The following is a 57671-nucleotide window of genomic DNA, read 5'->3' as shown; positions in this document are numbered from 1 at the left end:
TAAATCAGACATACTTGAAACAATCCAAGATAACCAATATGTCCAACCAATGACAAAACCACCGAACGGCCCTAAATATTCGTTGGCAATATCTACAAATGAATTGAAACGTGTATTACTAAGTAACAATTCTCCAAGTGCTCTCATAAAAGCAAATAACACTATACCAATAATTAGATAGGTGATGAGTAGTGATGGTCCTGTTAACGAAATCGTTTGTCCAGAACCTAAAAATAATCCTGTGCCAATAGCGCCACCAATTGCAATTAATTGAATGTGTCTATTACTTAATTCTCTTTCTAACTGTCTTGCCATAGACTTCCCCCTAAGAAAGCAATATGATAATCGAGTAAGCGCTTTCCTTGAATTTTGAAAACTTTTTTAACAAAGTAGAAAAGAGTGAAGATCAATTTGTAATTAATTAGAATATTCAGATTTTTAAAAGTTTACCTTTTTTAAATTTTGTTAAATATGTAACTTTGTTAAAAGTTAATTTTATTATACTCTTAATTTTCAAAAAAACAAATATGTGTATACAACTATGAAAAACAGAATAATTTATATTTATAATAATCTATGGCATAATAGATAAAATTTAAAAATGTATTAGAGGAGTAGAGGAATGAGAATCGGAGCGATTTCTGATCTACATATAGATAGACATCCTAAATTAAAATCAAATGTATATCTAGAAACATTGATTAAAGTAGTACAACATAGAGAGGTTGACTTACTATTAATTGCAGGAGATATTTCGAACTATTTTAGAGATAGCTATCAATTTATTAAAGATTTAAAAACTGCTTTACATATTCCCGTACTATTTGTTCCAGGAAATCATGATTATTGGAAAGTAGAGGATGAAACGACATCTCAAGATATTTATGATTTTTATAGAACAAAGCCAGAGTGTTTGTTGGATCATCCATATGTAATTAATGATAATTGGGCTATTGTAGGCCATACTGCTTGGTATGATTACAGTTACGCTGATAAAAAATTTGAAGAAACTCGATTAAAAAAAGGGAAATATTATGGGGCCACTTGGCAAGATAAAGTGAAAATCGATTGGGATGAAGATGATACGATTTTATCCAAAAAGGCGTCTAAGCATGTTAAACAAGCATTGGAGCAACTTCAAGATAAACAAATTATTTTAATGACACATATTGTAACACATTCTAAATTTGTAGTACCTACCCCTCATCGTATTTTTGATTTTTTCAATGCATTTATAGGTACATCAGATTTCGATCAATTATATCAGCAGTTTCCGATTAAATACAGTATTATGGGACATGTTCATTTTCGTAAATCTTTAGTTGAAAATAATATAACCTTTTTATGTCCTTGTTTAGGTTATAAAAGAGAATGGCGAACAGCAGATATATATTCAGAAATGAATCATGCATTAATGGACTTTGTAATAGAATAAAAAAGAGCAAGAAACGACGTTTAGAAGGAAGTCGCTTCTTGCTCTTTTAATTTATGGTTTTACATAGATACATTTTTTACCAGGGGCGTTAAAGCTACGCTCCATGAATTCTTTTTTAATTTTTATAATCTGGAAGCGATTAGGTACTAATGCAGGCACAATTACTTTTCTTAAAAAGTGACTCCATAAAGGATCAATATAATAGTAATGTGTGTCGTCATATCCAATAAGTAATGTAATGTGAATGTTAGACACAAGCTGACGCGTATGGTTATCAAATTTAAACGTTTTACGTGAAGGTTTTTGACCTAAACTTGTATGATACATAAGAACCGGTTGTCCTTGATCAATCACAGTTTCCAATTCCTCTAAATTCGTACCAGTGCCATCTACGATACGTGAATCAAATGTTTGTAAATATGGAACATAAGCAGAAGGGAAAATCGTTTGGTGATGACCAAACTTAACAAGTAAATGATGACCAACATAGCCTTTATAGGGATTATTTGGATGAGTAGGCCAATGTTTCATAATATCAGTAGCTTTAACATTATGATGATTATATTGTAATAACATAGCTGCAGAAACGCCTTCACAACCCATAATCATAGGGATTGGAAAAAGTTGACTTTTAGGCGTAACAGATAATAATTTTTTATTCATTAACGTTCTCCTTTATGTCAGTAAAACATTGTTTTAAAGTAAATTTATTATATACCTTGATTAGAGTAGCGTATAATCATTTGAATTCTTTGTATTAACAAAATGTGTGTCAACATATTTAAGACAATAAGAAGAATGTTGATATAGTAATGGATGTTAAAAATTCAAGCCCAAAAGTGATTAAAGACATCATGCTTAGAATGTATCTTATTCATATACTAATTTTTAATATGCAACAGAAAGATTGCACAGTTAATATAAAATAAAATTGGGAGTTATGCATTTAAAAATGAATATATGCAAACTCCCAAGTATTATTTTATTTTGCAACATGAACAATATCATTCATGTTATGTTTATTGCGTCAAAAAAAACTTTATTGCACACTATACCGATAGATAACATTAAAGGGCCCTGCTTTCTTTTGATTCTGTAGATATGGGTTTAGTCTTTAAGGTGTCATAGCTTCTTATTTAATCTGATTGTGTTAAAAAAGTAAGTCAATCTTATTTTTCTAGGATGCATGTTATCGTTAATACAAATTAAAATTTATTAAATAATACGTGATTTTCAAGATGTACATGTTCATGTGTTTCACGTTCTAAATGCTCAAGGCGTGTGTAGACTAAGCGCCAAGTATTACATGCTTCACTAGGTGGCTGATACTGATTTGTTAAAGCACTCATTTCTTCTAATAGATGCCCAGTTTGAGTATGATCTTCAACTAAACTTTCAATAACTTGATGCGCATTCTTAACTTGTTCACCACGTGCAATTTTAATGAGTAATGGAAAATCATGATTATCTTCTTTATCCATATGTTCAAGCATACCATCACGATACTGGCGATATAACTCTTGTAATTGAAGTAAATGCGGATGGTGTGGTCCATGAACTTTTGCAATTTTAGTGACATAAGGTGAAAGGTTTTTAAATTCCTCACGCATTGTTTCATGGTAACGTGATTGAATATATTGAATTAAGGAAGGGGCATCTAAATATTTAACGTTGATATTTCCTGTTGAGTGTACAGGTAAATGATTAATTTCTTCTATAATTGTATCGACATTTACTTTTTTATTTTTTACTGCATTTTTAATTGAGATATTTCCACCACAACAAAAATCTATTCCGTATTTTCTGAAAACATCCGAACTTAATGGAAAATCAGTAACGACATTAGCAACAATTGAATCTTTAGTGACCATAAATAATTCCTCCTTATTTAATTATAGTTTATTATAGTAAATAATAATCATTTTCAATTAGAGAAGAATAAGTTGTCATGTATTTGTTGAAAAGTCATTACAAATTTGTGAATGTTAAAAAATACTTGAGATATAATAATTGTCTCAAATATTTTTTAACATATTAGCAATCGATATTTATATTAAAAATGGATGCTAGCTTACATTTATTAATATAAGAATACATTAGATACGTTGATATTTTTTAAAATATAAAAATTGAAGTAAAACTATGAGAATTGCTGTGATAACAATTACTGTGAGATAAGGCATTACATTGTATTGTCCTTTAAGACCAACTAAAGGAGACACTAAACCACCAAGGATAAATTGAAACAAACCTAGTAAACTAGAAGCATTTCCACTTCCACCAGTACGTTCTTCCATAGCCATTGAAAATCCTAAGGGGCCGATTGAAGTGACAGGACAAACATTTAAAAAGAAAGCGACTAATAAAAGCCACAATGGACCTTGTAATATCAAAGTAAATACAATGAGAAGTACACCAATAAGTTGAATGAAAGTCAAATAAATTAAGATTTTAAAGCGATGTATACGTTCAACAAGCAAAGCAACGATTTGACTCACAACAATTAAACCAATGCCATTGATTGCAATCATTACGCTAAATTGTTGAGGTGTCATATGGTATATTTTTTGAGTGATAAACGGAGAAGCAGATGAAAAACTAAATAACATAACATAAGTTAATCCTTGCAAAAACATTGGAATAATAAATCTTGGTCGTTTAAGTAAGCGTCCAAAGTCAGAAAATATATGTTTAAAATTAGAAGTAACATGCTCAGAGTGATGTGTGGTCGGCATATTGAAAGTAACGCCACCTAACATAATCATGCTAATAGCTGTTAAAATAACAAAGATCATTCTCCATGAGCCAAGAGAAAGCGATAAACCTCCAAGTAACGGCATTAAAATAGTCACTATACCATTTACAACCATAAGAGAAGCAAGAAATTTAGCTAGAGTATTTCCTTGGTAATAATCTCCTGCGAAAGCTTTAGCGATAACAATAATACCTCCGGCAGTTAATCCTTGTACCAAACGTATCAATAAAAATATTGGAAATGTTGTAATAAATATCGCACCACATGAAGCTAAAACGAATACACTAAGAATCATTAGTGCAATTCTTTTTCGACCGAATACATCTGATAAAGGTCCGAATATAAACTGTCCAAGCGCTAGACCAATCATTGCAAAGGATAGGGTAAGTTGTATGCTTGACGTTGATGTATTAAATTGTTGCTGAATTGCTGGTAAAGCAGGTAAATACATATCTATAATCATTGGACCAAATGCTGTCATTGTTCCTAGAACGATAAGTAATAGCATCGGCAATTTAGTATGTGTTGAGTTATGCATAATTGTACTCCTTGAAAAGATTTGCAATGTACATTATATAGGTTTTTGAGGAAATATGTAATTTCAAATAAAAAAAGCTCTAAAAAGATTGATTTAATCAATTTTTTTAGAGCTGAAATTTATCACAATACATAAGAATATTAATTATTATTACCAAGAATACTGTTTAGTTTTTTCTTGATATCATCTACTTTATTATTGACATCATCTAATAGCGCATTCACTTTGTTTTCATTTGCGTTGTTTTGTTGTGCATTATTTGCTTCTTTTAATTTATTAACTTGGTCTTGATAAAATTGAGTTAATTTAGAGTCTTCTTTAGTAATCTCATTATTTTTTAATTTATCAATTTGAGATTGGATTTGTCTAAGACGTGATTCAGTGTCTATTTTATCTTTAATATCATTTTTTGCATCTTCAACTTGTTTCTTTATATTATCACTTTGATTTTGAACTTCTTGTTGATAATTTTTAGATACATCATTTGTTGCATTATAAGTATGTTGTTTATTGTCCGATTCATTTTTATGATCAATATAAGATTTAGTCGCAAAAATGCCAATAATTAAAAGAAGAATTGCAATAATAGCGATTAACCAACGTTTTGATTTTTTATTTTTTTCATTCTCTTCTTCCAGTAATTGTTCACGTCTAAAGTCACGATCGTTATAGTAACGATTAGCATTTTCATCATACTCCTCTTGATTTTGATGATGATACTCTTGACGAGGTTCATTTCTTCTATAATTTTCTTCACTTTGACGTTTTTGTTGACGTTGTTGATACTCCCGACTTTTTTGATTACGTTGTTGATATTGATCATCGTATTGATATGAATCTTTGTATTTTTCAGTACGTTTCATAAATTTCACCTCTTTTTAATTATTTAATTTAATTAATCGAGCAATATTTTCAACAGTTTGTGTTAAGAATCGTTCTCCATGTTCTAATAAATAGGGTAGTTCTGATGGTGTTTCTATAATGCTAAACACACTATCAATTCCATGTTGATATACGGCTTGATAATTTTTTCCTAAACTACCACATATCGCAATCACAGGTAAGTCGAATTGTTTGGATGCTTTTGCTACTCCAATAGGTGTTTTACCATAAATCGTTTGTATATCTATTTTTCCTTCTCCTGTAATAACTAAATCGGCATCTTTAATTCTTTGAAGAAACTGCGTTTCTTTTAAGACAATATCGATGCCATTAGATAATGACGCATTGAAGAAAGTGAGAATACCGGCGCCTAATCCACCGGCAGCTCCAGCACCAGGTATATCTTTAACACTGATATGATATGCTTTCTCTATCATATCATGATAATTTGCGAGTGCGGAATCCAACTTTGGTATCATCTTTTCAGTTGCTCCTTTTTGTGGTCCATAAATATATGTTGCACCATTAGGACCTAATAAAGGATTTGTAACATCACATGCCACTTCAAAGGTAACGTCGTTTAATCTATAATCTAAATTTGACGCATCTATGTGGGTTAAATGAGCAAGAGCACCACCACCAAGTTCAATTTCTTCATTATCAGAGTTTAGAAACTTTACGCCAAGAGCAGTCAACATACCACTACCACCATCATTTGTTGCACTCCCCCCTATGCCTAATATAATTTTAGTCACATTATGATTTAGAGCATCTTTAATTAATTCGCCAACGCCAAATGTTGTAGTAATTAAAGGATCACGTTCATCTGTATGAATTAAATCTAATCCTGAAGCTGCTGCCATTTCAATAATAGCCACGCGATTATCTCTAGAACGAGCATAAGATGCAGTCACTTCTCTAAATAGTGGATCATGTACTTTAATGCTATGAATTGACGCATCTAATGCTTCTATTAAAGCCTCAGTTGTACCTTCGCCACCATCTGCCATAGGGATAACCTCTGTTTTAAGCGCATCACCGAATATAGTTTTAAAGCCCCGTTCTATAGCTAATCCAGCTTGTTTAGCAGACATACTCTCTTTAAATGAATCTGGCGCAATAACAATTTTGTTTATGTTCAACGAGATCACTTCCGATTAAAATTATAAATAAAAATCTAAATTAAAATGATTTAATGTTTAAAATATAAAAAAAGTATATAATGGTGTTTAATTAAATAGAATTGATTAAACACTATAATTTAACATTATTGTAGTGGAGGAGTAGTGTAAATGTCTAACTTTAAACAACACGAATTTTACATCTGGGTCATAGGGTTATTATTATTTTACGGTTACTTAGGTTTAATCATTCCTTTACATGGAATCGATTGGTTTTTTGGAAGTCCTCAAGGCATAAGTGCCTTTTACCAACATTTTGATAATTTGAATGGACGTTATATTAGTAATTTAATTGAACTTGTAGCAGTGCGTTCGGTAATATTACGTATGATTATGTATTCAATAATATCCGTAAGCATTATTTTATTAATACTCAAATTGATACGCCAAACATTTTCAATCCGTCATCTCATGCTTGCAACTATTTTATTACTTATTATACCTAATTCAGTTTTTTCAGAGAGTTATGGAAGCTTTGGTTATTTTTTTAGTTATGCTTTTGGAATGATATGTGTTCTCTATCATTTTTATTTTATAAGTCAAATTTTATTTATAAAAGATGAACTAAAAATGTACAATGTCATTTTATTTTGGATCAGTTGTTTCAGTGGGCAATTATTTGCTGAAGCATTAACTTTTTTTGTTAATTTAGCTTTATTCACGACATTAATTGCTTATTTTATGTTAAAACGTAAAATTAATTTTAATTTATTAATAGTGTTTCTATTATCATTATGTGGTACATTAATCATGTTGATTAACCAGACGTACATTAATTATCTGAGTGACATTCAAGCAATGAGAGCACACATTGATGGCTTAGGTTATGTTCATAAATTAAGAGTTACAATATTACATGACCTTCCACGTTATATGTTTTTTAATCATATTGTCATAGTGTCTATGATTGCGATTGTTATAATTGGGTTACTTATAAAAAACACTCGCTTTCAAACGTTTTCTAAAATTAGACAAATTTTATTAATGATTAGCATACTTGCATTGCCTATATACAAGATATTTATTTTTGAACCCTTTAATTTTAATCAAACAACGTTGATTACAAGTTATGGTCTAATTAATTTCTTATTGTGTTTTAGCTTTTTCGTCAGTATAAGTATGGCTAGTTTTATTATAGTTACAGATAGCTACTATCGTATCATTTTAATAGTTGCTTTTATTTCTATTATTTTAAGTGCTATACCTATCTTTTTCATCTCAGAGGTAACGTCTCAACACTTCTTTATTGTCTATATAATGTGGTGTGTGATATTGATTACTTTAGTTACTGAATTACATACTTTAAAACAAAGCTATGATAATATTCTTAAAATTTGTGTAGGATGTTTATTATTCGTATTTATTGCTATTTTTACGATTGTGCATTTTAAATATGAAACTAGATTAAATAATATTCAAACTCAAATTCAACAACATAGAAATGAAATTATTGTAAAACATTTGCCATTTGAGACATATTTCTATGAAATGACTCCAACTGAAGAAACCGCAAAGGAAAATTTCAAAGAGTACTATCAAATTTCAAATAATAAACAACTTAAAATACTGCCGTTTGATATTAATGTAATAGAAGACAGAGGAGATTAACTATGAAGTTAAAACAAACGCACTATGAAATAATCAAATTCGTCATAGTGGGTGGGATTAATACACTTGATTATTATTTAGTGTATCTCATTTTATTAAAATTATTACACGTTCACTATATGGTGAGTCATATTATTGGATTTATAGTAAGTTTTATTATTTCTTATTATTTAAATTGTTATTTCGTTTATAGAGTTAAACCAACCCTTAAGAAATTTTTAAGTTTTCCATTAACACAAGTAGTAAATATGGGAATGCAATCTTTGTTTTTATATATCTTTGTAAGATGGTTTAATTTTCCATCTGAAATTGCACCGTTTGTAGGACTTATCGTTACAATTCCGATTACTTTTATATTATCTAAATGGATTTTAAAAGACTAAAATTTAAGAAAGAGCTAGAATTGTGTACTTCTAGCTCTTTTTTTATAAATAGTAAATTAGGTTTGGCTAAAAAATTAATTAGTTTATTTTTATAAAAATGATAGAAATAAAAAAATATTGTAATTCAAATTTTGATAGTACATACTATTAATACTAAGTGTTTAAGGTGGTTAACTAGATATGACCCAAAACGAAAATCTTAAATTAGCGCAAAGAGGCGCTTATTTAAGTTTAGTTGTTTATATCGTTTTATCTGTTGCAAAATATATTACTGGGTATGTGTACGATTCAGCAGCTGTAAGAGCAGATGCATTGAACAACATGACTGATATTGTTGTATCTATCGCTGTTATTGTGGGATTAAAGATTTCAATTAAGCCAGCTGATAAAAATCATCCTTATGGTCATTTGAAATCTGAAAATATTTCAACGCTTCTCGTCTCATTCATTATTATGTTTGTAGGTATCCAAGTAGTGATTGAAAATGCACCTCGAATGTTGACAAATGAACACCATATTCCAAATTTTATTACGATTATTATTAGTATGATGAGTGGTGTCATTATGATTGGTGTTTATGCTATTAATTATAGGCTTGCAAAACAAACTAAAAGTAGCTCATTAGACTCGGCCTCAAAAGATAATTTATCTGACGGTTTAGTCAGTATTGGTACTGCCATTGGATTATTATTTACACAATTTGGTCTACCCATTATTGATGTGATACTTGCTACTGTATTAGGATGTTTAATTATTTATACCGGGTTTGGAATATTTAAAGATTCAATTTTTGCATTGAGTGATGGATTTAAGGAACAAGATTTAGAAGAATATCGAAATCTTATTCAAGAAGTTACAGATGTAAGAGAAGTAAAAAATGTAAAAGGACGTTATCACGGCAGTAGTATTTTTTTAGATGTAACAATTGTAGTTGATGCAAATTTATCATTACAAGAAGCGCATGATATATGCGATAGAGTAGAAACACATTTAGAAAATAATGGTATATCGTCTGTATATGTTCATCCAGAACCAAATACCTTAGATGAAAAATAAAAAAGAGTGGGAGTATACTCCTGCTCTTTTTTGATTCAATTTACCACCAACCATTTGATTCTCTAAAACGTATCGCTGCTCCAATTGATCCATAACGTTCTTTTGCATATTGAATCATGCCTTTAGTTTGGGTTTCCACTGATCCATACCCCCATGATTGGTTAGTTTGGCCTAATCCATGGTATTGACCATTTGATGCATTAGGGTTACCGCCAGATTCAGGAAGTACAATTTTCTCCCACATTTCTTTTGTGCCTCCAGCAGCTAAGAAACGTTGATATACTGATTGTGTACGACTTGAAGTACTAGAAGTTGTCGTGTTTGAACTTGATGTATTTAAATTAGATGTATGACTTTGATGATATTGGTATTGATGTTGTTGAGAAGGGGATGTTGATACCTATTCTGCGTGTGCCTGGCCACTTTCTAATCCAGCGGCACCTAATGAGAGCATTGTCATTAATGCAAAAATTGATTTTTTCATGATAAAAAACTCCTTTGTGATTTGGATATTAATGTTTGAATTAAAACATTGCATCCCAATAAATCTAGATGTTGACTACGGTAAGTTCACTATAACAGTTCATTTAATGACATAGGTTACGGTCATATCAAGAATAATTATCAAATATGAACATGAAGTAACAAATATCTCAACCGTTTATCATATATTCTGAATTAAATTAGAAGTAGTTCTATTATGAAAAAAAGTGAAATCGTTCTATAATAATGATGTAAAGATAAATAGATATTAAATTAAATAATGAGGAAAGTATTTATAATTCAATCGTTATACTCATTAACTTTCTATTAATCTAAGGAGTGTTATATTATGCCAAAATTAATTTTATGTCGACATGGACAAAGTGAATGGAATGCGAAAAATTTATTTACCGGTTGGGAAGATGTTCAACTGTCAGAACAAGGGAGAAATGAAGCCATCACTTCAGGTAAAAAATTAAAAGAAAACAAAATTGAAATTGATGTTGCTTATACTTCTTTATTAACAAGAGCATTAGAAACGACTCAATATTTATTAGCTGAATCTGATCAAGAGTGGATTCCCGTTCATAAAAGTTGGCGCCTGAACGAACGACACTATGGAAAATTACAAGGATTAAATAAAGATGATGCCCGTAAGGAATTTGGTGAAGAACAAGTTCATCAATGGAGACGTTCTTATGATGTATTACCACCAGCACAAACTGAAGCACAACGTCAATCTTATTTAAATGATCGTCGTTATCGTCATTTAGATCATCGTATGATGCCTTACTCTGAAAGTTTAAAAACAACATTAGAGCGTGTCATTCCAATTTGGACTGATCATATTTCACAACATTTATTAGATGGGGATACTGTACTTGTAGCAGCACATGGTAACTCTATTCGAGCATTAATTAAATATTTAGAAGACATATCAGATGAAGACATTATAGGCTATGAAATTAAAACAGGCGCACCGTTAATTTATGAATTAGATGACGATTTAAAAGTAACTAATCATTATTATTTATAAAAGTGTGAGCAAGAATTTTTATTTATTATAATATAGTAGATAAAATAAAAGGCTAAAGCATTAAAGAAGTGCTTTAGTCTTTTATTAATATAGTGGAGTAAGATTGCTTATAAAAATAGTTAAACGGTTTTAACTAACGTCGATATTGCTTAATCATCTTTAATGCACGTTTACGTGTTTTAATATTAGAACTTTTTAAGTTGCGACGTGCAGTTTGTAAATCTTGTTTCATAAATAGTCCTCCTTTTTATAAAGAATAAAGGAAAAGATGGTTTATGTAAATAGTAATTATTACGATTTATAAAATAAAAATAAGGAGATGATACCATGTCGCATAGTAAAAAGTTAATTATGATTTTCACTATGCTATTAGGTGGCTTTTTTGGTTTATTAAATGAAACCTTGTTGACCACAGCATTACCGAGAATAATGAAAGATTTTCATATTGAATATTCTCAAGTACAATGGCTCACAACAGCCTTCTTACTAACAAATGGAGTAGTTATTCCATTATCTGCATTTATTATTCAACGTTATACAACAAGACAAGTCTTCTTAACTGGAATTATTATATTCTTTCTAGGCACTTTACTAGGAGGATTTAGCCCTAATTTCACTACTTTATTAATTGCAAGAATTATCCAAGCATTAGGTTCTGGTATTATGATGCCACTAATGATGACGACGATATTAGATATATTTGAACCGCACGAACGTGGAAAATATATGGGGATGTTTGGATTAGTGATTGGTTTAGCACCAGCGATTGGACCTACATTATCTGGATATTTGGTTGAATACATTAATTGGAGAGCATTGTTTTATGTTGTAGCTCCAATTTCAGCAGTGACCTTTATACTTGCTTTAATTTTTATTAAAAACGTTGGAGTAAAAGTAAAAGCGCCCATTGACATACTATCCATTATCTTATCTATTCTCGGATTCGGTGGTATGTTATATGGGGTAAGTTCTATTTCTCAGAAAGGTTGGAATGACCCAGTCGTTCTGAGCACTATTATTTTAGGCATTATTTTTGTAGTTTTATTTATTTGGAGACAAGAACGACTTGAAACTCCTTTATTAAGTTTTAAAGTATTTAAAAATAGTCAATTCACAGTAGGTATTGCTATTATGGCTGTAACGATGATTTCGATGATTGGATCTGAAACGGTATTACCTATGTTTGTACAAAATGTGTTGCAACGTACGCCTGTTGATTCTGGTTTGATATTGTTACCCGGAGCAATTGTAATGGCAATCATGTCAATCATATCTGGGCGTTTATACGAAACGTTTGGCGCACGAGTACTTTCAATGATAGGTATGCTTATTGTAACGATTACGACGTCCTACTTTGTAGTTATGGATGAGCATACGTCAACAATTGTTTTAGCAACTATTTATGCGATTCGTATGATTGGTATTGCTTTAGGGTTAATGCCTGTAATGACGCATACAATGAACCAACTCACCCCAGAATTAAATGCCCATGGATCTTCAATGACAAATACAATTCAACAAGTAGCGGGTTCTATTGGTACAGCTGGTTTAGTAACAATTTTAAGTGTAGCAAGTCAGCATTTTAAACCGACACTCAGTGATTATCAAGGAATGGCTAAAACAGAGATGATGAAACACATTCAAACAGACGCAATGATACATGGTTATCATTCTGGCTTTTTATTTGCAGTCATTATCACAGTCGTTAGTTTATTATTAACTTTTTTACTTAAACGACAAAAGGATTTAAATGAAGAAAGTCATTAACCTCATATCTAAACCTTCTATTTTATTTAATAGTTTAAATAGTTATTGACTATTCATAGTGATGAGATTAGAATTAATTTATTCTGACTAATTTAATAGGAATATGGAGGAGTTATTAATGAAAAGACTTTTATTTGTAGCTTTGACACTTATTTTTGTATTAGCCGCATGTGGTAATAGTGGTTCATCTGACAAAAATAGTGATTCAAAATCAAGTAGCAGTAATAGTGATAAAAAAACATTACGTGTAGGAACTGAAGGGACTTATGCACCGTTTACTTTCCACAACAAAAAAGATCAGTTAACTGGTTATGATATTGATGTAATTAAAGCTGTTGCGAAAGAAGAAGGATATAAACTTAAATTTAATGAAACATCTTGGGATTCAATGTTTGCTGGTTTAGATGCAAAACGTTTTGATGTCATTGCAAACCAAGTGGGTATCAATAAAGAAAGAAAAGAAAAATATAAATTCTCTAACCCTTACACTTATTCAAGTGGTGTCTTAGTTGTTCGTGATGATGAGAAGAATATTAAATCATTTGATGATGTGAAAGGTAAAAAATTAGCGCAAACATTTACTTCTAACTACGGAAAACTTGCTAAAGATAAAGGTGCTAACATCACTAAAGTAGATGGTTTCAACCAGTCTATCGATTTATTATTATCTAAACGTGTGGATGGTACTTTTAATGATAGCTTATCTTATTTAGATTATAAAAAACAAAAACCTAATGCTAAAATTAAAGCAATTAAAGGTGATGCAGAACAAAATAAATCAGCATTTGCATTCTCTAAAAGTGTCGATGATAAAGTTGTTTCTGATTTCAACGATGGTCTGAAAAAACTTAAAGAGAACGGTGAACTAGCAAAAATTGGTAAGAAATGGTTCGGTGAAAATGTTTCTGAGCCTAAATAGTCAACAACAACACGCATTAGATGCAGCAACTCAAGCATTTGGACCCATGTTGGAAGGTTTAGTAAAATACTCTATTCCAATTACAATTGTGACATTTATTTTAGGTTTGATTATCGCTTTGTTTACGGCGTTAATGCGTATTTCATCTAGTAAAGTATTAAGAGGAATTGCACGTGTATATGTATCTATTATTCGTGGCACACCAATGATTGTACAACTCTTTATTATCTTTTATGGTATTCCAGAACTTGGACGTCTAATTACTGGAAATGCAGACGAACAATGGACATTGTCTTCTGTTGTTTCAGCGATTATTGGATTGTCTTTAAATGTAGGTGCATATGCATCTGAAATTATCCGTGGTGGTATTATTTCTATTCCAAAAGGCCAGACAGAAGCGGCATACTCTATTGGAATGAATTATCGTCAAACGATTCAACGTATTATTTTACCTCAAGCGATTCGTGTTTCAGTTCCAGCTTTAGGTAACACATTCTTAGGATTAATTAAAGACACATCATTACTAGGATTTATCTTAGTAGCTGAAATGTTCCGTAAAGCGCAAGAAGTTGCTTCTACAACATACGAGTACTTTACAATTTATATTCTCGTAGCCGTGATGTATTGGGTTGTTTGTTTTATTATTTCAGTCATCCAAGGCTTCTATGAATCATATATTGAAAGAGGGTATAAGGCATGATTGAGTTATCCAATATTCATAAATCTTTTAATGATAAAGAAGTAATTAAAGGTATTGATTTGAATGTAAAGAAAGGTGAAGTTGTCACATTAATTGGTCGTTCCGGTTCGGGTAAGACTACATTATTGCGTATGATTAATGCGTTAGAGATTCCAACTGAAGGCAACGTTACTGTGAATGATAAAACGTATACTGCTAAAGATAAGAAATCTCAAATTGAAGTACGTAAACAATCAGGGATGGTATTCCAAAGTTATAATCTTTTTCCACATAAAACGGCTTTAGAAAATGTGATGGAAGGTTTAGTAACTGTAAAGAAAATGAGTAAATCAGAAGCTAAAAATAGAGCATTAGACTTACTTGAAAAAGTAGGTTTGACACATGTTAAAGATCAACGTCCTCATGCACTCTCTGGTGGTCAACAACAACGTGTGGCGATTGCGAGAGCTTTAGCGATGAATCCTAAAGTGATGTTATTTGATGAACCTACATCTGCACTTGACCCTGAACTTGTAAATGATGTGTTGAAAGTTATTAAAGAATTAGCAAATGAAGGCATGACGATGGTGATAGTTACTCATGCAATGCGTTTTGCAAAAGAAGTATCTAATAAAGTTGTATTTATTCATGACGGTGAAATTGGTGAAGAAGGATCTCCTGAAGAATTATTTGATCACCCTAAAACTGATGAATTAAAACGTTTTTTAAATGTGATTAATGAAAATTAAAAAAGAATCGTCGTTTGAGATGTTTCATCTTGAACGACGATTCTTTTTATTGAACAATAATTTCTTTCTTCAGATAAATAGATTTTAGAAATATTTATATTTTAAACTGATAGTAAAACAGTAAGCTCAAATTGAAGTACTTTATTCTCATATTGATTAAATGTCTAAATGTCATAATTTCAACGGTTAAACTACCAAATTGTTTTTTCAATTTTTTATCTAAAACTTTAACTTTTACATATAAGTTATCATTTGGATAGACAGGTTTAATAAAGGTTACATTATTTAAATGAGTCCCTGCAATGATGTCTTCTTCATATTTATTTTCTTCAATCCAAAGTTTAAAAGAAAGAGAAAGGGTATGCATACCTGATGCTATAATCCCTTTATACATTCCTTGACCTGCTTTTTTCTTATCTAGATGCATATATTGAGGGTCAAATTGATGAGCAAACTCTAATATTTCTTTCTCAGTTATTTTGTAATGTTTACTAATGAATGTATCTCCTATAGAAAACATACTGTATTTCATAGTTATATGCCTACCTTAAAGTATACTTATAATGCAATAATTATCTTCTATTTTTGATCCATTGTTGAGTATGATAAAGAACAGGTTTAATTGGCTTAATGAAGTCACCAATATATTCATAAACACCAGCATTAAAGCCTTTTTTGAACTGTTGGACACCATAATCTTCAGCATTTTCACTAAAGTCTCCAGTAATACCATAGAAGTTGTAACGGTCAATGTTATGCTCTTTAGCAAATTTAATCATTTCCCACTGTAAACGATAGGCCCCCATATATTCATTATATTTTGGGTTAGAACCACTAGATAAATAATATACTTCATGTTCATTGTAGATATATAATGCAGCTGCTAGATTTAATACTTCACCTTCTGCTGCAATTTTATCTTTTGTTTGGTTTATTTTACGTTCATTGCTATCAAATTGTTGTTGAAGTTGATTGCGTTTATTTTTGTTCTTTTTAGAGTTAGGGCTTTCTTTTAAAGCTTCTTCAATTTCAGTAAGTTGTTTTGTTAAATCCTCATGTTTATGTTGTAGAGTAGACAAATAATCTTTTAAATCGATATAAGCTAATTTTAGCATGGCATGATCTTTATATGTTTTTTGCATTTCATAGAAATAAGGCTCATCTCTAAATTTAAAGCCATGTTTTTCTTCAGCCATTTGGAACAGTTCGAAGAAAGTATGTGTGTCTTCCATAGGTAATGTTTTAACTTTTACGCCCATTTCATACGTCTTTTTAATATTACGACGTGTTTGATAGTCCATTTCTTTTAGTAATTGGTCTTCAGTTTTATCTTTAAGATCAAGTACAGACAACCAACGAATTTGACTCATTGTACTATAACCTACAGACCAGCCTTGATGTTTATATCCTAAGTCTTCAAGTGTTTTAATCACTGCACGATTGTCGTAGCTTTTTAAGATTTCTCCATCTGCATTACGTAGGTTTTCTAAAATATATGGATCTACTAAAACAAATAGACAATTTTGTTTTTTTAAATATTCTGTTAGTGATTTGAAAAAGAAGTGAACCAGTTTGATATTGCTATAATCCATTACTGGACCACGATGTGTGTAAAAATATTTATAAAATTTTAATGCGCGTGCTTCAGTCATTAATGTTGCTGCAATGACATCTCCACTATCATCTTTAACACCTACAACATGTACATCATGTTTCATCTCATTTCTATTATCAAAGTGTATTCGAGATTGTGTATAGTGAGAAAAATGTTCGGATGTGAATTTTTCAAATTCTTCAGGTGTTAAACTTACGAATTTCATGATTATCTACTCCTCTGTATTTTTAAGAATTCTAAACTATTTTATCAAATTAGTTCTATTATTACACACATTTAGTAAATTAATTTACTCATACTTTAGTATAAAATAATAATTATTTTTTTAAATATATAACTATAAAACTTAAAATATAATATTTTTTAATAGTCTAGTTTATATTGCAAAACCACTGTATGATAATCAGTATATGCATAGTATAATAGTAAGAGTTATATTAGGTTAGATTAGAAAAAGTAGGAGTGAAGATATTTGAAAAGATTGATTGCATCATTAAGTGTATGTGTCATATTGCTAGCGGGTTGCGGTAATGATGAATATGCTAATAAAATAGATAAAGCTGTAAAACTACAAGATAAAAAACAAGAACGACTTGCTAGGAATGAACAAGGCGATGTGGTAAAACACTTTGATAAAAAAGACGCTAATATATATGTGTATGAAAAAGGTAAGTATGTTGTATTAGCATATAGACCATTAAGCAACAACGATGAAATGCATTATTATACATATCAATTTAAAGATAAGAAGGCAACCTATTTAGAGCACTTTGATACGAAACAATATATTAGTACACATGATTCGGATTATAAGGAAGAAAATCTTAATTAACTGAAACAATCTTAAGGAGTATATATGAAAAAATTGATTTTTATTGGAGCTGCGATCATATGTTTAATCATTATCGTTGTCGCTTGCTCTCAAAAGAAAAAAGAAACAACCCCAGCTCATACAAGAAATGGGAAAATTTTAATTGTAGAATATGGAGACTATAAATGTCCTTATTGCAAAAAAATTGAAGATAACGTCATGCCTATCATAAAAAAAGATTATATTGATACAAATAAAGTGGAATATCAATTTATTAATGCAAGTTTTCTTGGAAAAGATTCATTAATGGGCTCTAGAGCAGGGAATGCTATTCAAGCTATTGCACCAAAAGAATATCTTACTTTCCAAAAAAATATATATGCTCATCAACAAGATGAAAAAAAACAGTGGATTACTGAAACATTACTAGATAAAGAAATTAACCAATTAAATATTTCTCAAAAACAAAAAGATCGCATAAAAAAAGAATATAAAACTAAAAATAGTGATGCTTGGAAGGAAGCAGAAAAACAGAAAAAGTTAACAAAAGAAAATCATATTCAATCTGTTCCAACAGTTTTTATCAATGGTAAAAAAGTAGAAGACCCTTATAAAGTCAAAGAATGGAAAAAATATTTATAGCATAATACAAAAGACCTAACTTATTGTTGTTTAAATATTAAATTAGGTCTTTTAATTATGTTTTTATATAGTTTATGAAATATTTAAAAATCTTACATTCAAAATCATTATTTTTATAAAAATAGGGAATAAAGATAAAAAAAATAAAGTCAGAACAATTAATTTATTTTAATTAAGTTGTTTAGTTTGTCATTTTCATTAGATTTATTTAATATACTGAGTATAATAATTATATTAAAGTGGAAGATAGATAAAATGAATACTATTATTTTTATCATTTCACTATTGGAGGGAAAATAAATGGCTAACTTTAATTTAGATCCAGTTCATTCAGGTGTAAATTTCTCAATACAACACCTTGTAATTAGTAATGTAAAAGGACGTTTTAACGATTTTGATGCAGATATTACAGGTGACTTTCATGATTTAAGTTCTTTAAAAGGAACTTTTACTGTTCAAGCTAATTCTATTGATACTAAAGTAGAAGATCGTGATAATCATCTTAAAAGTGAAGATTTCTTAAACGTTGAACAATATCCTGAAATTAAATTTGAAATTATTAGTGTTGATGATCGTTCAGTTACTGGTAATGTAACAATTAAAGATCAAACACAAAAAGAAACATTTGATTTAGATTATAAAGGTATTAGCTTAAACCCACTTAATAATAAAAATACAGCAGGTTTAGTTATTACTGGTGAACTTGATCGTGAAAAATATGGTGTTACATTTAACCAACCATTAGAAACTGGTGGTTTCTTATTAGGTAAAACATTAAATGTGGAATTTGATTTAGAATTTCCTATTGAAGAATAATAAAGTTAAAAAACAGGCAGAGTTCTAACTTTGCCTGTTTTTTTATTGTCTTAAAATATAATAGTTGTTAAATTATAGAAATCACCATTTTAGAAATTAGGAGAGATAACGATGTCAATCGATGTAAAAGAAAATAAAATAATTTTTAAAAGAACATTTAAAGCTCCTATCAATGATGTATTTGATGCCTATACAAATCCATCGTTATTTGAGCAATGGTTTCATCCTCAAGGCGCTAAGACAAAAGTATATCGTTTTAATACTGAAGAAGGCGGGGAAGCCTTCTTTGCAATAGAAACCTCAGAACAGACAAGCTATACATTAACAGAATATCGAAAAGTGGATCGTCCGAAGTATCTTGAATACTTTGATTACTTTGCTACACCTGAGGGAGAAAAAGATACGCGTTTACCTGGTATGCATATTTCAATCAATTTTAACTCAGATAATAAACAAATGACTACTGTTACGTCTACGTCAGTGTTTCCAACTAAAGAAGCAGCTCAACAAGCGGTAGATATGGGAATGGAAGCAGGTATGAATTCAACATTAGATCAACTAGAAGCCTTACTTAATGAATGAATCGTCACGAGGATGTCAAAATTAAATTGAACTTTTAAGTTATAATAATGTTGAAAAGAGGAGGATATAGTATGAAAGAAAGATATTTAAAAGTGCTGGGATTATTTTCAATCAGTACTTTAATTCCAACATTATTAATTAATTCAAAGTGTTTAAATAATGGCGTCATAAAATATATTTTAAGAACGGCATTAGGCTATGGTATTTTTGCTTCAGGATTACGTTATTTTTCAAAATTAAAAAAAGCACATTAATATCATGACAAGAGCAAGATATGGAAAATAAACCTCCATATGTTGCTCTTTTTTAATATCCTCTATTCAAAATGCACTTCACTATATATAATATAAAATTATAAATGAATTAAGGAGAGGGAATATGACAAGTAACCATACAACAATTGAAGATACATATACTACAAAAGATCTTATTAAAGCGGCTGTAAGACAGGTACAAATGAAAGAAGTTATGGCAACTCAAACACCTGGACGATATTTACTAAAGTCAATGATGTCAGGATTTTTATTAGCTATTGTTACAGTATTTATGTTAGCAATCAAAACACAGTTTGCAGGAACAAATGATGGACTTGTTAATTTATTAGGAGCAATCTCATTTAGTTTAGCTTTAGTTCTTATTGTTCTAACTAATTCAGAATTACTTACTAGTAATTTTATGTATTTAACTGTCGGATGGTACTACAAAGTCATTGCAGTTAAAAAAATGTTATACATATTCTTATTTTGTTTTATTGGAAATATTATAGGTGGGTTTATTTTATTCTTATTAATGAAGGGTACACATGTGATGACACCTGAAATGGTTGCAAGTCTAAGTAAAACAGTACATTTAAAAACGGTAGAATCAACTTGGTTAAATATTCTTATCAAAGGGATATTCTGTAACTTCTTTATTAATATTGGTATTTATGTTTCAATGCTTTTTAAAGAAGGTTTAGCTCGCGCATTTTTCATTGCTGTTGGTGTTATAGTATTTGTATTTATGGGATATGAACACGTTGTATTTAATGCTGGATTATATGCAGGAATGATTTTTTATAATAGTGATGCATTATCATGGATAGATGTGCTAAAAAATATCGTATTTGCTTTTGTAGGTAACTATATTGGTGGAGGTATTTTTGTAGGGCTTGTTTATGCCTATTTAAACGGAAAAAGAGACAGTATAAAAGCATAGTAAGACGCTCTTTTAATTCAAAACATATTGACTTAATATTCAGAAAATCTTATTATTTTAATCAACATTAAAATAATAAGGGGGAAACCATTTGGTTGCGAATATTCTAGTAGCTCATGGCATGAGAAAAGGAGATCAAAATAAAGCACTCGGTGAATTTATAGATAGTTTATTACAAGATGAAACTTACGCTTATGAGCTTGGTTTTATTGAAAGTGAAGAAAAAAGTGTTGAACATACGATTATTAATTTAATAGAAAAAGGAGAAACGCAATTTAAAGTTGTACCTTTACTTATATTTTCAGCTATGCATTACATTGTAGACATTCCAGAGATGTTAAGAAACATTAAACAAGCACATCCAAATATAACCTATGAAATTAGTGCGCCTCTTGGTACGCATCCATATATGGTGGATTTAGTAGAACAACGTATTAATGATGTGGATATGAATAAAGAGTCAGATGTGGCAGTTGTATTGATTGCACATGGTAGCTTTTCTTATACTAAAGCACATGATGAACTAAAAGAATTTAGTACTAAGTTAAAGCAAGACAAACCTATATATTGCCGTACGTTATATGGAGATATTACGTTTAAAAATGATTTAGATCAACTTTCAAGACAATATCATCATCTTATTGTGGTTCCAATGTTTTTATATGATGGACGTTTAGTTAATAAAGTAAAAGGTCTTATATCAGAGATGGATATTGCTAATGAATTGCACATGACTCCGTCTATTAATTTCGACCCTATTTTAAAATCGATTATTCGAGAGCGATTAAAAGAATTAACAGTATAGTAACTACATACATCTTTCATTATATGAGTGCTAAATCCTCACTCATGTAATGGAAGATGTTTTTTATTAGGGAAATCCCCGATTTTACATTTAATTGTGAAAATAATCACAAATTCAAAAGAATATGGTATAAAATAGCTTTGTAAAGAATAGTGAGTGCAAAACTATTTGAATTTAATAATAATTAAATGTAATAAAAGGGGCATTGATATGGCTAAACAAAAACTCGTAATGATTGGTAATGGTATGGCTGGTTTAAGAACAATTGAAGAAATTTTAGAACGTTCAGATTCTCAATTTGACATTACAATTATTGGTAAAGAACCTTATCCTAATTATAATCGAATCATGTTATCCAACATTTTACAAAAGAAAATGACAGTTGAAGAAACGATTATGAACGATTATGACTGGTATAAAGAACATCATATTGAACTAATTGTAGATGATCCAGTTGAAAAAGTAGATAGACAATCCAAAACTGTCACTACATCTAAAGGTATCACTGTAGCTTATGATATCTGTATCTTTGCGACGGGTTCAAAGGCATTTGTTTTACCTATACCTGGATCAGAATTACCAAGTGTCATCGGTTGGCGCACAATTGAAGATACTGAGCGTATGATTGAAATTGCTAAAACAAAACGACGTGCCATTGTTATTGGTGGAGGTCTTCTTGGATTAGAATGTGCAAGAGGATTAATGGATCAAGGTATGGATGTGACAGTTCTTCACTTAGCAGAATGGCTGATGGAAATGCAATTAGACCGTAAAGCTGGAGATATGTTAAAAGCTGATTTAGAACGTCAAGGCATGCATATTGAACTAAAAGCAAATTCTAAAGAAATTATAGGAACAGATGATGTAGAAGCTATTAAGCTAGCTGATGGTAGAGTAATAGAAACAGATTTAGTCGTTATGGCTGTTGGTATACGTCCATTTACCGAAGTAGCTCGTGAAGCGGGATTAGAAGTGAATCGAGGTATCGTCGTTAATGATTACTTACAAACATCTGATGAACATATCTATGCCGTGGGTGAATGCGCAGAACACAATGGTAAAGTATATGGTTTAGTTGCACCTCTTTATGAACAAGGTAAAGTGCTTGCTGATTATTTAACAGGTAAAGAGACTGAAGGATATAAAGGATCTACGACATTTACGTCTTTAAAAGTATCAGGTTGTGATTTATATAGTGCAGGACAAATCGTTGAAGATGAAACTGTACACGGTATCGAAATCTTTAACAGTGTAGATAATATTTACAAAAAAGTCTACCTAAGTGATGGTCGAGTGGTAGGTGCCGTTTTATATGGCGATACAGATGATGGTTCAAGATTTTATAATATGATGAAAAAACATGAATCACTAGAGGACTACACACTAGTGTCACTTCTACATAAAGGCGGAGAAGAAAGTGGAACTTCAATAGCAGATATGCCTGATGATGAAACAATTTGTGGTTGTAATGGTGTAGATAAAGGTACGATTGTCAATGCAATTACAACAAATGGGTTGACTACTGTAGATGAGGTTACAAAAACAACCAAAGCAGGAAATTCTTGTGGTAAATGTAAAGGACAAATTGGAGAAATACTAAAATGTACATTAGGTGATGAATTTGTAGCTGCTAAACCAACGGGTATTTGTGCATGTACTGATTTAACACGTGATGAAATTGTTACCCAAATTAGAGCTAAAGGTTTAAAAACATCAAAAGAAGTTCGTCATGTACTTGATTTTAAAGATAAAAATGGTTGTCCAAAATGTCGCCCAGCTATTAACTACTATCTAAATATGGTATATCCTCATGAACACCAAGATGAAAAAGCATCAAGATTTGCGAACGAACGTTATCATGCAAATATTCAAAATGACGGTACTTTCTCAGTGATTCCACAAATGCGTGGTGGTGTCACAGATGCTGACCAATTAATTCGTTTAGGTGAAGTAGCGAAAAAATATAACGTGCCTCTTGTTAAAGTAACAGGGTCTCAGCGTGTAGGATTATATGGTCTTAAAAAAGATGAGTTACCAAAGGTTTGGAAAGATTTAGGTATGCGTTCTGCCTCTGCATATGGTAAGAAAACGCGTTCTGTGAAAAGTTGTGTTGGTAAGGAATTCTGTCGATTTGGTACACAATATACGACACGTTTAGGTATTCGATTAGAAAAAACATTTGAATATATCGACACACCTCATAAATTTAAAATGGGTGTCTCTGGTTGTCCAAGAAGCTGTGTAGAATCAGGTGTTAAAGACTTTGGTGTCATTTCAGTAGAAAATGGCTATCAAATTTATATTGGCGGTAACGGTGGCACAGAGGTCACTGTAGGTCAATTACTCACTACTGTTGAAACAGAAGATCAAGTGGTACAACTGTGTGGTGCGCTTATGCAATATTACAGAGAGACTGGAATATATGCTGAACGAACAGCACCATGGCTTAAACGACTAGGATTTGATCATGTTAAAGAAGTGCTTTTAGATGAACAACGTCAAAAAGAACTTTTTGATAGAATTATGGATGCAAAACAAGCACTTGAAGAAGAACCTTGGGAAGCTATTGTTGAAAATAAAGAAGCACAAAAAATATTTGATGTCGAGAAAGTGTGAGGATGAGTGTAATGGAAAAAGTTAAAGTAACAACTATGGATGAATTAACACCATTAATTGGTAAAAAAGTTATTGTTAAAGATAAACAAATCGGTATATTTTTAACAGAAAATGGACAAGTGCATGCTATTAATAATGTGTGTCCACATAAAGAAGGACCGCTATCTGAAGGTACTGTAAGTGGAGAATACGTTTATTGTCCACTCCACGATCAAAAAATTGATTTGAATACGGGTAAAGTGCAAGAACCTGATACAGGTTGTGTTGAAACATATCAAGTTGAAATTCAAGATGGAGACGTATTTATATGTCTCTAGTCACTAATAGTGGATTTGGAAAAGTATATTTAATTGGGGCTGGCCCTGGCAATCCTAATTTGCTAACTAAACAAGCAGAACGATTAATTCGTCAAGCAGATGTTATTTTATATGATCGTCTTGTCAATCCACTGATATTACAATATGCAAAACCAACTGCTGAAATCATAGATGTTGGAAAAAAACCTTATACTAAACATATTCAACAAGAAGATATTAATTTAAAAATAGTAGCAGCAGCGAAAAAGTATAAAGTTGTTGTACGTTTAAAAGGTGGAGACCCAGCAGTATTTGGCCGAGTAACTGAAGAAATAGACATTTTAAAAGAACATCAGATTGCCTACGATATTATACCTGGGGTAACTTCTGCGAGTGCAGCGGTAGCTTCATTAGACTTAGGTTTAACGATGCGTTCAGTAGCACCAAGTGTTACATTTTCTACAGGTCACTTTAAAGATGATATTGATCAAGACATGGATATACGTAATTTAGCTAATGGTGGGACTTTGGCAATTTATATGGGAATTAAACGATTAAATTATATTATTAATCAAATTAGAAGATATACTAAAGAAGATTATGATATTGCTATCATTTTTAATGCTACGTGTTATAACGAAACCATAGTGGTTGGTAAACTAAGCACTATTGAATATCAATTATCTAAGCTTAATATTAAACATGATCCAGGAATTTGTATATTAGGCCATATCATTAACTATATGGATGACGAAAAGATTATATACTCAAAACAAACAATAGATGAAACATTGTACGTTATTAAAGGGAATAAAGAATTAGCACTTTCCAAAGCAGAAGACTTATCTCAACAGTATTTAAAATGCTTAATTCAATATGATGAAACATATCATTCTTCTCAAAAGTATTTATATGAATCGATTATAACGCAGCACCAAAATATTAAATATATTGAAGTATAGTTCTTTACGCTTCGAATGTCATAAGTGAGATAACACGATATTTAAAACGTGTGTTATCTCACTTTTTTTAGGGATTCTTTTATATGAAATAGGTAATTCCCTAATATAAAAACCATGTGAAAAAATGTACAATTTAAATGAAATTTCTTTAAATAACATTGAACATAAGTAACGTATGACCTTTGCAGGTAGGAGGATTTATATAAATGGGAAAATTCGGATTAAACTTTTTCAAACCAACTGAAACGTTTAATGGAAATTGGTCAGTCTTAGAAAGTAAAAGTAGAGAATGGGAAAAAATGTATCGTGAAAGATGGAGTCACGATAAAGTAGTAAGAACCACACATGGCGTAAACTGTACAGGATCGTGTTCGTGGAAAGTTTTCGTTAAAAATGGTGTGATTACGTGGGAAAATCAACAAATTGACTATCCAAGTTGCGGTCCAGATATGCCTGAATTTGAACCTCGTGGATGTCCACGTGGCGCGTCATTTTCATGGTATGAATACAGCCCACTTCGTGTGAAATATCCTTACATTAGAGGTAAATTATTAGATCTATGGACAGAAGCACTTGAAGACAATAATGGAAATCGTATCGCTGCATGGGCATCTATCGTTGAAGATGAAAAGAAAGCTAAATTATATAAAGAAGCACGTGGTAAAGGTGGACATGTACGTGCAAGTTGGAAAGATGTAACAGATATTATCGCAGCACAAATTCTTTATACCATTAAAAAAGATGGTCCGGATAGAATCGCTGGTTTTACACCTATTCCAGCAATGTCGATGATTAGTTATGCATCTGGTGCGCGTTTTATTAATTTATTAGGCGGAGAAATGTTGAGTTTTTATGATTGGTATGCTGATTTACCACCTGCATCCCCTCAAATTTGGGGTGAACAAACTGATGTACCTGAATCAAGTGATTGGTACAATGCCTCTTACATCATTATGTGGGGATCTAACGTTCCACTTACTCGTACGCCTGATGCCCATTTTATGACTGAAGTACGTTATAAAGGTGCAAAAGTGGTGTCTGTAGCACCAGATTATGCAGAAAATGTTAAATTTGCTGATAATTGGTTAGCACCTCATCCAGGAACAGATGCTGCAGTTGCTCAAGCTATGACACATGTCATCTTACAAGAATTTTATGAAGATGAACCAAGTGATATGTTTGTTAATTATGCCAAGCAATATACAGATATGCCATTTGTATTGATGTTGGATGAAGATGAAAATGGTTATAAGGCAGGACGATTTTTACGTGCAAGCGATTTAGGCATAAAAAGTGAAAATGGTGAGTGGAAACCAGTAATTCACGATGCGATTAGCCATCGACTTGTCGTTCCAAACGGTACAATGGGTCAACGTTGGGAAGAAGGCAAACAATGGAATTTAAAACTTGAAACAGAAGATGGAAGTAAAATTGATCCGGCTTTATCTGTTGCAGAAGAAGATTATGAGTTACAAACCATTCAATTCCCTTACTTTGATAGTCAAGGAGACGGTATTTTCGAACGATCTATTCCAACTAAAAAAGTTAAATTGGCAGATGGTAAAGAAGTACGTATTGCTACAGTATATGATTTAATGGCTAGTCAATATGGTATTAAACGATTTGGTCATGAGTTAGAAGCTAAATCTTATGAAGATAGTGAATCTAAATATACACCTGCATGGCAAGAAAACGTTACAGGTATTAAACAAGAATTAGTGACACAAGTCGCAAGAGAATTTGCACAAAATGCTATTGATACAAAAGGACGTTCGATGATTATTATGGGTGCGGGGATTAACCACTGGTTCAATTCTGACACCATTTACCGTGCTGTATTGAATTTAGTTCTATTATGTGGATGCCAAGGTGTTAATGGTGGAGGTTGGGCTCACTATGTTGGGCAAGAAAAATGTCGTCCAATCGAAGGATGGAATACTGTAGCTTTCGCTAAAGATTGGCAAGGTCCACCGCGTTTACAAAATGGTACAAGTTGGTTCTATTTTGCAACTGATCAATGGAAATATGAAGAATCTAATGTAGATAAATTGAAATCACCACTTGCTAACAACATTAAACATCAGCATCCAGCAGATTATAATGTGACAGCAGCACGTTTAGGGTGGTTGCCTTCATATCCACAATTTAATAAAAACAGTTTGTTATTTGGTGAAGAAGCAAGAGATGCGGGCGATGATTCAAATGAAGCTATTTTAAAACGTGCGATTGAATCAGTGAAAAATAAAGAAACAGAATTTGCTATAGAAGACCCAGACTTAAGAAAAAATCATCCTAAAACATTATTTGTTTGGAGATCTAACTTAATTTCAAGTTCAGCTAAAGGTCAAGAGTACTTTATGAAACATTTACTTGGTACACGTTCAGGATTAATGGCTGAACCAAATGAAGATGATAAACCAGAGGAAATTAAATGGAGAGAAGATACAGTAGGTAAATTAGATTTACTTGTATCATTAGATTTTAGAATGACTGCAACGCCGTTATATTCTGATATTGTACTGCCAGCAGCAACTTGGTATGAAAAGCATGACTTATCTTCAACCGATATGCATCCATTTATTCATCCATTTAATCCAGCAATTGATCCATTATGGGAATCACGTTCTGACTGGGACATTTACAAAACATTGAGTAAAGCAATTTCAGAAATGGCTAAAGATTATTTACCAGGCACATTTAAAGATGTGGTAACTACACCACTTGCTCATGATTCTAAACAAGAACTAGGTTCTGAATACGGTATCATTAAGGATTGGTCTAAAGGTGAAGTAGAAGGTATTCCAGGTAAAACTATGCCTAACTTCTCTATTGTAGAACGTGACTATACTAAAATTTATGATAAATACGTTACATTAGGACCTTTACTTGAGAAAGGTAAAGTAGGGGCACACGGCGTTAGTTTTAGTGTTAAAGAAGAATACGAAGAGCTAAAAAGTATGATTGGTACATGGAATGATGACGATGAACATTCTGTTAGAAATGATAGACCATGTATTGATACTGCACGTAAAGTAGCTGATGCAATTTTAAATATCTCTTCGGCAACGAATGGTAAATTATCTCAAAAATCATATGAAGATTTAGAAAATCAAACTGGAATGGAATTGAAGGATATTTCAAAAGAACGTGCATCTGAAAAAATTTCGTTCTTAAATATTACAGCTCAACCAAGAGAAGTTATCCCAACAGCAGTATTCCCAGGCTCTAATAAAAATAATCGTCGTTATTCTCCATTTACAACAAATATTGAGAGACTCGTACCTTTTAGAACGCTAACTGGAAGACAAAGTTACTATATCGATCACGAAGTATTCCAGCAATTTGGTGAAAGCTTACCAGTATATAAACCAACACTTCCACCAATGGTATTTGGCGCAAGAGATAAAAAGGTAAAAGGTGGACAAGATGCACTTGTTCTACGTTATTTAACACCTCATGGAAAATGGAATATTCATTCAACATATCAAGATAATGAACGTATGTTGACTTTATTCAGAGGAGGTCCAGTTGTTTGGCTATCTAATGAAGATGCTGAGCAACATGGTATCAATGATAATGATTGGCTTGAAGTTTATAACAGAAATGGTGTTGTGACTGCAAGAGCGGTAACGTCACACCGCATGCCTAAAGGTACAATGTTTATGTATCACGCTCAAGATAAGCACATTGAAACACCAGGTTCTGAGATTACTGATACTCGTGGGGGATCACATAATGCACCTACAAGAATTCACTTAAAACCTACGCAATTAGTTGGAGGATATGCACAAATTAGTTATCACTTCAATTACTATGGACCAATTGGAAACCAACGTGATGTGTACGTCGCAGTTAGAAAAATGAAGGAGGTAAATTGGCTTGAAGATTAAAGCGCAAGTTGCAATGGTATTGAATTTAGATAAATGTATTGGATGTCATACATGTAGTGTGACATGTAAAAATACTTGGACAAATAGACCGGGTGCAGAATACATGTGGTTTAATAATGTAGAAACTAAACCCGGTGTAGGTTATCCAAAACGTTGGGAAGATCAAGAGCATTATAAAGGTGGTTGGGTACTAAATAAAAAAGGTAAACTTGAGCTTAAATCAGGTAGTAAGTGGTCTAAAATTGCCTTAGGTAAAATCTTCTATAATCCAGATATGCCGTTAATCAAAGATTATTATGAACCATGGACTTATAATTATGAACATTTAACAACAGCTAAAGAAGGTAAACATTCACCAGTGGCAAAGGCACATTCATTGATTTCAGGAGATAGACTAAATCTTGAATGGGGACCAAACTGGGAAGATGATTTAGCTGGCGGACATGTAACAGGACCAGAAGATCCAAATATTCAAAGAATTGAAGAAGATATCAAATTCCAATTTGATGAAACATTTATGATGTATTTACCTCGTCTATGCGAGCATTGCTTAAATCCTAGTTGTGTTGCTTCATGTCCTTCAGGGGCTATGTATAAAAGAGATGAAGATGGTATTGTTTTAGTCGATCAGGATGCATGTCGTGGGTGGCGCTACTGTATGACAGGTTGTCCTTACAAAAAAGTATATTTCAACTGGAAAACAAATAAAGCTGAAAAATGTACATTCTGCTTCCCAAGAATTGAAGCAGGAATGCCAACTGTATGTTCAGAAACATGTACAGGAAGAATGAGATATTTAGGCGTTTTATTATATGACGCTGATCGTGTACATGAAGCGGCTTCAGCTGAAAATGAACAAGACTTATATGAAAAACAACTTGATATCTTCTTAAACCCATTTGATGAAGAAGTGATTGAACAAGCAGAAAAAGATGGTATCAGTTATGAATGGATCCAAGCTGCTCAAAATTCACCTGTTTATAAATTAGCAATTGAATATAAATTGGCATTTCCATTACATCCTGAATTTAGAACAATGCCAATGGTATGGTACTGCCCGCCTTTAAGTCCAATTATGAGTTATTTTGAAGGTAAAAATTCAGGTCAAAATCCTGATATGATTTTCCCGGCCATCGAAGAGATGCGTTTACCTATTGAATATTTAGCAAACTTATTTACAGCAGGTAAAGTAGAGCCAGTGAAAGAAGCGTTACAAAAAATGGCAATGATGAGAAGTTATATGCGTGCTCAAGTCACAAACAAACCATTTGATACTTCTAGATTAGAACGTTTAGGTTTATCAGAAATTCAAACAAAAGAAATGTATCGTCTATTAGGTTTAGCTAAATATGAAGATCGATTTGTTGTACCATCTTCACATAAAGAAACCTATTTAGATACGTATCATGCTCAAGGTAGTCAAGGATATGGCGGTGAATATTTCGGAGACAATTGTGAAGGTTGCGGTGTTCCAGTAGGTTCAACGTCAGGAAAATCTGGTCAAGAGATTTATAATGAGAATTTCTATGGAGGTATTTTCCGTGATTAATCTAACACAATTTAAATACTATCAAGAAAGTTTTGGATATCTTGCACAACAACTTAATTTTCCAGAAAAGTTGACGTTTCATCCTAATACATTTGAAGAAACGATTCATCCTTCACATCCAGGATATGCAGATTTAATGAAATATCGTGAAATTATGTATCAATTTACTTTATCTGAAATTAAAGCAATTTATACGGATACATTTGATTTCAATAAAACATCACCACTTTATATGACTTACAATAAATTTGATACTCAAAAAGAAAGAGGTCAAATGCTCGCAAAACTAAAAGTACTTTATGAAATGTTTGGATTAAAAATGGTAGATAATGAATTATCGGATTATCTACCATTGATGTTGCAGTTTTTACACGTAGCAAGTTGGCATAATGATCCTCGTGCAGAAGGCAATATTGAGTTAGTGATTATGATTATTGAAGATGGTACCTATGAAATGGCAAATCAATTAGCTAAGGAGAATAATCCTTACGCTTATGTGATTCGTGCATTACGAGAAACATTAAAAGCTTGTTTAGACATTCCAAAAGAGGTGACACATCATGCTTAATCAATTTCTTTGGATTATTTACCCATATTTATGTGTGGCAATTTTTATCGTTGGTCATATTGCTCGATATAAATATGATCAATTTTCATGGACTGCAAAATCAAGTGAGTTTTTAGAAAAGAAACAACTTAAATGGGGCAGCCTGTTATTTCATTTAGGAATTATTCCAGTATTTTTTGGCCATGTGGTGGGATTAGCTATTCCAGCAGAATGGATAGATGGACTTGGTATAAGCGAAAGTACATATCACTTTGGAGCTGTTTATATTGGTAGTATTTTTGGTATAATGACTCTAATTGGAATGTTACTTTTAACAGCAAGACGTTTAACTATTAATAATGTGAGAAAGTTAAGTTCAGCTTCTGATATTTTCGTAAATTTCTTATTAATATTGATTATATTTATGGGATGTTTCTCAACATTAGTTACTAATGCAATGATAACTGATTTTGATTACCGCCAAACAATTTCTATATGGTTTAGACACTTATTTATCTTCTCACCTAATGCATCATTAATGACAAGTGTTCCATTATCATTTAAAATTCATATCTTATTAGGATTTACAATATTAGCTTGTTGGCCATTCACACGTCTTGTACATGTATGGAGTATTCCGTTAGCATATACGAAAAGACGTTATATTGTATATAGAAAACATAAAGCACCTCGTGCACATTAAATATAAAAGGAGTACGATATATGATTCCGGAACCTTTGTTTGAACCGGTACATTTTCAACAAGAACTTGACATACTTAGAAAAAAAGAAAATTGTGATTTTGCTGGTGTTGCCCTATATGAAAACCACGAACCTTCTGGACCTATTAAATGGCAATATGTTTCAGGTAATCTAAACAATCGTTATAAATTGATTGTTTTGAGAAAAGGCAGAGGCTTAGCTGGAACAGTCATGAAAACAGGAAAGCGAATGGTTATAGAAAATGTTTCCAAAACAATAACGCCAGAAGAAAAAATTAAGTATCCTATTTTGATGAGTGAAAACTTAAACGCGCTCGTTGCTATACCATTATGGCATGAACAGCATGTTGCAGGCGTGTTATTATTAGGACAAAGAGGTAGTAGAACATTGCCTAAAGCGATTAATCAATTAAATATTAAAGGCCGTTTGTGGGAATTTAATGAAGAAATCTAGGTGATATATGTGTTAGAGTTGTATAATCTGCAAATGGAAGACTTACTAAAAAAATATTATGAAACTACAAATGAAAAAATTGTTTTTGTAAACAAAGAAGGAAAAATCATTGCAATGAATGACGCCGCTGAAGAAATTATTTCAAAAGATAATAATTATAGTGCGATGACAAATGCGATTTGTGAACGTTGTGAAGGGTATTCAAATGAATTTGAACTTCAAAGTTGCAAAAATTGTTATTTAGACACATCTAAACCAAACGATATCAATTTTCAAGTGTTTATGAAAACAGTAGATCATAAAGTTCGACCATTTACAGCTTCTTATCAAGCGATTGATGAAGATAATGAGATATATGCATTTACACTTCAAGATATTTCGCCGCAAATTGAAAGACAAGAAAAAATGTATCAACGTCAGATGATGAGAAAAACAATTTCCGCGCAAGAAAATGAAAGAAAACGTATTTCTAGAGAACTACACGATAGTGTTGTACAAGAAATGCTAAATATTGATGTTGAACTCAGATTGCTGAAATATCAAAAAGAATCCTCAGAACTTGTCCAACAATCACAACGTATTGAGGGATTAATGTCTAAATTGATTGATGATATAAGACATCTATCAGTTGAATTAAGACCCTCATCTCTAGATGATTTAGGCTTGGAAGCGGCTTTTAAATCATATTTTAAACAATTTGAAAATAATTATGGTATGCAAATTGTATATCAATCTAACATTCAAGATAAAAGATATGATAGTGAAGTAGAAACGGTGGTTTATCGTGTGGTACAGGAAGCGGTATTTAATGCATTAAAATATGCAGGCGTAAGTTCGGTAGATGTCTTTGTCCAGGAAGTTGGACGTTTATTAATGGCTGAAGTGATTGATCATGGTCAAGGGTTTGATCCGAATTCTCAACCACAAGGTACAGGACTAGGATTGTATGGTATGAATGAAAGAGCAGAGCTTGTAAACGGAAAAGTGAATATAGAAACCCATTTAGGAAAAGGAACGATTATCACTTTAGAAGTGCCACTCTAGAGAGCGTAAGGGGACTGACTTATAATTGAAAATAGTAATTGCAGATGATCATGCAGTAGTAAGAACAGGTTTTTCTATGATATTAAACTTTCAAGAAGACATGGAAGTTGTAGCTACGGCAGCTGATGGAGTAGAAGCGTATCAGAAAGTGATGGAGTACAAACCGGATGTATTAATTATGGATTTAAGTATGCCACCTGGTGAGTCTGGCTTAATTGCTACTAGCAAAATTTCTGAAAGTTTTCCTGAAACAAAAATATTAATTTTAACAATGTATGAAGATGAAGAATATTTGTTTCATGTTTTAAGAAATGGTGCTAAAGGATATATTTTAAAAAATTCACCAGATGAACAACTCATTTTAGCAGTACGAACAGTGTATAAAGGTGAAACGTATATTGATATGAAACTAACGACGTCATTAGTAAATGAATTTGTAAATGTTTCTAATCAAGATGAAAAAGCCACTAATGATCCTTTCAAAATACTTTCTAAAAGAGAATTAGAAATATTACCATTAATTGCAAAGGGATATGGAAATAAAGAAATTGCTGAAAAATTGTTTGTATCCGTCAAAACAGTTGAGGCACATAAAACGCATATTATGACTAAATTAAATTTAAAATCTAAACCAGAGCTTGTAGAATATGCGCTTAAGAAGAAACTTTTAGACTTTTAAATATGTTGAAAGACTTAAATAATGACACTCATACTATAATTTTACCAGCACATAATATTCATGTGTTGGTTTTTCTTTGTCTTATTATTTAAATATAGGGGGATTATTAGAGAGGATAAGGGAAACTCCTTATGTTCATATTTTCACAAAGTGATTAAAATTTAAATGTAATCAGTAATTAATCACACAAATTGACTATATTGATATGTGATTTAATTATCGATAATAGAAAATAAAAATTGATGAAGGTGAAAAAATGAATAAAACTAAGGGTGGTTTTCAACTTACGTTACAAACTTTAAGTCTTGTAGTTGGATTCATGGCTTGGAGCATTATTTCTCCATTGATGCCATACATTTCACAAGATATTAAAATTAATCCAGGACAGTTATCAATTATTTTAGCGATACCAGTTATCCTAGGATCGATTCTTCGTGTACCATTTGGTTATTTAACGAATATTATTGGCGCTAAATGGGTATTCTTTTGTAGTTTTATTATATTATTATTTCCTATTTTCTTCTTAGGACAAGCCCAATCGCCTGGTATGTTAATGGCGTCTGGATTTTTTTTAGGAGTAGGAGGAGCTATTTTCTCTGTAGGTGTCACTTCAGTTCCTAAATATTTTTCAAAAGACAAAGTAGGATTAGCAAATGGTATTTATGGAATGGGAAATATTGGTACAGCAATTTCATCATTCTTAGCACCTCCTATTGCGGGTATTGTAGGATGGCAAACAACAGTAAGAAGTTATCTTATTATTATCGCTATTTTTGCAATATTAATGTTTTTCCTTGGAGATGCTAAAGAACCTAAAGTTAAAGTACCTTTAGGCGCTCAAGTTAAAGATCTATCTTCAAACTACAAACTATATTATTTGAGTTTATGGTACTTTATTACATTTGGTGCTTTTGTAGCATTTGGTTTATTCTTACCTAACTATTTAGTTAATAATTTCGGAATAGATAAAGTAGATGCAGGTATTCGATCAGGAGTATTTATCGCATTAGCAACATTCTTAAGACCTGTGGGTGGGATTTTAGGAGATAAATTCAACGCGGTTAAAGCCTTGATGATAGATTTTGTTGCGATGATCATCGGTGCAGTTATTTTAGGTGTTTCAAGTCATATTGCCTTATTTACTATAGGTTGTTTAACAATTAGTATTTGTGCTGGATTAGGAAATGGACTCATCTTTAAACTTGTGCCATCTTATTTTGCTAAAGAATCTGGTACTGCAAACGGAATTGTGTCTATGATGGGAGGGTTAGGTGGTTTCTTCCCACCACTTGTTATCACGTATGTTACTTCATTGACAGGTTCAAGTCATTTAGCATTTATTTTACTAGCTGTATTTGGAATACTTGCTTTTATTACAATGGGTCATCTTTACAAAAAAGAATACGCAAAATAAATATACAACGTAGTGCACTAGCACTACGTTTGTTTATTAGCTTATGCTAAGCACCTATTTTTTCAATAATTTAATGTAAAATGAAAGATGAATACAACGTACTTTGATGAGAGGTTGAAATAATAACGCAAGCTGAAACTACCCTCTAAGAGAGTAAGGCAATAATACGAAGAATTATAAATAAGCCAGTAAATGAATGTCTAATCATTCATTTACTGGCTATTTTTCTGAAAGTTATATCTCAACTTCTTTTATTTATTCTACTGTAATTGTAGTACCTTCGTCTTCTTCAGTGACATTCTTAGGTAAAATCACCACTAAAACACCATCTTCATAACTTGCTTTGATTTGATTTTTATTAATATCTTCGAATTCAAAGCGTCTTACCAATTCTCCGCTTGAGCGTTCACTTAATTGAACACTACCTGTTTGCTCAGATACTTGTTTAATTACTTTAATCGTTAAAGTAGCATGTTCATATTTAAGATGAATGTCTTGTTTCTTTACGCCAGGTAATTCGGCTTCTAGAACATATTGATTTTTTTGACTGTAAACATTTGTTGGGAAGCTTTTAGTTGAAAATTGGTTAAATACTTGTTCACCTAGATCACGAAATACATCTCTTGGATTATTTTTAAAAATAGCTTGATCAAAAAATTCTCTATTATTCATATATGAAATCTCCTTTTCAGAGTAATATGTCATAAAATATATTGAAATTTTACAATATCATTATATAAATAGAGATACTACACGTAAAGTAAAAGCAATTTGAAAGTTTGAAGAATTAAAAAGTGAAAGATGTGGAATAAAGAAACATGACAAAAGACGTCGATATTATGTATTAGTTAGAAAATAAAAGAAAGAAGGAACAATAATTACTTAGCTTTTGTCATGTGTATTAACTATTCAGCATTAGAGCCGAAGTTCTCTGAAATAATATGTCTTAAGCTACTAGCAAGACCATCCGCTTCATCGTCAGAAATATCAAAATCATTAAACACTTGATTAGAAATTTGCTCTAATACTGGTTTAATGTCTCTACCATTTTGAGTTAATGAAATTTGTAAATTACGTTCATCTTCTTTTTCTCGCATGCGTTGTACGTAACCTTTTTTCTCTAATTTTTTTAAGAGAGGCGTTAAAGTTCCAGAATCTAAGAAGACACGTTGACCAAGGGACTTAATGTTTATTTTTTCGTCGTTTTCAATAGCCATAAGAACCATAAAACTTGTGTATGTTAAATCATACTCTTTTAGATAGTGAGTATATTTTTTAATTACCTCTTTTGAAGTAACATAAAGTAAAAAACATAATTGTTTACTTAAATAACTGTCCTTTACATACATATTTTTCCCCCCTCAACTTATTTAAAGATAGTATGAACAATAGCTAATGTCAAGACTATTGTCAGAGTATTATATAAGTTTTTTAATAAATTTAAAAATAAATTTAACTAAGGCTACATATAAATTTAGAATGTTGATTTATTTCAAATTCTAAATTAAATTATTAGTATATTTTGTTACAAAAAAGAGGTATCACTTTAAAAAAGTTACTATTTCATTCATAATTATTTAAATGATAAAAGAAGCTATTTTATTGAGTAAGAGGATGAAGGAGTGCTCTGATGAGTAAGAAGCAAAAGATTATTAGAATTATTATTATATTAGCTATTTCTCTTGTATTAGCTATTGCGTTCTTCTTTGGAACGAAAGCGTATCAAGGGCATAAAAATGTACAACTTGTAGACAATTACATAGAACAAAAACATTTGAAAGATAAAATTAAATCAGAAAAAACATTATATAGTGCTAAAAGAGGCGTCTATTATAAACAAGTAGTGTTTAAAGACGAGCCTAATTTAACATATATCATTCAGCCAATTGGTACACATAAAGGTATTTTAGTCGAAGGCTTTGATACGGAAACCAAGAAAAGCATTAAAAGTGCAAAACATAACTATTTCAACCAAAATTATAAGCCATGATATATAATCAATATGTAGAACTAGAGATATTAATGGTGATTACTACTCAAAAAAACAATGTCTATGGAAAAATAGATATTGTTTTTTTAAATGAAATTTTTGTTAAATGGTAAAGGTAAACGAGTTAGTTAAAAAAGGTTTTAGAGTAATGTTATTCATTTATCAACCGCTCTTACATTGAGAAGGTTAAAGATAGTGATTGAATTTCAACATCTATATTCTAAAAATATTCTCATTTTTCTGTTTTTAATTAATTATTTTTGCCAAATTAAATATGTATATTATTTAATAGTTTTTAATTTGTTATATCCGAATTTTGAATAATTTGATATAATTAAGCGATGTCAGAAGAAGGGGGTTTCAACGTGACTCTGTTCAAGAGAAAAGTTAGCCTACCTATGCAAGTATTAATTGCATTAGTGCTAGGTGTAGTAATTGGTTTATTATTATTTGGACAAACAGGTGTTGCAAATTATATTAAACCTTTCGGTGACGTTTTCTTAAACTTAATCAAAATGATCATCATCCCAATTGTATTCTGTTCACTTGCTTTATCTATTTCGAATTTAGGGGATTCGAAGAAAATAGGAAGTTATGGATGGAAATCAATTCTTTATTTCGAAATTATTACAACCATCGCCATCGGTTTAGGTTTAATTATTGGTAATGTTTTTAAACCAGGAATTGGATTAGATCCTGATAAGTTACCTAAAGGCGATATTACTAAATATCAATCAACTGCGTCTGCCGCAGAACAATCTACATACGGTAACCACTTTATTGATACAATCGTAAATATTATACCAACTAATATTTTTGAAGCTTTAACTAAGGGTGAGTTATTGCCAATTATTTTCTTCGCAGTATTCTTTGGTTTGGGATTAGCTGCAATTGGAGAAAAGGCTGAACCAGTTAAAGGTTTCTTAAACGGTACATTAGAAGCCGTATTTTGGATGATTAATAAAATCTTAAAATTAGCACCAATTGGTGTATTTGCATTTATTTGTACAACTGTTATGACATTCGGTGCTTCAGCTTTAATTCCATTAGCTAAACTTGTTTTAGTAGTTGTATTTGCGATGATTTTCTTCATTATTGTTGTTTTGGGTATTGTAGCAAGGATTTGTGGAATTAGTATTTTCTCAATCATTAAAATACTTAAAGATGAATTATTGCTTGCTTTCTCTACTTCAAGTTCTGAAGCAGTATTACCAGTAATGATGAGTAAAATGGAGAAATTTGGTTCTCCAAAAGAAGTGACTTCTTTTGTTATACCAATTGGATATTCGTTTAATTTAGACGGATCAGCCCTATATCAATCTATCGCTGCTTTATTTGTTGCTCAAATGTATGGTATTCACTTATCATTATCTGAACAAATCATTTTAATGGTGACATTAATGGTTGCATCTAAAGGTATGGCAGGTGTGCCAGGAGTATCTATCGTAGTGTTATTAACAACATTGGGGGCAATGGGCTTACCAGCTCAAGGTCTTGCGTTAATTATCGGTGTAGATCGTTTGTTAGACATGGTTCGTACATGTGTGAACGTTATTGGTAATGCATTATCTACAGTAGTTATCTCTAAATGGGAACATGTCTATGATAAAGAAAAAGGTAAGAAATATCTAGAATCAATTTAAAAAAGGACATCTGACATTTTTAGCGTCGCTTGGATAAGCGATGCTTTTTTATTCAAACAAAAAAGCGAGATAACTGATTTCAAATGAATGTTATCTCGCTCTTTACACTTTCTAATATATCAAAAACTACATGCCTTTCATATCATGCATTTCATGAATTTTCATCATGAGACCATGTGGCACATCATCATGATTTACTTTTGATACTCTAGAAAATGAATCAGAACCTTTTTCTTTTACTAAAAAGACAAAATCGCCTTTTTTCACTTTTACATTAGTGTTAGATGATAATTTAACATTTTTCTCTACTTTCTCAGTTTGTTCATTTACCATTTTATCAATCGTGTGACTATCTTTCATATAGCCATAGTATGATTCTTTTTGGTGACCATTTAGCATGACAAGGACTAAAATAATGCTAACAATTAACATAATTGCAATTAAAGCAATTCCTAACCCTAAACCTTTTTTGTTCTTCATTAAGACTATCCTTAAATATATTAATTTATTTGTACAAAAAATAGAATTAAATTACAATAAAAGTTTCACAAAAATTCAATTGTACTTCAACTAATATAAATGATAAGCAAATAAGAGTAGATAGAATTCATGATACATTCTATCTACTCTTATTAAAAATAAAATTAAAGATCAATTGTGATTGGTGTATCAATATCATCATCATTCATTAAAGTAATCGTTTTTGGATTTATTTTTAACACACATAAATTAGGATCCTCTTTGGAATCGAAGAATGTTTTATCTTGTGTTTCCCACAACCAATCAATGACTTTCTGATCTTCTACAATGTCAATACTTGCTTCTATTTCAACAAAACTATTATTTGTTGTTTCATTATATCCTAGTAAAATATATGCTTCTGGATTACTTTGAATTTCTTTTACTTTAGAACTTTTATTGCTTGTTTTTGTATATAAATTAAGACCATCGTTATAGAACACCATATATCTGCTATTCGGTTTATTATTATAGGCAGTTGATAATACGCCAATTTTAGAAGTATTTAAAACTTTCTCAATCGCTTGAGTCACTTTTTGTTTGTCCAAACTAATCATCTCCTTATTTTATTAATATCCCTTTAAAATTAATTTTAAACAGATTTGATATAAATATATTTCACTTCATCATGATGCAATGTCATATTAAATGGATGGTTGGTTTCTTCTTGTATAAATAGTTCTGTTTTAGGTTGATTGCATCTATCTAATTGATGAATAATACTTTTTTCGATGTATACAGGTAAATTATCTTGAGACATTAATTGATGAATCGTCCCATGTTCTTTATTTAATGTATTTGCGATAATTAAGCTGTTTTCATTTAATTTATTTAGTATTTGATAATGTTGTTTACTGTCAGACAAGTAGCGATCATTAATTTTATTAAATAAGATAAAATGGTAATTTCCATCTTTTTGACTCATTAAATAATTATTTGAAATATGGATAGGCACATCGATAAATGCTGCAATAAATTGATACAGATGCATAATTGGGAGTAAACTCCCATGTCGATTAAATAATGCAATAAACATCGGATCATCTTCAAAAAGGTGATAACAAATACCGCCTCCATATTTTAATAGTGCCGTTAAATGACAAACTAAATCTGCTAGTTGAAGTGGATGTTTACCGTCATTTGTATACTTAAAGCAACGTAATGATAAGCTACTATAGACAAATTGAGTCGAAGGTATATTAGAATTCTTTATAAAATGAATGTAGTTTTCGAAGTGAGTATTTGCATGAGTAAATCCGCGTTGGTGTTCAATTAATATATTTTTCGTATCAATATTTTCAATGTCAACAAAATAGTAATCAAAATTAAGACGCTTCATTGTATCATAGACCTCTTGTAACTTTTCATACTGATGTAATAATCCTTCCACTAAAACACCATATTTAATCGAACGATTTTTGTTTCTAAGTTTTAAATATGATAGATGAATATCTTGAATAGTCATTGACTTGGTATCAAATACTAGCATAAATCGTACACTTTTTTTATTCCATTTATAATCTTGATTATTTTCTAAAAACGTCATAATTAAATCGTAAAAAGTAGTGAACTCAGATTTATTTTTGATAACGACGGCTAAACTGATATTTTTTTCAAATAATTTTTCGAAGCAGCGATTGAGTAAAGTTCCGTTAATTGAATGTTGATTCATATCATTCATATCATTAATCAAAATGGCTGGTTTAGGTAAATAAGATAAATCGATAACATAATAATCATTAAAAACAAACTGGAATAATTCATTAATATTTTTAAAATGAATAAATGCTTTTGAAGATCGAGTATGTTGAAGGGCTTCTAATTGCTCAAGATCAATGATAGTCGTTTCGGTAGATAAGTGTTCAGTTGTTTCAAATAGAGAGATTAATTCAAAATGCTTAGGTTCAATGTCACTCTTCAATCGTATCGCAGATATAGGATCAGAATGATTCAGTTGAGAACGAAATTGTTTTGGACTTAAATTAAGATAATTTTTAAATTGATTAGTAAAATTGGTATGACTACTAAAACCAGATTGTTCAGAAATACTTGTAATAGAGTTATTCGTACAAATGAGTAACCTAATAGCATGATTGATTTTCAAACTTGTATAATAATCTTTAAAATTAATATTCAATATACGTACAAATAAATTTGAACAATATGACTCAGAAATAAGTGCATGTGCTGCAATATCTTGTAGAGAAATATTGGAAGTAATGTGATCATGAATGAATGTAAGTATATTTGTTAAGATATGCTGTTCAACAGGAATCTTTGGAATATATATATGAGGATGTCTAATAACTGCTTCTTTATAAAATGTTCGTATAATTTTTGGAATGACTTTGTCATCGTGATGAGACGTGTTGTACATATGTTCTATATTATTTAAAATGATTGATTTGATAAAATGACTTGATTGTAAGAGATGAGCATCAAAGTGGCAATTAAAAAAAGCAGCGTCTTCAAGATAAAAGTAAGCCATTGGTATTTTGAGCTCAATTAGATTTCTTCCTTTATTAATTTGATATAAATCGCCTTGATTAATGATTGCAATATGATTTGATAATTGATGATATTTTCCATTGATTGTCATTTCTAATTCATTAGTTAAAGAAAATAATATAAGAACATGATTGATGTTTCTCCTAGTCATAGAAGTAATATTTTCATGTGAAAAAAGAGTACTGCTCATAAATAAGTCTCCTCATCTTGTATAGTATTTGTGTGCGGGGATTTAGGTCTGTTTGAATAATAAAAGTTATTATATATGAAAATGAAAGAGATATTAATAGTTAAAAATAAAAAAATTTCGTTTATTTTCAAATGAAAACGATAACAATTTTATAGATGCACAATATTATTATTTTTTTTAGAATGTCGCATGAGACTATTGGAAATTTTTAGTAGGTCAATGAAACGAATTTAAATGCATAATAAATATAGATTTTGAGTGAAGAGATATAAGCTATCAAATAACGATTCACTTGAAATTAACAATGACTAATTCTGTACATACATCACGATACAACATCATTTGAATATGTAGCATCAAGAATGAATTTACTTATATTATTTGATGTAAGCCCCATATATTTAAAATCACTTTTAAAATGTATATCAAGAAACAACATCTTAGAGCATTAGCGACAGATATACAATAGTTTAATGAAACTAACGATTACGGTGATTTAAATAGAAAAAAAGAACATCACTCCTTAGAATAAGCAACTTAGAATAGAAGATGCATACAAATATAAAAAGGTATTAACAGTAGCTAACTATTATATTTAGAATCATTATAACTCCCCAAAAATTTCTATTTAATGTGTAACAGTTTTACATCATAACATCTAAATATACTTTTACTTAATTAAACATCACGAAATATATTCAAAGTTAAGAATGTCAGAATTAGTATTGAAAAAATCCTGGGATAATGAATTGTCCCAGGATTTTTGATGTATTAGTAAGTAGGAATTAATAGGTATGTTTATTGCGTTTATAATTGCCGTGATTGTCACTTTAGTTTTATCACGAAGAAAAGCTTACAAAGCTGCAGCAGAATAAAAAAGTAACTCTTGCGATATATTGCAAGGGTTACTTTTTTATTAAAGTTTTTGTTTACGCCATAAGAAAATACTTACAATAGTGACTAATATTAAAGAGATTCCTACGATAACCAGCCACGAAACGTAACTCTTATCATCAATAGGTAATGGAACGTTCATACCAAAGAAACTAAAGACAAGTGTAGGTAGTGTAAGTAATACCGTAAAAAGAGTTAATGTCTTCATAATATTGTTCATTTCATTTGAAAGTAATGAAGAATACGATGACGTGATACTTTCTAAAATACCTGTGTATAATTCAGTTGTTTCAATCGCTTGGTTATTTTCAATGACTAAGTCTTCTAATAAATCCTCATCTTCTTCAAAACGTTTAATTGCAGGCAAACGGAATAATTTTTTAATAATCGTATCATTCCCTTTTAAAGCTGCTAAAAAGTAAACCAAACTTTTTTCTACTTCCATTAAACGATAAAGTTGTTTATTCGTAATACTATTTTTCAAATCTCTTTCAATACGGATTCTTGATTTATTTAAAAGACGCAAGTTTCTGTTATAGTGATTTGAAATAGTAAGTAAAATATCTAAAGCAAAGCGACTATGAAATTTTAAATTTACGTTATCTTGTCTTGAATAATTTTCAAGAAATTCATTTTCAGCATCACAAATTGTAAAAATCACACCATTTCCAATCACAATACCTAGAGGAATGGTAACAAATGAGAGAACATGACGATTCGTAGAACTTACAATGGGCAAGTCGACAATAATAAGAGAATAGCCAGTATCTTCGTCATATTCAATACGTGCACTTTCATCTGCATCAAGAGGGTCACGAATAAAATCTTCTGGCAGATTGTACTGCTCAATTAAATGCTCAATTTCTTCTCTATCAGGTTCGACAACATTTATCCATGATGCAGATTGGTTTATATTTGTTTCAACTATTTCGTTAGTAGTTGAGTGTTTATATGCAGTCAACATAATTGATAGTTCCTTTCTTAGTCTTTATTTCGCTGTGTCAATATTTAAAGTTTTATATTGATGCTGAATCATTATTCTTAAAGGTCCATGATAAATAATTTTAAAAATATGATTGGTTAAATCTTCAACTGAAAGACGTTGGGGATCATTCACCCAAAATTTAACAGTAGATATTGTTGCCCCAGCAACATAACTATGAAAATATTTTTCTGGTATACCTTCAATCTCATGATTTGTACTAATATATTTTTGCATATTTTCCCCTATTAAGGAATAAATTTTTTCTTCAAGTTTTGACTTCCTATTTAATTGTAAGATCGTTTGATAAAAAGTAATATTATCCGAAATATGTTGAAGCATATTTTTTAAAATAATATTAATAAAATTTTTAGCAGTATCTTCTGGATCTTTTCCCATAATATTATGAAGATGATTTAAGAATGTCATTTGAGAAATAAATTCATCTTCCATATCTGATAATAATAAATATTTATCTTCATAATGTAAATAAAAGGTACCTCTATTAATATCTGCACGATCTGCAATATCTTGAATTGTAATTTTTTCTAATTCCTTTTCATTTAATAATTCGATAAATGAAGACTTAATTGCTGACCTTGTCTTACGAACTCTCCGATCTTCTTTCATTCTGCATCAATCCTTTATAATTAATTAACAATATTAGTTATTATGTTCATTAATTAACGATATGATCATTATTGATTATTGTATTGAAGTGATAACCTCATTATAATTTACGATATATTAAATATTCAACACATTGTTCAATAAATATGAAGAGGTAAGTAAAAATGAATATTTTTAAAAGTAAATTACTATAGTTAGCACCAATTGCAGCTATTTTATTATTAGTGATATTCTCTTTAGCATTTTATCCTGCATTCAACCCAAAACAAATACCGATAGCAGTGGTAAATAATGACAAAGGTTTAGATATCCAGTGAAGATAAATTGATGGATAGTGATTCTGATACTGCTAAATGGGTTAAGTAGATAAAGAATCAGATATTAAAAAAGGGCTTAATGATCATAAATATTACGGACTAGCTATTTTTAATAAAAATTTTTCAAAAAATGCAATGAGTAAAACGCAGTTGATTATTTGAAAAAAGGTGTATTATATTATTTAGATATCTAACTAAATGAGATAGGCACAAATGGAATATAATTATTCATATTGGGTTAGTGTGTTAGCATATGAAACGAAACATTATTCTAGTACTATTTATATTAAATGCGTTGTTTGGTTTAACAGGGGTTGTATGGTCATTATTAATCGCTGAAACACTTTGTTCACTGTTAGCAATGTTTATTGTATATGTTTAAAACACAAGTTAACTGTGGACACTCAAGTGTTAGTAGAAGAATAAAATAATTTGATATTAAAGCGAGCTATAAGGGAGGAGATCTCTTATTTAGCTCGCTTTAAATTTATATAAACGATGACATATTACAATAATTATTGTTAAATAAGTTATATTACTTTATTATTGTTAAATGAGTATTTTTTATAGGAGGACGTCAATGGTCATTTTAAAGCGAAGTTCTAAAGTAGCTATAGCGTTATTGATGATGTTCCTATTTTTATTCGTGCCGAGTATGACAAAAATAGCTTCTGCGCACGCTACTTTAGAAAAAACAACCCCAGCACAAAACGGTATCGTATCAAAACAACCAGATACAATCGAATTAACATTTAATGAGCCAGTAAATGCCGAATATTCAGAGATAACGATATATAATGATAAAGGAAAGAAAGTTGCTGATGTTAAACCGAGTACAATAGGACATTCAGATACTTTATCTTTCTCAGGCAATCAATTAAAAGAAGGTACACAACAAATTAAATGGCATACTGTATCTGCTGATGGTCATGAAATTAGTGATCAATTTGAATTTTCAGTTGGTAAAAAAACAGCCAATGGTGTAGATACTACTCCTATTACATATGAAACGCCTGCATTTTGGTTTGGTGTGTTTAGATATATCGCTGAAGGCGCAACAATTATTTTAGTTGGTTTATATTGGTTAAACGGTATTGCACGTAGAAATAATTTATCAACATTTGATGTTTTCCCTAGACATGTCGCTGTATCATTGATCATGATGATGGCATATATTATGTCACTTGTACTTTATCTGATGACTCTATCATCTGATATTTTGGATTCAGTTTTGACATTTAATCCAAGTGTCTTAATTCAATTCCCATATATACTGAGCGCTGTTGCTTTAATTATTTTAAGTGGATTGTTTGTATTAAGAAATATGGAACGAATATGGTATTGGGCTATTTCGATAATTATGATTTTAGCTTTAAGTATGTCAGGACATGCTTGGTCTCAAAGTGTACCTGTTTGGTCAATTATACTTAGAACATTACACTTAGCTGGTATCAGTTTATGGCTAGGCGCATTAATTTATTTGTTTTCTTCAGTATTTACTAAAAAACGAGATGCAGTTGATTTATTACGCGAAATCTTATTTAAAGTGAATGGAGCTGCTGTTGCAGTTATCATTATTACTGGTATATTAATGTCAATTGATGAAACTAAAATTTTATCAATATGGTCTAATATGCAAACATGGACAATATTATTAATAATTAAAATCGTAGGAACATTAATAATGATGGCTTTAGGCTTTATGCAAACAACGCGCGCCTTAAACAAACGTTATAGAATTAATAAAGTCTCTTTAATCGTAGAAGTTTCTATTGGTATTATTTTAATACTTGTTGGTGTTATTATGAGTCAAATTAATATTCCATAAAAGGAGATTGTAAAATATGTTTAAAAAATTATTTGCTTCAGGTTTAGTGTTCTTCTTTTCATTAGGTTTATTTAAATATGCTGATGCACATGTGACGATAAATCCAAAAGTAGTTGAACCTGGATCTTATGAAAAAGTGGATGTTCGAGTACCTGTTGAACAAAAAGATCATACTGAAAAAGTCGAATTAGATATTCCAAAAGAAGTACAAGTGTCAAATATTCAACCCGTCGAAGGGTATAAATATAGTTTAGATAAAGACAAAAAAGGTAATATCACAAAAATTACTTGGAAAGCAAAAGATAAAGGCATTGGTCCTAATGAATTTATCGAATTCCCACTTCTTGTAGAAAGTCCTAAAGAAGAAGGCACATATTCATTTAAAGCTGTGCAGACATACGATAATAAAGATAAGGTAAAATGGACGGGTAAAGCGAATAGTGAACATCCTGCTCCAACATTGGAAGTGGAAAAAAACGCAAATGCTGTAACTGTTAAAGAAGACAACGCTAAAAAAGATGAAAGAAGTCAATCATCTTCAGGTGGTTCTATCGCATTGTGGATTATTTCACTTGTTGCCATTATTTTATCTTTAGTTGCATTATTTAAACATGCAAGAAATAAATAAGATATATAATAAAGTGACTTCTAGTGCTTGCTAGAGGTCATTTTTCATAACATGATTTGATTACAAAATTTTGTCACTTTAAAGACGAAGATAATCGATTATAATAATGAAGTAAGGGAGGATTTTTTATGCGCAGATTATTATACGCTTTTTTAGTCTATATGATTATTGGACTTGTAAGTGGATTTTACTACAGAGAGTTAACGAAAGCACATGATTTTACGGGCGATACGCAACTATCTCTTGTTCACACACATACATTAATATTAGGTATGTTTATGTTTTTAATTTTACTTCCGCTTGAAAAAGTATTTAAGTTAAGTAGTTATTATTTATTTAATTGGTTCTTCATTGTATACAATATCGGTGTCATTATTACTGTGGGAATGATGCTAACAAAAGGTACTTACCAAGTCACTGGAAAAAGTTTTTCACCAGAAGCATTTGCTGGATTTGCGGGTATCGGTCATACAGGAATGCTTGCTGGCTTATTATTACTTTTCTTTTTACTAAGACAAGCCATTTTAAAAGAACAAAGAGATTAAAATAATAATTTGAGACACAATAGATTTAAGCCTATTGTGTCTTTTTTTATAATTAAGCATAAAGAGACTACAAGAGGAGGGCGTCTTAATGATCCATTATTCAAATCATCCGCCAAATGTTAAAGATTATTGTGAATTAAGAGTAAAAGCGGGCATGAGTCCTAAATCAGAAGCAGCAGCACAAAAAGGATTACCTCATGCATGTTTTAATATTACTATTTATGAAGAATCAACATTGATTGGGATGGGTAGAGTCATTGGAGATGGGGGAACTGCATTTCAGATTATAGATATTGCTGTTCATCCATATTATCAAGGACAAGGTTTTGGGAAAGAAATCTTAAAACAAGTGATGGCATTTATTGAAAATCATGCAGAAAAAGGGACATATGTCAGTCTGATTGCAGATTATCCAGCTGATCAATTATATAAGAAGTTTGGATTTCAATCTACCGAGCCAAAATCTGGTGGAATGTTTAAAAAATATTAAAAAAAGAGATGAGATTAAATGTCTTTTAAGTTCGTTATGTTATATCTAGATTACGCTTTACGTAGATATTCTAAATAAAAACCTCTAGGTGATGGCTTTTAGATTACAAAATATAAATGAATTTTTAAGTTCTAATAAGCTAAATAAATCTGAAACAATTATTTGAAGTACATCTAGTACATAAATTAAATATATTATTTAATAAAATATTCATAAAATAATATACACATATAAAATGAATGATGATAATATATAAATGAACAAATACACCTATTGTTCAGTACAATATAGTAAATGATTGTGAGACATTGAGTCATAATATAGTTAGTTTCATCATTTACGTCTATACAGCTAAGAATAAACATCAAGAATAGGAGTGAATAATCACTGTGAATTATCGAGAAAAATTACAGAAGTTTAGTATCCGCAAATACACAGTCGGTGCTTTTTCAACTGTTATTGCGACATTAATTTTCTTAGGTTCACCTCAAGCACACGCCAGTGAACAACTACAAAAAGATGCGCAAGTGATTCAAGCAAAAGCTAGAGCCCAAGAACAAACTTCAAATGAGACAAGTAACAAGCAAGTTCAATCTAACACAGAACCTAAAGTTTCACTTGTATCTGAGAGTCAAAAAGAAAACAATGAAGCTCTAAATAAAGTTCAGACTACAGATACATTAACAAATGATTTAACATCATTTTCATCTCAAAACGAAAACAAAGATACATCTCATACAACAACAGATTTAAAAGAAAACAATGAAGCTAAATCTCAACTAAATAAATTAGATGATATAAATGTAACCGAGGTGAATGAAGGACATAGTCATGACAACCGTAATCGTACTCGTTACGAAGATAGAGAAGCATCAGATGATACACTAGTATCTTCAACTTCAACAACAATTGATGCTGATAAACTTCAAGCAGCTTATGACCGTGCTTACGCTGAATATCGAAAAATTGATAGAGAACAATCTGATAATAAAAAAGTTGCTAAAATTAAAGCAACATTTGACAAAGTTAATGACTTTTTTAGTACTAATGACAATACAAACCAAGCATTAATAAATGAATTATATAAAGAAATAGAACAAGCTAATGCTTTAATTGAATCACTGCCACAACGACAAGTAAGAACTATTAGTACAAGAGCAAATAGAGAAGCACGTGCTGTAAGATCAAGTAGACGTCCTGTACGTGGACAAGGTGGGACGAGACCCCCTAGCAATACTGCTAATACTTATACACCACCAGTAGTTCATAACTCTAGACCAAAACCTGGCTCAAAAGTAAAAAAGAATTCAGATTTGTATAATAATGCTAAAAAAGAATGGTATGTAGAAAATGAGAATGATGGTTCCGGTTATTGGTCAGGAACGTTTTTACATGCGACAAATAAAAGTGCACCATATTACACTACACGCTCTCACTATCGAAATATGAGTCCATCTAGTGTTAGAGGTATTGCAGAAATTTCATCAATTAGACAAAATGATGGATATTTATGGACGATTAATTTCAATAAGTATCATATTAAACGTAATGGGATGGTATTTTGGTTTGGTTTACCAAAAGGTCAAACGCCGACAGGACCAGTTCGTTTTACAGTTACAGATGTAAATGGTCATGAAACATCATCATCTGGTACTGGAGACGGTAGAGATCAAGCATTATCAAGAATGTGGGATTCTGCTGGTGGTATTACTTCTAGTGCATATAATTTCAGACAAGGTAATCCTTTGAATAGAAGTGAGTTCTATAACGATTCAGTTAATCATATTTATAATTTAGGTGATTTTGCACGTGGTAATGAAAACCAACCACTTACATTCTTTGAAAGAGAAGGCGTGCCAAATAAAATTAAAGTAGCTGGAGACGATATTTATCGTTATTTAACTGCGCAAGTAGATCATAATCAAGGTATTGATCATATCTATGCATTTCAAGCTAGAGGAACAGATAGTTATACCATTCAATTTAAAACGTCTGGTAGTTCACAAGATAGATTATATTATGCAGCAGGTGGTAGAGGGATTGAATTTAATGAAATCAACAACTATAACCAATTATATTTAGAGCCACTAGAACAGTATAATGATCGTAAAACTAAAATTGTAGATGTTATTGATCGCGTACTGCATATTGACCATGTTGAATCAGCTTATGATGTGCCAGAGCGTAGAATAATGAAAAAACATTACTTAGATGGCGATTTCGCTACACACGAATATGCTGAAGATGTTTCAAGTTATCTAAGTAACCCTAGTGATCATGTAATGGGTTTATTCCCTAGAGTGCCTACTGATCGTTATAGAGGTAATTTTGGTGTAAATCCGCTTAACTCTTATGAAATTCATGAAATGTTTTCTGAAGAAAAATTAAAAGAGGCTGCGAGAACAGGAAGACCAATTGAAATTTTTGTTGGGTTTAATGTAAGTGATGCATACCATAATGGTGAAACAATCAAAAAAGTAAATTTATTTGTCAAACCAAAGTTAGAACAATCTATTGGATTCTATTCAGATAACGCACCCGATAATAAAGAGAATTCACCTGAATCACAAGCTGCACATCATGCTGTCTTTTTACAACAAGAAGGTCAAATGCTTAATACAGTGACTAATGGTAATAGTAAGGATTATCATCAAAATATTCGGATTCAATTTAAAAGTAACGAGTCTGCAAATGTATGGGAAATCTCTGGATATCCACCCTCTCTACGAATTGAAGATGCAGTAGATAGACCCAATACAGAACTTGAGAAAAATAAAGTATTGGTTGGTCAATTGCCACCAGGACGCCATGTGATGACAGCGAGAATTGGTAATGAAACTAAAATCTTTGAAGTCATTGCCAAACCCAATCCGCCAGTTATTTCAACACTTGCGGCACAATTAGGACAAAAAGGTGGTAAAAAACCAACTATTACAGTGACACATGTACCACAAGATGAGAGAGCAAAAGTACGTTTAGTTTCAGGTGGTACAGATGGTGCAGGTCCTGGCACATCACCTTTAGGCTATACTGTACTCGCGGAAAAGATGGCAAACTTAGATGGCACGGTAACATTTGAAGAAAGTGATTATACTAATCCTTTACCTAATAATGGGGTTATTAGAGCAATTACATACTATGAAGATCCAGTGCAATCCAACTTTAGTAATTCGATTAATGTAGGACTAGATACTACACCGCCAACTTTTGGTGACGTAAGAGGTCTTCAAGATAAATATTATCGTGGAGATAACGTTAATATTTCAATTCCTGTTTCTGATAATACATATGGTTCAGGTGTGGAAGATGCATCTATCACTGAAAATAGTGGTTTACAAGCAGTATTCAATAGAGATACTTCTGGAGACGCAGGTACTTTAGTGATTACTGGAACGATTTCTAATAATGCAACATGGAACAGTGATATTCTTGTTCAACCTGTAACACATGATAGAGCAGGTAATAATACTAATGTAAGTCCATATCATCTTCATATTGGAAAGTTATCAGATGATAAACCAGTTCAGTTATTTAGCCAGCAAGAATTGAAAACAGTGGGTAATCCTAATAGTATTTCGCAAAGCGAAAGAAATGATATCATTAACTCGCTTAAAGCTAAAAATAGTAGTTTGACATCATTTTTAAGTACACTTAACCCGTATATGGTTGGTAATGATGGTAGAGTAGTCTTGACATTTAAAGATGGTTCGACTCGTATCATTGATCCGACTCAAGTGATTACATATAGACCACAACGTAAATCAATATATACTGAACCAGGTAGTTCAAATACAAAAGAAGCATTTATTACAATTGCTAAGGGTCAAGAGTATACAATTGGACCTGATTTAAGAAAATATTTCTCATTAAGTAATGGACAAGATATTCCTAATAATGCGTTTACAACTATTAATGGTAGTTCAATACCATCAGCTCAAGCAATGAGTCGTCTAAATGCAGGTGTTTATACTTATAACGTAGATGCATTAAATGCTTACAACCATAGTTCAGAACGTTTGACAATTAAAGTTAACGTAGTTGATGTCAATACATTAGCAGAAAATCAACGTGTTTACCGTTCAACAACTAAAAATTTAAGTAATGATGAAATTACACAAGTTAGAAATGCCTTTAAAGCTGCTAATCCGCAATTAAATCTAAATGATAGTGATATCAGAATTGAAAACGATGAACCTTTAAGTAATAATCCAAGTCGTGTAAGAGTGACGATTACTAAAGGTGAATTAACAAAACAATTCATTTCAACATTTGATCATATGGATTTCTTAAAATGGATAAATTTACGTAATGATTATACTGTGACTTGGACAAGTCAAAAACTTAATGGAAGAAGCACAGATGGTGGATTTGAGTGGTCTCCAGATGGTAAAACAATAATTTATCGATATGATGCAACGATTGGAAGAAGAATAACAGGCAATGACGTATTATCACTTTTAAGAGCAACGCCTAAACATGCAGGGTTGAGAAACCATATAGAAGGTCAAGAGAAAATATTAGCAGAATCAGGCTCAGCTCGTGGATTTAAACCTGTAGGATATTCAAAAGGGAATAGTATATATTCGGATGGAGAACATCCATTTACATATGATGGTCAACCTATTCAAGTATTAGACATAGTTGATAGCAATACTGGATATAGCAACTCTGCCGTTGCACGCAGTGACTATAGACATACAAGCAGCAATTCAACAGTGATGAGTGGTGATATTCCAGCCATGAATGGCGCTGCTGGTTTCCATTTAGATAAAGTGCTTAAACAAAATGGTACTGATAATGGAATTATGGGTGCGGTAGATAAACAACAATTGTATTTAACGCCTTATGGTGCAAAAAGCTATATTGAACGCCTTGGACAATCAATGTCATCAACAGACAATGTGATTAATATCGTATTTGTACCAACTGATAAAGTAACGCCAAATATTGTATTAGATAATTATAATGATCATGTTGTATTTTCAGGAGAAACTTTCAGAAATACACTTACATTAACTGATAACTTTGGTATTAAAAATGTTACTGTACCTAATGACAGTCAAATACCTATGAATGTATTAAACCATTCAACATTAAGTGGTGTTGCCCCTAATGTATCTACCCCAATGTCTAAACAAGTGAAAGTTAAAGTAACAGATGGTAGTGATAACGAAACAACGGCTGTATTTAATGTATTAATCAAACCATTAAAAGATAAATATAGTGTCATGACAACTGCTGATGAGTCACATCCAATACGTATAGCAAATATTAGTAACAATGCAAGTTTATCTGAGACAGATAGACAAGCTATTTTTAACAGTTTAGATATTTCGAAATCAATTACCAATAGAAATTACGTTACAGAGGGCAGTAATGAAATAAGAAGTAGGGAAATTAGTAATGTTCATCGTTCAGGTAATAATGCAAATGTTGAAGTGACTATCACTTATGCAGATAATTCAAGAACATCCATTACTGTACCAGTAAAACATGTCATTCCTAATATCAGAGGAATAGAATTATTTACAGTACAAGGTCAGCCATTCCCAAGTGGTAAAGGAACAAATAATAATGACTTCTTCGTTATAAATAATGATCAACCTTTGACAGATGCTACTGTGACTTGGATTGGTAATGGACCAGATATTAACTCTACAACAGTAGGTGTCCCACAAATTTTAAGAGCAAATATCTTATTTGATGGTGAAACAACACCCATTGAAAAAGAAGCACACTATAGAGTAGTTAAAGCGAAACCAAAAAGAGTATATCAAACAACAATAAATGGTAATTTCTTATCTGCAAATGAAGGCTCGTCATCTAATGTAGGAGCATTTGTAGAAGGTATTGCAAATTATTTACCATCGGGTACGAACTTCGATTGGGCACCTGGTTCTGGACGACCTTTATCAAATAGTCCAGGTGTTTTCACAGAAACAATTAATGTGATATATCCTAACGGTCAAGTAGACCCAGTTAATGTATTGTTTAAAGTGAAACCAACTACGCCTTCAATTGATGCTTTAAGTACAAAATATAAAGCTGATTTATCTGGACAATCTATTAAAGTAAATAATGTTCCACATAATGCACAGGTTAAACTATATACTGAAGATGGTAGAGAAATGAGTAATACAACTATGACTAGAAATCGTGATGGTTCAGTGTCTATTACAATTCCAGGCGTATTACCACTTGGTAATATTAAAGCTAAATCAATTATCACGGTTGATCATGTAACGATTACTGAACAAAATAATAGTGGTTCTGTTGTGAACTCAACACGTTCAGAATCAATAGAATCAGATTTAAGTGCATCTTCACCTGTAACAAAACAACTTGAAGCGGTAGACGGCGGATTAAAATTTGTTAAAGGGGACAACATTGATTTAAATAATCCTAGAACTTACATTAACTCTAATTCAGATATCATACGAGTAGAATGGGAACAGAATGCTAATCAATGGAAAAACACAATTGGTACTACAACTAAACGCGCCATTGTCACATTGAGTAATGGAGAAACGAGAACAGTTTCTATTCCAGTAACCATTTATGCACCAGCCACTGCTAAAGCACCACAACGTGATGTGGTCGGTCACGCGTTAACTTATGGCGATGATGCAGCAAATTATGTGACATTTGAAAATAATTATATGAATGGGGCTACAGTGACTTGGAAAAATAATAATGCTCCAAATAATAATATTGCTGGCGTTCAAAGCTTAACTGCTGAAGTAAGGTATAACGGTATTAATAACGTATATAATGTGCCAGTAAAAGTATATGAATATAAATATAAATTTAAAAAATCAGAGTATAGTACGATTGTAGGAACAAGTTTTGAAGGAAATGGAAATATTAATAATTATGTCGTATTAGAAAATGCGAATGGTTTACCTACAGATGGTTTCCATTTTGTTTGGACTCAAAACACCACAGCTTCTCATAGCGAACAATGGTCAAATTTAGCACATCCAAATCAAGCTTTTAAAAAAGAAGCGAGATTTGAAGTATTAGATAACCAAAACCATGTATTCTTTACTTCTGATCCAGCAATATTTAAAGTGACAAATGCAGTTCCAAATTCAGCAACTGTTACACAAAATGATGTTGGTGATGTAGTCATTTCACCAGGGGTAGGTAAAAACTTAGGTGTTAATGCTGGAAATATAATTGTAAATCCAGATAGAATTACTGTTAAAAAAGGAAATCAAGTTATTGGCACATTTGTCAAAAATAATACAGGCAAATGGGCAAAAGCGAGTGATTCTATAAACACACCTGGTTTATCAGTTTCACCAGATGGTAATGAAATTATTTATGACAAAATGTCAGTTCCAAATGATACGTTGATTAACACCGAATCAACGACCGGGAATGGAGAATTGACTAGTGAAGCTGCTATAAGTGCGACTTACAAAGTTAAGCCAGCAACGCCATCTAACACAACATTTGTATTTAAACAAAATGGTGAGTTCGAAGTTATTCCAAACAATGCTAATACATCAACAATAAAAAATCCTACAGATAAAGTTAAAATTAGCTATGTAGAAAAAATGGGTAATAGTGCAGAACAATCTAGAGAATTAATTGTAACTAAAAATAATCAAAATCAATGGTCGATGAATAATCAGCTAGATTATGTAACATTTGATTCTAGAACAGGTAAAGTGACATTTAAAGCTAATTCTTTAAAACCCCATGTATTGATTAATACAGAATCTATTGCTGGAAATGACGATAATTTCAGTCATAATACAGTTGGAGTTGTGGGACCAGAACATCATGATGTTATCATTCATGAGATAGTCAAAGAACCTGGGGAAAGAGTTAGTAATGAGGAACTTAATAGTGCAATTAATGTAGATAATAAAGATCATGCTAATGTAAACGAAGGAGTAAGTTTACCTACAAATTTACAGAGTGATACAACACAAACAATACCAACACGTATTACTTATAGAGATGGAAGTATAGAAATTGTAAATGTACCAATTAGAACCCATGCAGATAAATCGAGTATTAGAAATGCTTTACCTAAACTTGACGCACAAGGAGACACTAATGGTAAAACACCATCAAGTGTGACTGCATATAATAAAGAAATGCAGCATTTGCATGATGAAATTGAAGCAGTTCGAAGAAGAGCTAATGAAGTGTTATCAAATGATAGAGCAACGAATACTGATGTTGCAAATGCGACAAATAATATTAATGATGTCTCATTGAAAATTCAACATGCAATTTCATTGCTACAAAATAAAGCAGATAATAGTGCTTTAGTTGAAGCAAAACGTCAACTTGATGAAGCAACGGCAGAACAAGATCCAACGCCAGGAATGACACAAGTAACATCAGATAATTATAGAGCGAAAAAAGCAGAAGCAGA

Annotated in this window: 50 protein-coding genes and 3 pseudogenes (1 of these 53 running past the window's edge); 36 read left to right on the top strand and 17 right to left on the bottom strand. The window is 31.2% G+C overall.

Annotation, left to right across the window (positions count from 1 at the left end; genetic code table 11):
* Positions 1 to 315, bottom strand: the 5' end (the start) of a protein-coding gene (locus HMPREF2953_RS08820; protein WP_002488816.1) for an amino acid permease. The gene continues 1086 nt to the left of window position 1, outside the view; 315 of the gene's 1401 nt are visible here — the first part of the coding sequence; it begins with the start codon at positions 313 to 315; the stop codon falls past the left edge of the window.
* Between the two features lie 307 nt (positions 316 to 622).
* Here HMPREF2953_RS08820 and HMPREF2953_RS08815 point away from each other — a divergent pair, with 307 nt between their 5' ends.
* Complete coding sequence (locus HMPREF2953_RS08815; RefSeq protein ID WP_070672912.1) at positions 623 to 1435, top strand: metallophosphoesterase; 813 nt, start codon at positions 623 to 625, stop codon at positions 1433 to 1435.
* A 51-nt stretch (positions 1436 to 1486) separates the two neighbouring features.
* Here HMPREF2953_RS08815 and HMPREF2953_RS08810 read toward each other — a convergent pair whose 3' ends face one another.
* The 5 genes from HMPREF2953_RS08810 to HMPREF2953_RS08790 form a co-directional block, all read right to left on the bottom strand.
* The gene (locus tag HMPREF2953_RS08810; RefSeq protein ID WP_049334690.1) at positions 1487 to 2098 is read right to left on the bottom strand and encodes a C39 family peptidase; all 612 of its coding nucleotides are present in this window, start codon (positions 2096 to 2098) and stop codon (positions 1487 to 1489) included.
* A 542-nt stretch (positions 2099 to 2640) separates the two neighbouring features.
* Complete coding sequence (gene scdA / locus HMPREF2953_RS08805; RefSeq protein ID WP_002454897.1) at positions 2641 to 3306, bottom strand: iron-sulfur cluster repair di-iron protein ScdA; 666 nt, start codon at positions 3304 to 3306, stop codon at positions 2641 to 2643.
* Positions 3307 to 3531: 225 nt separating this feature from the next.
* Positions 3532 to 4728 (bottom strand): putative multidrug effflux MFS transporter TcaB, encoded by a 1197-nt coding sequence (locus tag HMPREF2953_RS08800; RefSeq protein WP_070672910.1) that lies wholly within the window; start codon positions 4726 to 4728, stop codon positions 3532 to 3534.
* Between the two features lie 140 nt (positions 4729 to 4868).
* Positions 4869 to 5591, bottom strand: coding sequence for a hypothetical protein (locus HMPREF2953_RS08795; protein WP_070672908.1), 723 nt, complete (start codon positions 5589 to 5591; stop codon positions 4869 to 4871).
* 15 nt (positions 5592 to 5606) lie between these two features.
* Positions 5607 to 6752 (bottom strand): glycerate kinase, encoded by a 1146-nt coding sequence (locus HMPREF2953_RS08790; RefSeq protein WP_070672906.1) that lies wholly within the window; start codon positions 6750 to 6752, stop codon positions 5607 to 5609.
* Between the two features lie 150 nt (positions 6753 to 6902).
* Between HMPREF2953_RS08790 and HMPREF2953_RS08785 the strand changes: the two genes are divergently transcribed.
* The 3 genes from HMPREF2953_RS08785 (at position 6903) to HMPREF2953_RS08775 (ending at position 9838) form a co-directional block, all read left to right on the top strand.
* A complete protein-coding gene (locus HMPREF2953_RS08785; RefSeq protein WP_070672904.1) occupies positions 6903 to 8399 on the top strand; it encodes a hypothetical protein in 1497 nt (498 codons plus the stop codon).
* Positions 8400 to 8401: 2 nt separating this feature from the next.
* Positions 8402 to 8782, top strand: a complete 381-nt coding sequence (locus HMPREF2953_RS08780) for a GtrA family protein (RefSeq protein ID WP_049334685.1) — start codon at positions 8402 to 8404, stop codon at positions 8780 to 8782.
* A gap of 180 nt (positions 8783 to 8962) precedes the next feature.
* Positions 8963 to 9838, top strand: a complete 876-nt coding sequence (locus tag HMPREF2953_RS08775; RefSeq protein ID WP_070672902.1) for a cation diffusion facilitator family transporter — start codon at positions 8963 to 8965, stop codon at positions 9836 to 9838.
* Positions 9839 to 9878: 40 nt separating this feature from the next.
* Here HMPREF2953_RS08775 and HMPREF2953_RS08770 read toward each other — a convergent pair.
* Positions 9879 to 10322 (bottom strand): annotated as a pseudogene (locus HMPREF2953_RS08770) (transglycosylase).
* Between the two features lie 348 nt (positions 10323 to 10670).
* On the opposite strand from HMPREF2953_RS08770, the gene HMPREF2953_RS08765 reads away from it, so the two are divergent.
* Positions 10671 to 11357, top strand: a complete 687-nt coding sequence (locus tag HMPREF2953_RS08765; protein ID WP_049334682.1) for a 2,3-diphosphoglycerate-dependent phosphoglycerate mutase — start codon at positions 10671 to 10673, stop codon at positions 11355 to 11357.
* A 133-nt stretch (positions 11358 to 11490) separates the two neighbouring features.
* Here HMPREF2953_RS08765 and HMPREF2953_RS11350 read toward each other — a convergent pair whose 3' ends face one another.
* Positions 11491 to 11589 (bottom strand): putative metal homeostasis protein, encoded by a 99-nt coding sequence (locus HMPREF2953_RS11350; protein WP_017174973.1) that lies wholly within the window; start codon positions 11587 to 11589, stop codon positions 11491 to 11493.
* 95 nt (positions 11590 to 11684) lie between these two features.
* On the opposite strand from HMPREF2953_RS11350, the gene HMPREF2953_RS08760 reads away from it, so the two are divergent.
* The 4 genes from HMPREF2953_RS08760 to HMPREF2953_RS08745 all read left to right on the top strand — a co-directional run bounded on the left by HMPREF2953_RS08760 (position 11685) and on the right by HMPREF2953_RS08745 (position 15471).
* Positions 11685 to 13124: an MDR family MFS transporter gene (locus HMPREF2953_RS08760; RefSeq protein WP_049334681.1), complete on the top strand. Its 1440-nt coding sequence runs from the start codon at positions 11685 to 11687 to the stop codon at positions 13122 to 13124.
* Between the two features lie 118 nt (positions 13125 to 13242).
* A complete protein-coding gene (locus HMPREF2953_RS08755) occupies positions 13243 to 14043 on the top strand; it encodes a transporter substrate-binding domain-containing protein (RefSeq protein WP_002488763.1) in 801 nt (266 codons plus the stop codon).
* The gene (locus tag HMPREF2953_RS08750; protein ID WP_002448600.1) at positions 14024 to 14743 is read left to right on the top strand and encodes an amino acid ABC transporter permease; all 720 of its coding nucleotides are present in this window, start codon (positions 14024 to 14026) and stop codon (positions 14741 to 14743) included. The genes HMPREF2953_RS08755 and HMPREF2953_RS08750 overlap by 20 nt, the downstream gene beginning before the upstream one ends.
* Positions 14740 to 15471, top strand: coding sequence for an amino acid ABC transporter ATP-binding protein (locus HMPREF2953_RS08745; RefSeq protein WP_002448438.1), 732 nt, complete (start codon positions 14740 to 14742; stop codon positions 15469 to 15471). Before HMPREF2953_RS08750 ends, HMPREF2953_RS08745 begins: the two co-directional genes overlap by 4 nt.
* A gap of 94 nt (positions 15472 to 15565) precedes the next feature.
* On the opposite strand, the gene HMPREF2953_RS08740 is transcribed toward HMPREF2953_RS08745, so the two are convergent.
* Both HMPREF2953_RS08740 and HMPREF2953_RS08735 read right to left on the bottom strand, forming a co-directional pair.
* Positions 15566 to 16003, bottom strand: coding sequence for a MaoC/PaaZ C-terminal domain-containing protein (locus HMPREF2953_RS08740; protein ID WP_176746047.1), 438 nt, complete (start codon positions 16001 to 16003; stop codon positions 15566 to 15568).
* Positions 16004 to 16043: 40 nt separating this feature from the next.
* Positions 16044 to 17291: an aminoacyltransferase gene (locus HMPREF2953_RS08735; RefSeq protein WP_002454905.1), complete on the bottom strand. Its 1248-nt coding sequence runs from the start codon at positions 17289 to 17291 to the stop codon at positions 16044 to 16046.
* A gap of 267 nt (positions 17292 to 17558) precedes the next feature.
* Here HMPREF2953_RS08735 and HMPREF2953_RS08730 point away from each other — a divergent pair, with 267 nt between their 5' ends.
* The 18 genes from HMPREF2953_RS08730 to HMPREF2953_RS08645 all read left to right on the top strand — a co-directional run bounded on the left by HMPREF2953_RS08730 (position 17559) and on the right by HMPREF2953_RS08645 (position 36112).
* Positions 17559 to 17918, top strand: coding sequence for a DUF4467 domain-containing protein (locus HMPREF2953_RS08730; RefSeq protein WP_049334678.1), 360 nt, complete (start codon positions 17559 to 17561; stop codon positions 17916 to 17918).
* Positions 17919 to 17942: 24 nt separating this feature from the next.
* Complete coding sequence (locus HMPREF2953_RS08725) at positions 17943 to 18539, top strand: thioredoxin domain-containing protein (RefSeq protein ID WP_049334677.1); 597 nt, start codon at positions 17943 to 17945, stop codon at positions 18537 to 18539.
* Between the two features lie 300 nt (positions 18540 to 18839).
* Positions 18840 to 19355: a YceI family protein gene (locus HMPREF2953_RS08720; protein ID WP_049418881.1), complete on the top strand. Its 516-nt coding sequence runs from the start codon at positions 18840 to 18842 to the stop codon at positions 19353 to 19355.
* A gap of 111 nt (positions 19356 to 19466) precedes the next feature.
* A complete protein-coding gene (locus HMPREF2953_RS08715; protein WP_070672900.1) occupies positions 19467 to 19937 on the top strand; it encodes an SRPBCC family protein in 471 nt (156 codons plus the stop codon).
* Positions 19938 to 20008: 71 nt separating this feature from the next.
* Entirely contained in the window at positions 20009 to 20191 is a 183-nt protein-coding gene (locus tag HMPREF2953_RS08710; RefSeq protein WP_002448340.1) for a hypothetical protein, read from the top strand.
* A gap of 124 nt (positions 20192 to 20315) precedes the next feature.
* Positions 20316 to 21134 (top strand): formate/nitrite transporter family protein, encoded by an 819-nt coding sequence (locus HMPREF2953_RS08705; protein WP_002448547.1) that lies wholly within the window; start codon positions 20316 to 20318, stop codon positions 21132 to 21134.
* A gap of 91 nt (positions 21135 to 21225) precedes the next feature.
* Positions 21226 to 21939: a sirohydrochlorin chelatase gene (locus tag HMPREF2953_RS08700; RefSeq protein WP_070672897.1), complete on the top strand. Its 714-nt coding sequence runs from the start codon at positions 21226 to 21228 to the stop codon at positions 21937 to 21939.
* 210 nt (positions 21940 to 22149) lie between these two features.
* Complete coding sequence (gene nirB, locus HMPREF2953_RS08695; RefSeq protein WP_070672895.1) at positions 22150 to 24555, top strand: nitrite reductase large subunit NirB; 2406 nt, start codon at positions 22150 to 22152, stop codon at positions 24553 to 24555.
* A gap of 2 nt (positions 24556 to 24557) precedes the next feature.
* Positions 24558 to 24872, top strand: coding sequence for a nitrite reductase small subunit NirD (nirD, locus tag HMPREF2953_RS08690; RefSeq protein WP_037554316.1), 315 nt, complete (start codon positions 24558 to 24560; stop codon positions 24870 to 24872).
* Complete coding sequence (gene cobA / locus HMPREF2953_RS08685) at positions 24863 to 25813, top strand: uroporphyrinogen-III C-methyltransferase (RefSeq protein ID WP_070672892.1); 951 nt, start codon at positions 24863 to 24865, stop codon at positions 25811 to 25813. The genes nirD and cobA overlap by 10 nt, the downstream gene beginning before the upstream one ends.
* Before the next feature lie 206 nt (positions 25814 to 26019).
* The gene (locus HMPREF2953_RS08680) at positions 26020 to 29703 is read left to right on the top strand and encodes a nitrate reductase subunit alpha (RefSeq protein WP_070672890.1); all 3684 of its coding nucleotides are present in this window, start codon (positions 26020 to 26022) and stop codon (positions 29701 to 29703) included.
* The gene (gene narH, locus HMPREF2953_RS08675) at positions 29693 to 31252 is read left to right on the top strand and encodes a nitrate reductase subunit beta (protein ID WP_002488804.1); all 1560 of its coding nucleotides are present in this window, start codon (positions 29693 to 29695) and stop codon (positions 31250 to 31252) included. Before HMPREF2953_RS08680 ends, narH begins: the two co-directional genes overlap by 11 nt.
* A complete protein-coding gene (narJ, locus tag HMPREF2953_RS08670) occupies positions 31245 to 31820 on the top strand; it encodes a nitrate reductase molybdenum cofactor assembly chaperone (protein ID WP_002448445.1) in 576 nt (191 codons plus the stop codon). The genes narH and narJ overlap by 8 nt, the downstream gene beginning before the upstream one ends.
* Positions 31813 to 32502, top strand: a complete 690-nt coding sequence (narI, locus tag HMPREF2953_RS08665; protein ID WP_070672888.1) for a respiratory nitrate reductase subunit gamma — start codon at positions 31813 to 31815, stop codon at positions 32500 to 32502. Before narJ ends, narI begins: the two co-directional genes overlap by 8 nt.
* 20 nt (positions 32503 to 32522) lie before the next feature.
* Positions 32523 to 32975 carry a nitrate respiration regulation accessory nitrate sensor NreA gene (nreA, locus tag HMPREF2953_RS08660; RefSeq protein WP_070672886.1) on the top strand — a complete coding sequence of 151 codons (453 nt, stop codon included), beginning with the start codon at positions 32523 to 32525 and terminating at the stop codon, positions 32973 to 32975.
* Between the two features lie 33 nt (positions 32976 to 33008).
* Entirely contained in the window at positions 33009 to 34019 is a 1011-nt protein-coding gene (gene nreB / locus HMPREF2953_RS08655) for a nitrate respiration regulation sensor histidine kinase NreB (protein ID WP_371091019.1), read from the top strand.
* 25 nt (positions 34020 to 34044) lie between these two features.
* Positions 34045 to 34698, top strand: a complete 654-nt coding sequence (gene nreC / locus HMPREF2953_RS08650; RefSeq protein ID WP_070672884.1) for a nitrate respiration regulation response regulator NreC — start codon at positions 34045 to 34047, stop codon at positions 34696 to 34698.
* 256 nt (positions 34699 to 34954) lie between these two features.
* Entirely contained in the window at positions 34955 to 36112 is a 1158-nt protein-coding gene (locus HMPREF2953_RS08645) for a nitrate/nitrite transporter (RefSeq protein WP_049334667.1), read from the top strand.
* 255 nt (positions 36113 to 36367) lie between these two features.
* Here HMPREF2953_RS08645 and HMPREF2953_RS08640 read toward each other — a convergent pair whose 3' ends face one another.
* Positions 36368 to 36784, bottom strand: a complete 417-nt coding sequence (locus HMPREF2953_RS08640; protein ID WP_002488807.1) for an Hsp20 family protein — start codon at positions 36782 to 36784, stop codon at positions 36368 to 36370.
* A 233-nt stretch (positions 36785 to 37017) separates the two neighbouring features.
* Entirely contained in the window at positions 37018 to 37461 is a 444-nt protein-coding gene (locus HMPREF2953_RS08635; RefSeq protein ID WP_002448339.1) for a MarR family winged helix-turn-helix transcriptional regulator, read from the bottom strand.
* Between the two features lie 281 nt (positions 37462 to 37742).
* On the opposite strand from HMPREF2953_RS08635, the gene HMPREF2953_RS08630 reads away from it, so the two are divergent.
* Positions 37743 to 38102 (top strand): DUF3139 domain-containing protein, encoded by a 360-nt coding sequence (locus HMPREF2953_RS08630; protein WP_070672881.1) that lies wholly within the window; start codon positions 37743 to 37745, stop codon positions 38100 to 38102.
* Between the two features lie 365 nt (positions 38103 to 38467).
* The gene (locus HMPREF2953_RS08625; RefSeq protein ID WP_049334665.1) at positions 38468 to 39745 is read left to right on the top strand and encodes a cation:dicarboxylate symporter family transporter; all 1278 of its coding nucleotides are present in this window, start codon (positions 38468 to 38470) and stop codon (positions 39743 to 39745) included.
* A 126-nt stretch (positions 39746 to 39871) separates the two neighbouring features.
* On the opposite strand, the gene HMPREF2953_RS08620 is transcribed toward HMPREF2953_RS08625, so the two are convergent.
* The 5 genes from HMPREF2953_RS08620 to HMPREF2953_RS08600 all read right to left on the bottom strand — a co-directional run bounded on the left by HMPREF2953_RS08620 (position 39872) and on the right by HMPREF2953_RS08600 (position 45468).
* Positions 39872 to 40225, bottom strand: coding sequence for a DUF4889 domain-containing protein (locus HMPREF2953_RS08620; protein WP_070672879.1), 354 nt, complete (start codon positions 40223 to 40225; stop codon positions 39872 to 39874).
* Positions 40226 to 40389: 164 nt separating this feature from the next.
* Positions 40390 to 40812 (bottom strand): pyridoxamine 5'-phosphate oxidase family protein, encoded by a 423-nt coding sequence (locus HMPREF2953_RS08615; RefSeq protein ID WP_002448507.1) that lies wholly within the window; start codon positions 40810 to 40812, stop codon positions 40390 to 40392.
* A 44-nt stretch (positions 40813 to 40856) separates the two neighbouring features.
* Positions 40857 to 42962 (bottom strand): AraC family transcriptional regulator Rsp, encoded by a 2106-nt coding sequence (rsp, locus tag HMPREF2953_RS08610; RefSeq protein ID WP_070672878.1) that lies wholly within the window; start codon positions 42960 to 42962, stop codon positions 40857 to 40859.
* Positions 42963 to 43878: 916 nt separating this feature from the next.
* Positions 43879 to 44820 (bottom strand): magnesium transporter CorA family protein, encoded by a 942-nt coding sequence (locus tag HMPREF2953_RS08605; RefSeq protein WP_017174948.1) that lies wholly within the window; start codon positions 44818 to 44820, stop codon positions 43879 to 43881.
* Between the two features lie 24 nt (positions 44821 to 44844).
* On the bottom strand, positions 44845 to 45468 hold the full coding sequence (locus tag HMPREF2953_RS08600) for a TetR/AcrR family transcriptional regulator (RefSeq protein ID WP_070672876.1): 624 nt from the start codon (positions 45466 to 45468) through the stop codon (positions 44845 to 44847).
* A 203-nt stretch (positions 45469 to 45671) separates the two neighbouring features.
* Between HMPREF2953_RS08600 and HMPREF2953_RS11695 the strand changes: the two are divergent.
* The 7 genes and pseudogenes from HMPREF2953_RS11695 to ebh form a co-directional block, all read left to right on the top strand.
* Positions 45672 to 45944 (top strand): annotated as a pseudogene (locus HMPREF2953_RS11695) (ABC transporter permease); the annotation flags it as partial.
* A 106-nt stretch (positions 45945 to 46050) separates the two neighbouring features.
* A pseudogene (locus HMPREF2953_RS11130) lies at positions 46051 to 46211 on the top strand (MATE family efflux transporter); the annotation flags it as partial.
* A gap of 154 nt (positions 46212 to 46365) precedes the next feature.
* Positions 46366 to 47613 (top strand): copper resistance CopC/CopD family protein, encoded by a 1248-nt coding sequence (locus HMPREF2953_RS08595; protein ID WP_070672874.1) that lies wholly within the window; start codon positions 46366 to 46368, stop codon positions 47611 to 47613.
* 16 nt (positions 47614 to 47629) lie between these two features.
* Positions 47630 to 48241, top strand: a complete 612-nt coding sequence (locus HMPREF2953_RS08590) for a YcnI family protein (RefSeq protein ID WP_049334661.1) — start codon at positions 47630 to 47632, stop codon at positions 48239 to 48241.
* A gap of 128 nt (positions 48242 to 48369) precedes the next feature.
* On the top strand, positions 48370 to 48786 hold the full coding sequence (locus HMPREF2953_RS08585; RefSeq protein WP_070672871.1) for a DUF2871 domain-containing protein: 417 nt from the start codon (positions 48370 to 48372) through the stop codon (positions 48784 to 48786).
* Positions 48787 to 48874: 88 nt separating this feature from the next.
* Positions 48875 to 49276 (top strand): GNAT family N-acetyltransferase, encoded by a 402-nt coding sequence (locus tag HMPREF2953_RS08580; RefSeq protein WP_048683321.1) that lies wholly within the window; start codon positions 48875 to 48877, stop codon positions 49274 to 49276.
* Positions 49277 to 49665: 389 nt separating this feature from the next.
* On the top strand, positions 49666 to 57671 hold an 8006-nt coding region (gene ebh, locus HMPREF2953_RS08575), incomplete at its 3' end, for a hyperosmolarity resistance protein Ebh (protein ID WP_070672869.1).

Source organism: Staphylococcus sp. HMSC072E01 (assembly GCF_001814125.1).
In the GTDB taxonomy this organism is placed as follows: domain Bacteria; phylum Bacillota; class Bacilli; order Staphylococcales; family Staphylococcaceae; genus Staphylococcus; species Staphylococcus hominis.
Note: the sequence above shows the minus strand (reverse complement) of the source record. Positions and strands in the feature narration are given on the sequence as shown.

Coding starts and splice junctions, on each gene's coding strand:
- HMPREF2953_RS08815 (WP_070672912.1), top strand. CDS start 623: ATGAGAATCGGAGCGATTTCTGATCTACATATAGATAGACATCCTAAA.
- HMPREF2953_RS08810 (WP_049334690.1), bottom strand. CDS start 2,098: ATGAATAAAAAATTATTATCTGTTACGCCTAAAAGTCAACTTTTTCCA.
- scdA (WP_002454897.1), bottom strand. CDS start 3,306: ATGGTCACTAAAGATTCAATTGTTGCTAATGTCGTTACTGATTTTCCA.
- HMPREF2953_RS08800 (WP_070672910.1), bottom strand. CDS start 4,728: ATGCATAACTCAACACATACTAAATTGCCGATGCTATTACTTATCGTT.
- HMPREF2953_RS08795 (WP_070672908.1), bottom strand. CDS start 5,591: ATGAAACGTACTGAAAAATACAAAGATTCATATCAATACGATGATCAA.
- HMPREF2953_RS08785 (WP_070672904.1), top strand. CDS start 6,903: ATGTCTAACTTTAAACAACACGAATTTTACATCTGGGTCATAGGGTTA.
- HMPREF2953_RS08780 (WP_049334685.1), top strand. CDS start 8,402: ATGAAGTTAAAACAAACGCACTATGAAATAATCAAATTCGTCATAGTG.
- HMPREF2953_RS08775 (WP_070672902.1), top strand. CDS start 8,963: ATGACCCAAAACGAAAATCTTAAATTAGCGCAAAGAGGCGCTTATTTA.
- HMPREF2953_RS08765 (WP_049334682.1), top strand. CDS start 10,671: ATGCCAAAATTAATTTTATGTCGACATGGACAAAGTGAATGGAATGCG.
- HMPREF2953_RS11350 (WP_017174973.1), bottom strand. CDS start 11,589: ATGAAACAAGATTTACAAACTGCACGTCGCAACTTAAAAAGTTCTAAT.
- HMPREF2953_RS08760 (WP_049334681.1), top strand. CDS start 11,685: ATGTCGCATAGTAAAAAGTTAATTATGATTTTCACTATGCTATTAGGT.
- HMPREF2953_RS08755 (WP_002488763.1), top strand. CDS start 13,243: ATGAAAAGACTTTTATTTGTAGCTTTGACACTTATTTTTGTATTAGCC.
- HMPREF2953_RS08750 (WP_002448600.1), top strand. CDS start 14,024: ATGTTTCTGAGCCTAAATAGTCAACAACAACACGCATTAGATGCAGCA.
- HMPREF2953_RS08745 (WP_002448438.1), top strand. CDS start 14,740: ATGATTGAGTTATCCAATATTCATAAATCTTTTAATGATAAAGAAGTA.
- HMPREF2953_RS08740 (WP_176746047.1), bottom strand. CDS start 16,003: ATGAAATACAGTATGTTTTCTATAGGAGATACATTCATTAGTAAACAT.
- HMPREF2953_RS08735 (WP_002454905.1), bottom strand. CDS start 17,291: ATGAAATTCGTAAGTTTAACACCTGAAGAATTTGAAAAATTCACATCC.
- HMPREF2953_RS08725 (WP_049334677.1), top strand. CDS start 17,943: ATGAAAAAATTGATTTTTATTGGAGCTGCGATCATATGTTTAATCATT.
- HMPREF2953_RS08720 (WP_049418881.1), top strand. CDS start 18,840: ATGGCTAACTTTAATTTAGATCCAGTTCATTCAGGTGTAAATTTCTCA.
- HMPREF2953_RS08715 (WP_070672900.1), top strand. CDS start 19,467: ATGTCAATCGATGTAAAAGAAAATAAAATAATTTTTAAAAGAACATTT.
- HMPREF2953_RS08710 (WP_002448340.1), top strand. CDS start 20,009: ATGAAAGAAAGATATTTAAAAGTGCTGGGATTATTTTCAATCAGTACT.
- HMPREF2953_RS08705 (WP_002448547.1), top strand. CDS start 20,316: ATGACAAGTAACCATACAACAATTGAAGATACATATACTACAAAAGAT.
- nirB (WP_070672895.1), top strand. CDS start 22,150: ATGGCTAAACAAAAACTCGTAATGATTGGTAATGGTATGGCTGGTTTA.
- nirD (WP_037554316.1), top strand. CDS start 24,558: ATGAGTGTAATGGAAAAAGTTAAAGTAACAACTATGGATGAATTAACA.
- cobA (WP_070672892.1), top strand. CDS start 24,863: ATGTCTCTAGTCACTAATAGTGGATTTGGAAAAGTATATTTAATTGGG.
- HMPREF2953_RS08680 (WP_070672890.1), top strand. CDS start 26,020: ATGGGAAAATTCGGATTAAACTTTTTCAAACCAACTGAAACGTTTAAT.
- narI (WP_070672888.1), top strand. CDS start 31,813: ATGCTTAATCAATTTCTTTGGATTATTTACCCATATTTATGTGTGGCA.
- nreA (WP_070672886.1), top strand. CDS start 32,523: ATGATTCCGGAACCTTTGTTTGAACCGGTACATTTTCAACAAGAACTT.
- nreB (WP_371091019.1), top strand. CDS start 33,009: ATGGAAGACTTACTAAAAAAATATTATGAAACTACAAATGAAAAAATT.
- HMPREF2953_RS08645 (WP_049334667.1), top strand. CDS start 34,955: ATGAATAAAACTAAGGGTGGTTTTCAACTTACGTTACAAACTTTAAGT.
- HMPREF2953_RS08640 (WP_002488807.1), bottom strand. CDS start 36,784: ATGAATAATAGAGAATTTTTTGATCAAGCTATTTTTAAAAATAATCCA.
- HMPREF2953_RS08635 (WP_002448339.1), bottom strand. CDS start 37,461: ATGTATGTAAAGGACAGTTATTTAAGTAAACAATTATGTTTTTTACTT.
- HMPREF2953_RS08630 (WP_070672881.1), top strand. CDS start 37,743: ATGAGTAAGAAGCAAAAGATTATTAGAATTATTATTATATTAGCTATT.
- HMPREF2953_RS08620 (WP_070672879.1), bottom strand. CDS start 40,225: ATGAAGAACAAAAAAGGTTTAGGGTTAGGAATTGCTTTAATTGCAATT.
- rsp (WP_070672878.1), bottom strand. CDS start 42,962: ATGAGCAGTACTCTTTTTTCACATGAAAATATTACTTCTATGACTAGG.
- HMPREF2953_RS08605 (WP_017174948.1), bottom strand. CDS start 44,820: ATGTTGACTGCATATAAACACTCAACTACTAACGAAATAGTTGAAACA.
- HMPREF2953_RS08600 (WP_070672876.1), bottom strand. CDS start 45,468: ATGAAAGAAGATCGGAGAGTTCGTAAGACAAGGTCAGCAATTAAGTCT.
- HMPREF2953_RS08595 (WP_070672874.1), top strand. CDS start 46,366: ATGGTCATTTTAAAGCGAAGTTCTAAAGTAGCTATAGCGTTATTGATG.
- HMPREF2953_RS08590 (WP_049334661.1), top strand. CDS start 47,630: ATGTTTAAAAAATTATTTGCTTCAGGTTTAGTGTTCTTCTTTTCATTA.
- HMPREF2953_RS08585 (WP_070672871.1), top strand. CDS start 48,370: ATGCGCAGATTATTATACGCTTTTTTAGTCTATATGATTATTGGACTT.
- HMPREF2953_RS08580 (WP_048683321.1), top strand. CDS start 48,875: ATGATCCATTATTCAAATCATCCGCCAAATGTTAAAGATTATTGTGAA.